General features: G+C 69.4%; 54 protein-coding genes (2 of these 54 cut by a window edge). 26 read left to right on the plus strand and 28 right to left on the minus strand.

Annotation, left to right across the window (positions count from 1 at the left end; genetic code table 11):
* From FFS72_RS08695 to FFS72_RS08730, 8 genes are all read left to right on the plus strand, one after another.
* Positions 1-671: the 3' portion of an inorganic phosphate transporter gene (locus FFS72_RS08695; protein WP_137873567.1), read on the plus strand. It extends 568 nt beyond the left edge of the window; the window shows 671 of its 1239 coding nt (coding positions 569-1239); its start codon lies off the left edge, out of view; its stop codon occupies positions 669-671.
* A gap of 15 nt (positions 672-686) precedes the next feature.
* Complete coding sequence (locus FFS72_RS08700; protein WP_137873568.1) at positions 687-971, plus strand: hypothetical protein; 285 nt, start codon at positions 687-689, stop codon at positions 969-971.
* A 46-nt stretch (positions 972-1017) separates the two neighbouring features.
* Positions 1018-1401, plus strand: coding sequence for a DUF3349 domain-containing protein (locus FFS72_RS08705; protein WP_137873569.1), 384 nt, complete (start codon positions 1018-1020; stop codon positions 1399-1401).
* A gap of 16 nt (positions 1402-1417) precedes the next feature.
* Positions 1418-1747, plus strand: coding sequence for a DUF3349 domain-containing protein (locus FFS72_RS08710; RefSeq protein WP_050065653.1), 330 nt, complete (start codon positions 1418-1420; stop codon positions 1745-1747).
* Positions 1748-1870: 123 nt separating this feature from the next.
* Positions 1871-3286, plus strand: coding sequence for an FAD-dependent oxidoreductase (locus tag FFS72_RS08715; RefSeq protein ID WP_249353199.1), 1416 nt, complete (start codon positions 1871-1873; stop codon positions 3284-3286).
* Positions 3283-4440, plus strand: a complete 1158-nt coding sequence (menE, locus tag FFS72_RS08720) for an o-succinylbenzoate--CoA ligase (protein WP_137873570.1) — start codon at positions 3283-3285, stop codon at positions 4438-4440. The genes FFS72_RS08715 and menE overlap by 4 nt, the downstream gene beginning before the upstream one ends.
* A 73-nt stretch (positions 4441-4513) precedes the next feature.
* A complete protein-coding gene (locus FFS72_RS08725) occupies positions 4514-5494 on the plus strand; it encodes an ATP-binding cassette domain-containing protein (RefSeq protein WP_137873571.1) in 981 nt (326 codons plus the stop codon).
* Positions 5491-6321 carry an ABC transporter permease gene (locus tag FFS72_RS08730; RefSeq protein ID WP_137873572.1) on the plus strand — a complete coding sequence of 277 codons (831 nt, stop codon included), beginning with the start codon at positions 5491-5493 and terminating at the stop codon, positions 6319-6321. The genes FFS72_RS08725 and FFS72_RS08730 overlap by 4 nt, the downstream gene beginning before the upstream one ends.
* A 37-nt stretch (positions 6322-6358) precedes the next feature.
* Here the strand turns inward: FFS72_RS08730 and FFS72_RS08735 are convergent, their stop codons facing one another.
* A complete protein-coding gene (locus tag FFS72_RS08735; protein WP_137873573.1) occupies positions 6359-9637 on the minus strand; it encodes an ATP-binding protein in 3279 nt (1092 codons plus the stop codon).
* Positions 9638-9706: 69 nt separating this feature from the next.
* On the opposite strand from FFS72_RS08735, the gene FFS72_RS08740 reads away from it, so the two are divergent.
* Complete coding sequence (locus FFS72_RS08740) at positions 9707-10576, plus strand: 1,4-dihydroxy-2-naphthoate polyprenyltransferase (protein ID WP_137873574.1); 870 nt, start codon at positions 9707-9709, stop codon at positions 10574-10576.
* A gap of 254 nt (positions 10577-10830) precedes the next feature.
* On the opposite strand, the gene FFS72_RS08745 is transcribed toward FFS72_RS08740, so the two are convergent.
* Entirely contained in the window at positions 10831-11208 is a 378-nt protein-coding gene (locus FFS72_RS08745; RefSeq protein WP_137873575.1) for a phage holin family protein, read from the minus strand.
* A 35-nt stretch (positions 11209-11243) separates the two neighbouring features.
* On the opposite strand from FFS72_RS08745, the gene FFS72_RS08750 reads away from it, so the two are divergent.
* Positions 11244-11795 carry a GNAT family N-acetyltransferase gene (locus tag FFS72_RS08750; RefSeq protein WP_137873576.1) on the plus strand — a complete coding sequence of 184 codons (552 nt, stop codon included), beginning with the start codon at positions 11244-11246 and terminating at the stop codon, positions 11793-11795.
* On the opposite strand, the gene FFS72_RS08755 is transcribed toward FFS72_RS08750, so the two are convergent.
* Together FFS72_RS08755 and FFS72_RS08760 are read right to left on the minus strand one after the other, a co-directional pair.
* Positions 11762-12337: a Clp protease N-terminal domain-containing protein gene (locus FFS72_RS08755; RefSeq protein ID WP_137873577.1), complete on the minus strand. Its 576-nt coding sequence runs from the start codon at positions 12335-12337 to the stop codon at positions 11762-11764. The genes FFS72_RS08750 and FFS72_RS08755 overlap by 34 nt on opposite strands.
* Positions 12338-12339: 2 nt before the next feature.
* Positions 12340-12558: a hypothetical protein gene (locus FFS72_RS08760; RefSeq protein WP_050065643.1), complete on the minus strand. Its 219-nt coding sequence runs from the start codon at positions 12556-12558 to the stop codon at positions 12340-12342.
* 93 nt (positions 12559-12651) lie between these two features.
* Here FFS72_RS08760 and FFS72_RS08765 point away from each other — a divergent pair, with 93 nt between their 5' ends.
* Positions 12652-12954, plus strand: a complete 303-nt coding sequence (locus FFS72_RS08765; protein WP_137873578.1) for a hypothetical protein — start codon at positions 12652-12654, stop codon at positions 12952-12954.
* Positions 12955-13019: 65 nt separating this feature from the next.
* On the opposite strand, the gene FFS72_RS08770 is transcribed toward FFS72_RS08765, so the two are convergent.
* A complete protein-coding gene (locus FFS72_RS08770; protein WP_137873579.1) occupies positions 13020-13496 on the minus strand; it encodes a DUF8021 domain-containing protein in 477 nt (158 codons plus the stop codon).
* A 183-nt stretch (positions 13497-13679) separates the two neighbouring features.
* Between FFS72_RS08770 and FFS72_RS08775 the strand changes: the two genes are divergently transcribed.
* Positions 13680-14147, plus strand: coding sequence for a cupin domain-containing protein (locus FFS72_RS08775; protein ID WP_249353200.1), 468 nt, complete (start codon positions 13680-13682; stop codon positions 14145-14147).
* 117 nt (positions 14148-14264) lie between these two features.
* Complete coding sequence (locus FFS72_RS08780) at positions 14265-16151, plus strand: ABC transporter ATP-binding protein (RefSeq protein ID WP_137873580.1); 1887 nt, start codon at positions 14265-14267, stop codon at positions 16149-16151.
* Positions 16152-16188: 37 nt separating this feature from the next.
* Here the strand turns inward: FFS72_RS08780 and cds1 are convergent, their stop codons facing one another.
* On the minus strand, positions 16189-17283 hold the full coding sequence (cds1, locus tag FFS72_RS08785) for an L-cysteine desulfhydrase Cds1 (protein WP_050065638.1): 1095 nt from the start codon (positions 17281-17283) through the stop codon (positions 16189-16191).
* Positions 17280-17597 carry a DUF4229 domain-containing protein gene (locus FFS72_RS08790; RefSeq protein ID WP_137873581.1) on the minus strand — a complete coding sequence of 106 codons (318 nt, stop codon included), beginning with the start codon at positions 17595-17597 and terminating at the stop codon, positions 17280-17282. Before FFS72_RS08790 ends, cds1 begins: the two co-directional genes overlap by 4 nt.
* A gap of 163 nt (positions 17598-17760) precedes the next feature.
* On the opposite strand from FFS72_RS08790, the gene FFS72_RS08795 reads away from it, so the two are divergent.
* Positions 17761-17976 (plus strand): BldC family transcriptional regulator, encoded by a 216-nt coding sequence (locus tag FFS72_RS08795; RefSeq protein ID WP_050065636.1) that lies wholly within the window; start codon positions 17761-17763, stop codon positions 17974-17976.
* Positions 17977-17991: 15 nt separating this feature from the next.
* Here FFS72_RS08795 and ligD read toward each other — a convergent pair whose 3' ends face one another.
* A complete protein-coding gene (ligD, locus tag FFS72_RS08800) occupies positions 17992-18957 on the minus strand; it encodes a non-homologous end-joining DNA ligase (protein ID WP_137873582.1) in 966 nt (321 codons plus the stop codon).
* Positions 18958-19099: 142 nt separating this feature from the next.
* On the opposite strand from ligD, the gene FFS72_RS08805 reads away from it, so the two are divergent.
* From FFS72_RS08805 to FFS72_RS08815, 3 genes are all read left to right on the plus strand, one after another.
* Positions 19100-19546, plus strand: a complete 447-nt coding sequence (locus tag FFS72_RS08805) for an OB-fold domain-containing protein (protein WP_137873583.1) — start codon at positions 19100-19102, stop codon at positions 19544-19546.
* Complete coding sequence (locus tag FFS72_RS08810) at positions 19543-20739, plus strand: lipid-transfer protein (protein WP_137873584.1); 1197 nt, start codon at positions 19543-19545, stop codon at positions 20737-20739. Before FFS72_RS08805 ends, FFS72_RS08810 begins: the two co-directional genes overlap by 4 nt.
* A gap of 107 nt (positions 20740-20846) precedes the next feature.
* A complete protein-coding gene (locus FFS72_RS08815; protein ID WP_050065632.1) occupies positions 20847-21047 on the plus strand; it encodes a hypothetical protein in 201 nt (66 codons plus the stop codon).
* Positions 21048-21063: 16 nt separating this feature from the next.
* Here FFS72_RS08815 and FFS72_RS08820 read toward each other — a convergent pair whose 3' ends face one another.
* The 9 genes from FFS72_RS08820 to hppD all read right to left on the minus strand — a co-directional run bounded on the left by FFS72_RS08820 (position 21064) and on the right by hppD (position 30956).
* The gene (locus FFS72_RS08820; protein ID WP_137873585.1) at positions 21064-22710 is read right to left on the minus strand and encodes an NTF2-like N-terminal transpeptidase domain-containing protein; all 1647 of its coding nucleotides are present in this window, start codon (positions 22708-22710) and stop codon (positions 21064-21066) included.
* Between the two features lie 142 nt (positions 22711-22852).
* Positions 22853-23827 carry a c-type cytochrome biogenesis protein CcsB gene (gene ccsB, locus FFS72_RS08825; RefSeq protein ID WP_137873586.1) on the minus strand — a complete coding sequence of 325 codons (975 nt, stop codon included), beginning with the start codon at positions 23825-23827 and terminating at the stop codon, positions 22853-22855.
* A gap of 19 nt (positions 23828-23846) precedes the next feature.
* Positions 23847-25556, minus strand: coding sequence for a cytochrome c biogenesis protein ResB (gene resB, locus FFS72_RS08830; protein WP_137873587.1), 1710 nt, complete (start codon positions 25554-25556; stop codon positions 23847-23849).
* Positions 25556-26368: a cytochrome c biogenesis CcdA family protein gene (locus tag FFS72_RS08835; protein ID WP_137873713.1), complete on the minus strand. Its 813-nt coding sequence runs from the start codon at positions 26366-26368 to the stop codon at positions 25556-25558. The genes resB and FFS72_RS08835 overlap by 1 nt, the downstream gene beginning before the upstream one ends.
* A gap of 5 nt (positions 26369-26373) precedes the next feature.
* Positions 26374-27021 carry a TlpA disulfide reductase family protein gene (locus FFS72_RS08840; protein WP_137873588.1) on the minus strand — a complete coding sequence of 216 codons (648 nt, stop codon included), beginning with the start codon at positions 27019-27021 and terminating at the stop codon, positions 26374-26376.
* Positions 27018-27686 carry a histidine phosphatase family protein gene (locus tag FFS72_RS08845; RefSeq protein ID WP_050065627.1) on the minus strand — a complete coding sequence of 223 codons (669 nt, stop codon included), beginning with the start codon at positions 27684-27686 and terminating at the stop codon, positions 27018-27020. The genes FFS72_RS08840 and FFS72_RS08845 overlap by 4 nt, the downstream gene beginning before the upstream one ends.
* Before the next feature lie 43 nt (positions 27687-27729).
* Positions 27730-29043, minus strand: coding sequence for a glutamate-1-semialdehyde 2,1-aminomutase (hemL, locus tag FFS72_RS08850; protein ID WP_137873589.1), 1314 nt, complete (start codon positions 29041-29043; stop codon positions 27730-27732).
* Between the two features lie 161 nt (positions 29044-29204).
* A complete protein-coding gene (locus tag FFS72_RS08855) occupies positions 29205-29579 on the minus strand; it encodes a hypothetical protein (protein WP_137873590.1) in 375 nt (124 codons plus the stop codon).
* A gap of 174 nt (positions 29580-29753) precedes the next feature.
* Positions 29754-30956, minus strand: a complete 1203-nt coding sequence (gene hppD, locus FFS72_RS08860) for a 4-hydroxyphenylpyruvate dioxygenase (protein ID WP_137873591.1) — start codon at positions 30954-30956, stop codon at positions 29754-29756.
* A 119-nt stretch (positions 30957-31075) separates the two neighbouring features.
* Between hppD and FFS72_RS08865 the strand changes: the two genes are divergently transcribed.
* Entirely contained in the window at positions 31076-31552 is a 477-nt protein-coding gene (locus tag FFS72_RS08865) for an Lrp/AsnC family transcriptional regulator (protein WP_137873592.1), read from the plus strand.
* 2 nt (positions 31553-31554) lie between these two features.
* Here FFS72_RS08865 and FFS72_RS08870 read toward each other — a convergent pair whose 3' ends face one another.
* Entirely contained in the window at positions 31555-31890 is a 336-nt protein-coding gene (locus FFS72_RS08870) for a thioredoxin family protein (protein WP_137873593.1), read from the minus strand.
* A gap of 31 nt (positions 31891-31921) precedes the next feature.
* Positions 31922-32344, minus strand: a complete 423-nt coding sequence (locus tag FFS72_RS08875) for a winged helix-turn-helix transcriptional regulator (RefSeq protein WP_171018603.1) — start codon at positions 32342-32344, stop codon at positions 31922-31924.
* A 231-nt stretch (positions 32345-32575) separates the two neighbouring features.
* Here FFS72_RS08875 and FFS72_RS08880 point away from each other — a divergent pair, with 231 nt between their 5' ends.
* A complete protein-coding gene (locus FFS72_RS08880) occupies positions 32576-36784 on the plus strand; it encodes a bifunctional nitrate reductase/sulfite reductase flavoprotein subunit alpha (protein ID WP_249353201.1) in 4209 nt (1402 codons plus the stop codon).
* 70 nt (positions 36785-36854) lie between these two features.
* On the opposite strand, the gene modA is transcribed toward FFS72_RS08880, so the two are convergent.
* Positions 36855-37658: a molybdate ABC transporter substrate-binding protein gene (gene modA, locus FFS72_RS08885; protein ID WP_137873596.1), complete on the minus strand. Its 804-nt coding sequence runs from the start codon at positions 37656-37658 to the stop codon at positions 36855-36857.
* Between the two features lie 334 nt (positions 37659-37992).
* Between modA and FFS72_RS08890 the strand changes: the two genes are divergently transcribed.
* From FFS72_RS08890 to FFS72_RS08900, 3 genes are read left to right on the plus strand one after another with little or no spacing between them, the layout of a single operon-like run.
* Positions 37993-38397, plus strand: a complete 405-nt coding sequence (locus FFS72_RS08890) for a TOBE domain-containing protein (protein ID WP_137873597.1) — start codon at positions 37993-37995, stop codon at positions 38395-38397.
* 28 nt (positions 38398-38425) lie between these two features.
* Entirely contained in the window at positions 38426-39238 is an 813-nt protein-coding gene (locus tag FFS72_RS08895) for an ABC transporter permease (RefSeq protein ID WP_502704091.1), read from the plus strand.
* A 22-nt stretch (positions 39239-39260) separates the two neighbouring features.
* Positions 39261-40355, plus strand: coding sequence for a sulfate/molybdate ABC transporter ATP-binding protein (locus tag FFS72_RS08900; RefSeq protein ID WP_137873598.1), 1095 nt, complete (start codon positions 39261-39263; stop codon positions 40353-40355).
* A 183-nt stretch (positions 40356-40538) separates the two neighbouring features.
* On the opposite strand, the gene FFS72_RS08910 is transcribed toward FFS72_RS08900, so the two are convergent.
* Entirely contained in the window at positions 40539-41501 is a 963-nt protein-coding gene (locus tag FFS72_RS08910; protein WP_137873599.1) for an NAD-dependent epimerase/dehydratase family protein, read from the minus strand.
* Between the two features lie 83 nt (positions 41502-41584).
* Here FFS72_RS08910 and FFS72_RS08915 point away from each other — a divergent pair, with 83 nt between their 5' ends.
* On the plus strand, positions 41585-42226 hold the full coding sequence (locus tag FFS72_RS08915; RefSeq protein WP_137873600.1) for a ScbR family autoregulator-binding transcription factor: 642 nt from the start codon (positions 41585-41587) through the stop codon (positions 42224-42226).
* Here the strand turns inward: FFS72_RS08915 and FFS72_RS08920 are convergent.
* A complete protein-coding gene (locus FFS72_RS08920) occupies positions 42196-43140 on the minus strand; it encodes a ScbA/BarX family gamma-butyrolactone biosynthesis protein (RefSeq protein WP_137873601.1) in 945 nt (314 codons plus the stop codon). The two genes, FFS72_RS08915 and FFS72_RS08920, sit on opposite strands and share 31 nt — an antisense overlap.
* A gap of 542 nt (positions 43141-43682) precedes the next feature.
* On the opposite strand from FFS72_RS08920, the gene FFS72_RS08925 reads away from it, so the two are divergent.
* Both FFS72_RS08925 and FFS72_RS08930 read left to right on the plus strand, forming a co-directional pair.
* Positions 43683-44198, plus strand: a complete 516-nt coding sequence (locus FFS72_RS08925) for a hypothetical protein (RefSeq protein ID WP_137873602.1) — start codon at positions 43683-43685, stop codon at positions 44196-44198.
* Between the two features lie 695 nt (positions 44199-44893).
* On the plus strand, positions 44894-46813 hold the full coding sequence (locus tag FFS72_RS08930; protein WP_137873603.1) for an acyl-CoA dehydrogenase family protein: 1920 nt from the start codon (positions 44894-44896) through the stop codon (positions 46811-46813).
* Between the two features lie 18 nt (positions 46814-46831).
* Here the strand turns inward: FFS72_RS08930 and FFS72_RS08935 are convergent, their stop codons facing one another.
* The 5 genes from FFS72_RS08935 to FFS72_RS08955 form a co-directional block, all read right to left on the minus strand.
* The gene (locus FFS72_RS08935; RefSeq protein ID WP_502704092.1) at positions 46832-48025 is read right to left on the minus strand and encodes a PQQ-dependent sugar dehydrogenase; all 1194 of its coding nucleotides are present in this window, start codon (positions 48023-48025) and stop codon (positions 46832-46834) included.
* Between the two features lie 12 nt (positions 48026-48037).
* Positions 48038-49537 (minus strand): flavin-containing monooxygenase, encoded by a 1500-nt coding sequence (locus tag FFS72_RS08940; RefSeq protein WP_171018604.1) that lies wholly within the window; start codon positions 49535-49537, stop codon positions 48038-48040.
* Between the two features lie 68 nt (positions 49538-49605).
* Positions 49606-51816 (minus strand): heavy metal translocating P-type ATPase, encoded by a 2211-nt coding sequence (locus FFS72_RS08945; RefSeq protein WP_283235409.1) that lies wholly within the window; start codon positions 51814-51816, stop codon positions 49606-49608.
* Positions 51813-52016: a heavy-metal-associated domain-containing protein gene (locus FFS72_RS08950; protein ID WP_137873605.1), complete on the minus strand. Its 204-nt coding sequence runs from the start codon at positions 52014-52016 to the stop codon at positions 51813-51815. Before FFS72_RS08950 ends, FFS72_RS08945 begins: the two co-directional genes overlap by 4 nt.
* A 25-nt stretch (positions 52017-52041) precedes the next feature.
* Positions 52042-52323 (minus strand): metal-sensitive transcriptional regulator, encoded by a 282-nt coding sequence (locus tag FFS72_RS08955; protein WP_050065857.1) that lies wholly within the window; start codon positions 52321-52323, stop codon positions 52042-52044.
* Between the two features lie 166 nt (positions 52324-52489).
* Between FFS72_RS08955 and FFS72_RS08960 the strand changes: the two genes are divergently transcribed.
* On the plus strand, positions 52490-55675 hold the full coding sequence (locus tag FFS72_RS08960; protein ID WP_137873606.1) for an NAD-glutamate dehydrogenase domain-containing protein: 3186 nt from the start codon (positions 52490-52492) through the stop codon (positions 55673-55675).
* On the opposite strand, the gene FFS72_RS08965 is transcribed toward FFS72_RS08960, so the two are convergent.
* A protein-coding gene (locus FFS72_RS08965; protein WP_137873607.1) for a PucR family transcriptional regulator crosses the window boundary here: on the minus strand, positions 55656-56868 show its 3' portion. 314 nt of this gene lie beyond the right edge of the window; the window shows 1213 of its 1527 coding nt (coding positions 315-1527); its start codon lies beyond the right edge, outside the window — the gene reads right to left on this strand; its stop codon occupies positions 55656-55658. The genes FFS72_RS08960 and FFS72_RS08965 overlap by 20 nt on opposite strands.

Genomic DNA, 56868 nt, shown 5'->3' on the forward strand with positions numbered 1-56868 from the left:
TCGCGCACGGCACCAACGACGCCCAGAAGACGATGGGCGTGATCTTCCTGGCCCTGGTCGCCCATGGCACCATCACCGAGAACACACCGATGCCGTTCTGGGTCAAGCTCAGCTGCGCACTCGCGATCGCGCTCGGCACGTACCTCGGAGGCTGGCGAGTCATCCGCACCCTCGGCAAGGGCCTCGTCGAGATCGCCGCACCGCAGGGCATGGCCGCCGAAGCGTCGTCGGCCGCGATCATCCTCACCTCCAGCCACCTGGGTCTGCCGCTGTCGACCACCCACGTCGCGACCGGCTCGATCATGGGCACCGGAATCGGACGCAGCGGCGCCGAGGTGCGCTGGGGTGTCGCGGGCCGAATGGGTGTGGCGTGGCTCATCACCCTGCCGTCCGCCGCGATCGCCGGAGCGCTCTGCTGGGGCATCGCGAGCCTGATCGGCGGCCTGGCAGGCGTGCTCGTGGTCTTCGCGATCCTGCTCGCGCTGTCCGCCCTGATGTACCTGCGCTCGCGCCGTCAGCCGGTCGACCACAGCAACGTCAACGCCGACTGGGACGGCCGACTCGAACCCGCGGGCGACGCCACCTACGCCGAGCTCGCCGCCCTCGACGCGGAACTCGTCGACGAGATCCCCTCCCCGCCCGCGCCCCGACCCGACAACGTGTCGGCCTGACCGAGGGGAAGATTCATGGACCTGTTGACGAAGATTGCCGAATCGCTCTGGCAGGTCATTCTCGTCGGCCTGCTGCTCGGTGCCGGACTGCCCGCCCTGTTCGCCTTCGGGCTTCGCCTGCTCGGATCCGGCACCACCGCGACCGTTGACGCGTCGGGCACGCAGGTCCGCACACGACATCCGCTCGCCACCATCGGCGCGGGCGTGTGCTTCGCGATCATCGTGATCGCGATCGTCACCGGAATCCTGTTCATCATGGCGGACTTCCTCGACCACACGTTCGGCATCCAGCTGTTCTGACGGCGATGGCGGTGCTGCGAGACCAGGCCCCGAGAGGCAATCATCTGTGACCACTGACAAACCGTCGTTCCCCGTGTCGGTCCTGACGTGGCTGCGCGCCGGCTATCCGGAGGGCATCCCGCCGAAGGATCGCATCCCGCTCGTCGCCCTGCTGCACCGGCAGCTGACCAGTGAGCAGATCAAGGACGCGGCCGTTGCCCTTGCGGAAGCGGCGGGACGGCTACAGCATCCGACCATCACGCGCGACGAGATCACCGACCTGATCGAGGAGGTCACCCACACCGAACCGTCGGCCGAGGACATCGCGCGGGTCGCGTCCGTCCTCGCCGCCGCAGGGTGGCCCCTCGCGGGCATCGACCGCGACGAGCTGTACACAGAGACCAACCCGAACGAGACCGACCCGGACACCGACACCACCGACGAATTCTGACGAGAGGGGGTACCCCGTGAGCCTCGCACCGTTTCTCACGTCGATACTCGGCTGGCTGCGCGCCGGGTACCCGAACGGTGTTCCCGAGCAGGACTACGTTCCGCTGATCGCGCTCCTGCGACGCAGGCTGTCCGACGACGAGGTCCTGGCGGTCACCGGTGAGCTGGTGAACCAGCCTCCGTCGACGATCGACCGCATCGACATCGGTGTCCTCATCACCAAGGTGACCGACGAGATGCCGCTCGAATCCGACATCGCACGGGTACGCGCGCACCTCGCTGCGGGCGGCTGGCCGCTGGCCGACGCGTCCGACTGGGCTCACGAGGACCCGACCGACACGCCCTGATCGCGCGCGACCGGTACCCGCGTTCCTCCGTGTCCGGGCGCCGAAGTCGAGTGGTCGCCTACTCGTGCCGGGCGGGCAGCGGAGACGAACACTGGCGGTATCCGCAAGTGTGAGGAGTCCGTGATGGCCATCGTTGGAGAGCATGCCGTCGTGATCGGGGCAGGCATCGGAGGGTTGCTGGCGGCGCGAGTGCTCGGCGAGCATTTCACCCGGGTGACGGTTCTCGAACGCGACACCCTTCCCGCCGATCCGGTTGCACGCAAATGTGTTCCACAGGGCAGGCACGCCCACGCGCTGCTCGCGCGCGGTGCTGCGGCGTTCGACCGCCTGTTCCCCGGATTCACGGAACAGCTGATCGAGCGGGGCGCACCGACCGGTGACGTGGGCACCGGCGCCCGATGGATGCTCGGCGGTCACCGATTCGCGCCCTGTGCCACCGGGATCCGGGCCATCGGGGCGAGCAGGCCACTGATCGAGTGGCAGTTGAGGGAGCGGGTGCGGGCACTACCGAACGTGGTGATCGCCGAACACCGCACCGCCATCGGCTTCACCGGAGACCGAGGCCGCGTCACCGGCGTCATCACTCGCTACGCGGGCAGCGACCTGGGCGAGATGGTCGACGCCGACCTGGTCGTCGACGCGTCCGGGCGTAGTTCGCAGACGCAACCGTGGCTCGAGGAGTTCGGCGGCGCGCGGCCGCTGGAGGAGCGCATGACGATCCGTCTCGCCTATGCCACCCGGCACTTCCGCCGGGAACCGGCCGACGACGGACGGACCGCGCTTGTCGTCGGCGCGACGCAGGAGCTGCCCCGCGGCGGTCTGGTCCTCGCTCAGGAGGGCGACGCGTGGGTCGTCACGCTGGCCGGATACGGCCGGGACGAGCCTCCGATCGAGCCGGACGGGTTCGCGGCCTTCGCCGCGACGTTGCCCGACCCGGAGTTCGGGCGGTTCGTCGCCGACACGGAACCGCTGGACGAACCGACGCGCTACCGCATCCCCACAACCATCCGGCGGCACTACCATCGGGTCGCGCTGCCTGCGGGATACCTGCCGTTCGGCGACGCCATCTGCTGTTTCAACCCCATTTACGGGCAGGGCATGTCGGTCGCCGCTACCGAAGCACTCGCGTTGCTCGGCTGCCTGAGCGCCGGGACCGCCGATCTCGCACCCCGCTTCCTGCACGACATCCGATCCACCGTCGCCAACGCCTGGAGCGCAGCCGCGGACTCCGACCTCCGGATGCCGTGCGTCGAGGGCACTCGCAGTCCTCGCACCCGTCTGGTCAACGCGTACACGGCCCGGGTGTACCGCGCCGCGAGTGCCGATCCGGTGGTGGCGACGCGGTTCCTGCGGGTCTCCAACCTCGTCGACCCCCCGACCGCCCTGCTGCGACCCTCGACGGTGTGCCGGGTGATCCGCGGAAACCGTCGCCGTACAGCAGTTCCCGACTCCAGGTGGCTCACGACCACGCGGTCCGGTGACGAGGCCCGGGTCGTGCATGTTCGGCCGTCCGCCACCTCTGGCAGCATGGGTGGGTGAGTTCCGTCCTGCAGGCCCTGCCCGTCCCGACCGGTGAGGCCGCCGCGGCGATCCTCCCGTCCCTCGAGCGAATGCTCGCGGGAACCGGTCCGGCACTGCTGCCCGTCCCGGCAGGTGACGCCCGGGAGACCGCCCGCCTCGCCGACGCCCTGCGCCCCGGCGAACCGATCGACGACGGCGTGGCACTGGTGGTCGCGACGTCCGGTACGACCGGCGTTCCGAAGGGCGCACAGTTGTCGGCGTCCGCGCTGCGCGCCAGCGGCACCGCCACCCACGACCGGCTCGGTGGTCCGGGATCGTGGCTGCTGACCCTCCCCGCGCACCACATCGCGGGCATGCAGGTCCTGCTCCGGGCCGTCCTCGCAGGCACCGACCCGGTGGTCGTGGACGTCTCGGCCGGATTCGACCCGACGGCACTGCCCGACGCGATCGCGCGGATGTCCGGTCCGCGCCGGTACACGTCGCTGGTCCCGACACAGCTCGTGAAGGTCCTGCACGATCCGGGTGCCACGGCCGCACTCGCCGAACTGGACGCCGTCCTCCTGGGCGGTGCCGCCACCCCCGCTCCGCTTCTCGCCCGGGCCCGCGCGGCCGGGATCGCCGTCGTCCGGACCTACGGGATGAGCGAAACGTGTGGCGGCTGCGTGTACGACGGGATTCCGCTGGACGGGGTACGACTGCTGATCGGCGACGACTCGAGGGTCCTGCTCGGCGGTCCGACACTCGCGTCGGGGTACCGCGGCCTGCCCGAGCACCCGGCATTCGCCGAGCCCGGCTGGTTCCGCACCGACGACGCCGGTGTCGTCGAGGACGGGGTGCTGCGCATCCTCGGTCGACTCGACGAGGCCATCTCCACCGGCGGACTCACCGTCGTCCCGCAGGTCGTCGAGGCTGCGCTCGTGACGCATCCCGACGTTGCGGAGGTCGCGGTGTTCGCGGTACCCGATACCCGGTTGGGGCAGCGAGTGACGGCCGCGATCGTCCCGGTTGCAGGTCAGACGCCCACACTGGACGCGCTGCGCGAGCACGTGGCACGGACCCTCGATCCGACCGCGGCACCCCGCGAACTGCACCTGCTCGATGCACTGCCCGTGCGCGGTCCGGGGAAGGTCGACCGCCGCGCGCTCACCGCGCTGTTCTCGTCGGAGCCCTGACGCAAGGCGCGTGCAAGGCCGCTGCAAGCGGACGGGGTGACGGTGGTGTCCACACAGATCGAAAGGACACCGCATGAACTTCTCGACTTCGCCCGCGATCGAGGCGGAGGGGCTCGTCAAGCGTTTCGGTGAGTTCACCGCGGTGGACGGCGTCAGCCTCACCGTCCCCACCGGCTCCGTCTACGGCGTGCTCGGGCCCAACGGCGCGGGCAAGACCACCACGATTCGTATGCTCGCGACATTGCTCCGACCCGACGCCGGCCACGCCCGCATCTTCGGGCACGACGTCGTGGCCGAGCCGACTGCCGTCCGCTCGCTCGTCGGTGTCACCGGTCAGTACGCGTCCGTGGACGAGGACCTCACGGCCACCGAGAACCTGATGATCTTCTCGCGCCTGCTCGGGCTCGGTCGCGCCGACGCCAAGCGCAAGACCACCGACCTTCTCGAGGAGTTCGCGCTGACCGAAGCGGCGAACCGGCCACTGAAGAACTTCTCCGGCGGCATGCGACGGCGCCTCGACCTCGCGGCCAGCCTCATCTCCCATCCACCGCTGCTGTTCCTCGACGAACCGACCACCGGTCTCGACCCCCGCACCCGCGCGCAGATGTGGGACACCATCCGCCGGCTCGTGTCCGAGGGGTCGACCGTGCTCCTGACCACGCAGTACCTCGACGAAGCCGACCAGCTCGCCGACCGGATCGCGGTGATCGACCGCGGACGCGTCATCGCCGACGGCACTGCCGACGAACTGAAGGCATCCGTGGGGACGTCGTCGCTGCAACTGACGCTGGCGGACCGAGCGGACGTGGACGCCACCCGCGTGCTGCTGTCCGAGGCGCTCCGCGTCGAGGTGGTCGTCAGCCCGGAGGCCGCGCGGCTCACCGCGCCGCTCACCGACACCTCCATCACGCCCGAACTGCTGATCCGGTTGCGCGACAACGGCATCACCGTCGACGAGATCACGGTCAGCAAACCCAGCCTCGACGAGGTCTTCCTCACCATCACCGGCCACGGCGCCGATGACACCACCGACGCAGAAGGGAGCGCGGCATGACCACCGCAGTCGCCACTCCGCCCCGCACACCCACTCACACCGCGGCACCCGCCGCCCGCACCGTCGGCTTCGCCGACACCGTCCGGCAGTCCCTCACGATGGCCTATCGCGGCCTGGTGAAGGTCAAGCACAATCCCGAGCAGCTGTTCGATGTCGTGATCCAGCCGGTGATCTTCACCATCATGTTCACCTACATCTTCGGTGGCGCGATCTCCGGTGACGTGGCCTCGTACCTGCCGATCATCATCCCCGGCATCCTCGTGCAGACGGTGATCACCGCGTCCATCGTGACCGGCACCCAGCTGCGCGAGGACATGGACAAGGGGGTGTTCGACAGATTCAAATCCCTTCCCATCGCACGCATCTCACCGCTCGCGGGGGCGCTCCTCGCGGACATGGCACGGTACGCGATCGCCACCACGATCACCTTCGTCACAGGATTCGCGATGGGCTTCCGCCCCGGCGGCGGCATCCTCGGTGTCCTCGGTGCCGGTGTGCTGGTGATGGTGTGCGCGTTCGCGATCAGCTGGATCTTCGCCCTGATGGGTGTGGTGATGCGCAAGGCGTCGACCGTGCAGGGCGTGTCGATGCTCGTGCTGTTCCCCCTGACGTTCATGTCGAACGCGTTCGTGCCCGCCGACACCATGCCGGGGTGGATGCAGGCCTTCGTGAACGTCAACCCCGTCTCGCATCTGGTGACCGCGGTCCGTGAGCTCGTCAACGACGGCCACGTCGGCATGCCGGTGGTCTGGTCGCTGGTCGGCGCCGCGGTGGTGATGGCCGTCTTCGCTCCGATCGCGGTCCGCGCCTACATGCGAAAGGCCTAGTCCGCGTGCGTGAGTGTGGTGGTCGGAGCCACCACACTCACGCGTGGGCGCGAAGCGCATCCAGGATGAGGTGCCGGGCCCGGCTGCGCGACAGACCCGCCACGTCCGCCAGCGCCTCGTCGACCCGCGCGACCCCGAGGACGGACCGCGCCAGATCCAGGTGCCGAGCCAGCTGCATCGACGGGAAATCCTGCCTGGCAGCCGATCTCGTCGCCAGAGCGAGCAGTCGCAGTCCGCTCACGGGGTCGCCTGTCGCAATGCGGAAACTTCCCATCGCGCAGGCGACCGCACCCGTCTGGGGCAGGTCCCCGTGCCCGCCCGGACCGAGCTGATCGACCATTCGAGCGGTGAACCCGTCCACGACGTCGGCCAGGTCCGCGGCATGGCCCGCGAGGGCGTGCGCGTCGACGGCCGCGGCGACCAGCATCAGCCCGAACGGGTCGGGATTGTCGCTGCCGACCAGACCGAGCGCCGTCCGGTAGCCACGGAGCCCGGCGTCGACGTCGCCGGACGCCAATTCCATCTCGGCGCGGCTCACCGCGATCGCCGCTGCTCCCTGGGAGCGGTCGCCCAGCGCCGAACCGTCCGAGGTGGCGGCGAGCGGTCCGGCGAGCTCCAGTTCGCGACCGGCCTCCTCGACCCGGCCGAGCCCCAGCAGGGCTGACGCGATGTAGCCGTGCAGGGCGGCGGACTCGTCGTACGCGTGCAGATCCCGCGTCAGCTCGGCGCTCTCCCGGTAGTAGCGGACCGCGTCCTCGTATCGCGCCGACTGCGCGGCGAGGCTGCCGAGATGCTGGGACGCCATCGCCACCGTCCACGCCTCCCCCGCGTCGCGGGCCAGTGCGAGGACGGCCTCCCCGTCGGCTGCGGAGCCGCGCAGGTCGCCGCCGTTCTCCCGCAGGTTCGCGCGCACCATCAGTGCGACTTCGCGTGCTGCGCGGTCGGGGTGCCGTACCGCGGCCACCAGCACGCGAGCGCCGCGGCGCCCCGCCGCCGAGGACACCAGCAGCGCAGCGCTGGTCGCGACCGCCGGATCGAGGTCTGTTCTGTCACACGCAATCGCTCGCAGCCTGACCCGAGCCCGCGCCAGTGGCCGGCTGACGCCGGTGAATGCCAGGATCCCTGCGACCAGTAGGTGACTCAGCGCGAGAAGGTTGCCGGGAACCTCACGCCACTCGTCCCCGGCCGGGTCGACGTCGAGGATCCGAGGCGCCCACGCGAGCACCTCGGAATGCGTACCGCGCAGTACCCACAGTGCCCCGAGGACCGGAAACACCGTCATCGCCGTCCGGTCGCGGCCGAGCGCCAGCGCCTGCCGCAGCACCGCGAGCAGATTGTCGTGTTCCGCATCGACATCGTGGGAGACGGCGGCCTGGTCGCCGTCGAGAAACCTGCGGGACGCGGTGCGACAGAATCCCTCTGCCCAGTCGAAGGTTCGTCGGTCGACTTCCGAGGCCTCGTCGACGCCGGCCAATGCCAGCTGTTCCTCGCCGTATTCGCGGACGGTTTCGAGCATCAGGTACCGCAGGCCCGTCTGGTCCTCGACGACGGTGAGCATCGACTGACCGATCAGCCCCTCGATCGCGGCGGCAGCGTCGTCGACATCGCCCCACTGCGCGACCGCCACCGCGGCGCCCAGGGTGAACCCGGCAGGGAACCTGCACAGCCGACGCAGCGCCGCCCGCTGGCCGTCCTCGAGAAGGTCCCAGCTCCAGTCGATCACGGCATGCAGGGTGCGGTGCCGCTGCGGCGAGGTCCGATCCCCCGAGCGCAGCAACGCGAACCGGTCGGCGAGCCGTTCGTTGATGTCCTCGACCGTCATCGTCCGCACCCGGGCGGCGGCCAGTTCGATCGCCAGCGGCAGCCCGTCGAGGGTGCGACACAGTCGCGCCACCACGGCCGGGTCCAACCGCACCGACGGACGCACCGCCTGGGCGCGGACCCGGAACAACTCCGTTGCCGGTGAACCACTTTCGTCGATCCGCAACGGCGGCAGCGGGTACACCGCCTCGGCGGTGATCGCCATCGGCGCACGACTGGTGGCGAGCACCGTCAGCCCGTCGCTCGCCGCAACAAGATCGGCGACGACCTCCGCGACGTCGTCGATCAGGTGCTCGCAGTTGTCGAGGATCAGCAGCGAAGGCCGCCCCGACAGCGCCTCCCGTAACCGGTCGCGGGCGTCGTGGATCCGAGCCCGCGTCAGGGCGGTTCCGGGCGCGAGCTCCACCTCGCCCACGCCGAGCGTGGCGCTGATGGCCGCGATGATGTCGGCACCGCTGCGCAGCGACGCCAACTCCACGAGTGCGACGGGAGCGCGGCGCGCGGCGCGCAATCCCAGCTCGTGCGCGATCCGGGTCTTGCCGGTTCCGCCCGGCCCGAGAATCGTCACGACCCGGGCAGCCGCGAGAAGATCCTCGATCTCGACGATGGCATCGTCGCGGCCCAACAGCGCGTTGGGCGCCGCGCGCAAGCCGATCGACGTGGAATCCTGCCTCGCCACAACGGGGTTCCGTTCCTCGAGCGCCGGACGGGCGGCGACGGGAGCCGTCCCGGTGAGCACCGCCGCGTTCAACTCGACCAGCCGCGGCGACGGGTCGGTGCCGAGCCGCTCCGCCAGCCGTGCACGCAGTCCCGCGTACACCTCCAGCGCCTCGTTGCCGAGCCCGAGGCCGTGCAGCACCAGCATCAACTGCCCGTGCGCCTGCTCGTCCAGCGGAGCCCGATCCGTTGCGGAACGTGCCAACGGCAACGCGTCCCGCAGCGCACCCGCCGACACCAGCGCAGTCAGCTCGACGAGGTCCAGTGCGTTCGCCCGCGCGGCGGCGTCGTCGGCGAGTTCGCGCGCCAGGTCCCCGGACGGCAGGTCCGCACCCGGCTCCCCCCGCCACAGCGCCTTCGCCTGTCGCACGGCATCGACGGCACCGCCGTGGTCGCCGTCCGCATTCCGCTGCTGCGCCTGCTGCTCGAGTACCCGAGCCAACGTCAGGTCGACCTGGGTCCGCGACAGGTCGAGTCGATAGCCGGCGGGCCCACTCTCGAGCGCCCCGTCGGGCAGCGCCGCACGCAGGCGGGAGATCTGGGTGTGCAGCGCGTTCGCCGGTGACCGCGGCGGGGCTTCGCCCCAGACGTCCTCGATCAGCGAAGCCGCGCTGCGCACCCGGCCGGGGGTGCGGGCGAGCGCGACGAGCAGGCTGCGGGCCCTCGGCCCCGCGACGGGAACCAGTTCGCCATCGCGGCGCGTCGACACCACGCCCAGCAGTGCCACCTCGACACAGGTGGACGCAGCCACGGCGAGGTCGTTCGTATCGGGGTGCACCGCCGCCAATGCTAGCCACCCGCGCGGGTCCCCGGCCCTGTGGTGAAGCCGGTGGGGAAGGATCGGGGTATGGCTTCAGTTTCCGAGTGGATCGAAGGCGCCCGCCCGCGCACCCTCCCGAACGCGATCGCCCCCGTACTCGCGGGCACCGGCGCCGCCGCGGCACTGGACGGCGCGGTGTGGTGGAAGGCGCTGCTGGCGATGGTGGTGTCGATGGCGTTGATCGTCGGGGTGAACTACGCCAACGACTACTCCGACGGCATCCGCGGAACCGACGACGAGCGCGTCGGCCCCGTCCGGCTCGTGGGCGCCAAGCTCGCCTCCCCGTCCGCCGTCAAGCGAGCTGCCTTCATGTGCTTCGGGATCGCCGCGGTCGCCGGTGTCGCGTTGGCGCTGACGTCGGCGTGGTGGCTGATCGTGGTCGGCGCCGTCTGCATCGTCGGCGCCTGGTACTACACCGGAGGCACGAACCCCTACGGCTACAGCGGCTTCGGCGAGATCGCGGTCTTCGTGTTCTTCGGTCTCGTCGCCGTCCTCGGCACCCAGTACGTGCAGGCCGAACGCGTCGACTGGGTCGGACTGGTCGCCGCGGTCGCGGTCGGGTCGATGTCGTCGGCGGTCCTGGTCGCGAACAACCTGCGCGACATCCCCACCGACACCGAGTCGGGCAAGCGGACCCTCGCCGTACTGCTCGGCGACGCCCGCACCCGCGTCCTGCACCTCGCGCTGATGACCGTGCCGTTCGTCGCGACGCTGGTACTCGTGGTGCGCACGCCGTGGGCGCTGCTCGGATTGCTGGCGGTGCCTCTCGCCGTCAAGGCGAACGCACCGATCCGCTCCGGCGCACAGGGCATGGCACTCATCCCCGCGCTCGCCGGCACCGGCGCCACGATGCTGGTGTGGGGCGCCGCCACCGGCCTCGCGCTCGGGATCGGCTGAACCCCAGCCGCGGGAGTCGGCGGGCGGGTTCACGTCGACGGACGCCGTGAACCCGCGGCCCTCACTTCATCGGCATCATGTGCATGGGCGGACTGACACCCATGGACTGAAGCCACATCATCAACTGGTGGCACATCATCATCAGCTGCTCGTTCACGACGGCTCACCTCCTCCCCGGCGACGACACGTCGACCGCGCAGGTCCGACACCTCTCAGCATTGCACTCGGTGCGGGCCGCGACCAGGGCCGATGGTTCAGCGCTTCGCGCTCGGGAAGACCGCGGTGAGCACGATGTTGACCAGCGAGATGATGAGAGCGCCCCAGACCGCGGTCCAGAAGCCGTCGACCGAGATGCCGAGGCCGGTCGACTCGGTGATCCACGCCGTCAGCAGCAGCATCAGCGCATTGATCACCAGCGTGAACAGCCCGAGAGTGAGGATCAGCAGCGGCAACGACAGCAACTGCACGATCGGCTTGACGAAAGCGTTCACAACGGTGAACACCAGCGCGATGAAGAGGATGACGACAACGGGGTTGACGTTGTCCTTCGTCGCGATGTCGATACCGTTGACCCACTCCGAGGCCAGCCAGATCGCGATCGCGTTGATCACCAGACGCAACAGGAAGCTCATGCGCCCATGCTGACACACACGATGGACAGGGAGCCATGATCAGAACCGCGACCATCGCCGACCTCACCCTGCTACCCGCGATCGAGGTGGCCGCAGGTGAACCGTTCCGCGCGATCGGCATGGCCGCGGTCGCCGACGACGCCCCACCCACGGTCGCCGAGCTGGAGCCCGCCCTGCGCGACGGCCGACTCTGGGTGGCCACCGCGTCCGATGACGAGATCGGCGACACCACGGTCGGTTACGTGATCTCCGACGTGGTCGACGGGTGTGCGCACGTCGAGCAGGTGTCGGTGGATCCGCGCTGGGCCGGTCGTCGGCTCGGTTCCGAACTGATCGACGAGGTCGGACGGTGGGGCGTCCGCAGTGGCCTGCGGTGGCTGACCCTGACGACGTTCGCGGACGTCCCGTGGAACGGCCCCTACTACCGTCGGTTGGGATTCGAGCCGATCCCCGACGCCGAGCTCGGGCAGCAACTGCGGGCGGTCCGGGCCCGCGAGGCCGCGCACGGTCTCGACGCCTGGCCCCGGATCGCCATGCGACGCGCCCTCGACCGTCAGGCCACGCGGTCCAGGACCGCGACGACCTGACGCCGCAACTCGTCGGCGTCGACGTGGGGGGTGATCACGGCGAGCGCCGCGGGATCGGCGCCGCGCAGCAGTCCCAGCACCACGTGTTCGGCGCCGATCGTGGAGTCCTTGCGGGCCAACGCTTCCCGCAATGCGAGTTCGAGCGCTTTCTTCGCCTGCGGGGTGAAGGGGACGTGCCCGGTCCGGCGTGCGAACCACCCCTTCCGATCGCCGGACTCCGCGTCGGCGGCGAGCGCGTCTGCCCCGAAGCTCGCCTCCAGGCTGTCGCGGACGGCGTCGAGGTCGATGCCGATGGACCGCAGCGCGGCGGCATCGGCCTCACCCAGTGGTCGTTCCGCGGTGCCGCGGGCGAGATCGGCGCGCACCTGGTCCGGCGTCAGGCCGATCCCGGCGAAGACCTCACCGAGCGGCGACTCCGATTCCACGACAACGACTCCGAGCAGCAGATGCTCGGAGCCGATCCGTGACGCGGACAGTTCCCTCGCCTCGACCTGAGCCGCAACGACCGCAGAGCGCGCCTGCGCACTGAAACGTTCGAACATGGTCACTTCCGTCCTCGTCGATTGTGCTTCTGATGTACGGCCTGCCTGCTGACCTCGAGTGCGTCGGCGATCGCCTGCCAGGACCAGCCCTGGTCGCGGGCGCTCTGCACCTGCAGCGCCTCGAGCCGTTCCAGCAAGCGTCGGAGGGCAAGCACCGCACGCAGGCCTACCTGGGGATCAGGACTGCCCGCGGCTGCCGCGAGATTCGTTGCCTCGGTCATACATGTCAATCTAGGTTGACGACCCCGGCATGTCAACAAAAGTTGACGCGCTACCGTGGAGTGAGTCAACCGAACCGAGCAGGAGAATCAGAAATGGCACTGCCCAAGACCGCCGTATCGGCCCTCGCCGCAGCCGGACTCGTCGGCGGATACGCCGTCGCACGACAGACCGGTAACCGCCCCCTCGGAGGAGCGGTCCTCGCCGCGGTCGGCACGGTGTGCGCGACGAACTGGGCTCGGACATCGGGGCCCGCCCGCACCGCGGCGCTCGTCGGCACCTACGTCGGCGCGTTCGGGGGCTCGCACCCACTGGCGAAGAAGATCGGCGCGTGGCCGTCCGTTGGCGTCGTCGCCGCGGGCACGGCCCTCGCATCCCAGGTGATCAGCAAGGGCTGACGACGCGAGCGGCGCCGCCACCGGAGTCGGTGTGCGGCGCCGCAGGCGTCAGAGCGGGAGGGACGTCAGACGCCGAACTTCGGGGTGATGTGCGCGACGATCGTCCGGATCGATCCGTCCGTGATCTCGAACGTCTCCGCGATCTCGACGGTCATCAGCTTCGCGCCCGCGAAACCGGCGTCGAGGAGGAAACGCGCGGACACCACGCCGTTCCCCTCCGACAGTTCGAGGTCCCGGATGCCCTGGATGACGCGGTACTGCGGACCGTGGTCGAGGTCCCAGCGCAGCTGCGCACCGTTGAACCCGGTCTTGAGGCCGGCCTCGACGCGGGTCGCGTCCGGCGCGAAGGGCACGGCGGACGCGTCGTGCGTGACCAGGGCATCGATGTAGGAACGGGCGATCGCCTCCAGTTCCGAGTCGACGCGCGTCGGGTCGGCCGACACCGCCGGGGTGGCCGAGGCGGGTCCCGCGGTGAGGACGAATGCCGCGGCAGCGGCGGTCACCGCGAGAGCGGACATGGCGAAGGTACGACGAATGCGCATGGGCTCAGACCCTAGCGAGAACCTGTTCCAGATGGGGACCCCTCACCGCAAATTCCCCTCGACCCGGGACCGGGTGCGGGACGATGGGTGCGGAGAAGAGCGTTCCGAGGCGCCGCCCCACCGCGAGCGCGCCCCGAGGGAACTGACACCGCCGAACCGACGAACCGACGAACGGACACGGCCATGCGCACCTCGACACCCCGTCTCACCACAGCCGGAGCCCTCGCCGTCGCCGCGACGATCGGTTTCACCGCACCCGCAGCCGCGACGCCACCGCAGGGCGTCACCGCGGAGACACTCGCCGAACTCGAACTCGCACCCTCGCTGATCCCGCCGCCACCGGCGGGCCATCCCCCGGTCCCGGACGAGGTCGAGGGCACACTGCGGCGCATCGAGATCGCGCCGGGCGGGAGCACCGGCTGGCACCACCACAACGGACATGTGCAGGGTCTCGTCGTAGCGGGAACGCTCTCCCGGGTACTCGCCGACTGTTCGCGGGTCGACTCCCCCGCCGGGTCGTGGGTCACGGAGGAGCCCGGCGGCGACCACGTCGGGCTCAACCTGGGCACGACCCCCCTCGTCATGCTCGTCACGTACGTCCTCCCCGACGACGAGCCCTTCGCCGAGGACGCGCCCGCCCGCTGCCCCTGAGCTTCGGGACTGTTCATCGCTCCGTTTCGGGATTGTCGGACGCAGTCCGTACGTTGCACACGGAAGTACACGTAGGTGACGAGCGGAGTCGGTCATGAGCACGAGCGGGGCGCGACCATGAGTATGGAATCGGTCGCCTGGAATTCCATGTACCGCATGATGAACGCCCAGAACGACCGCAGGCCGTTCTCGATGGCGACGGTGCGGCGCATCCTGACGTTCGCGAGGCCGCACCGGCGGGCGATCACACTGTTCCTGGTCGTCAGCGTCGCCAGCGCGGCACTGGCGGTCGCGACTCCGGTGCTGGCGGGACGGGTGGTCGACGCGATCGTTTCCGGTACCGACGCGTCGGTGGTCGTGTGGCTGGCGGTGGCGATCGCCGTGATCGCCGTCGTGGAAGCGGCGCTCGGCCTGTACAACCGGTACCTGTCGTCGAACATCGGTGAGGGCCTGATCCTCGACCTGCGCACGACGGTCTTCGACCACGTGCAGAAGATGCCTATCGCGTTCTTCACCCGCACCCGCACAGGTGCCCTCGTGAGCAGGCTCAACAACGATGTCATCGGCGCGCAGCGCGCCTTCAGCGACACCCTGTCCGGGGTCGTCGCGAACCTCGTGACGTTGGTGTTGACGCTGATCGTGATGCTCGGGATCTCGTGGCAGATCACGGTCCTGTCGCTGCTGTTGCTACCGGTGTTCGTCCTGCCTGCCCGCCGGATCGGCGCGAAGATGGCCGTCCTGCAGCGGGAGGCGGCCGATCACAACGCGACGATGAGCACGCAGATGACCGAACGGTTCTCCGCGCCCGGCGCCACCCTGGTCAAGCTGTTCGGCCGGCCGCGCGAGGAGTCCGCGGAGTTCGAGGTCCGCGCGCACCGCGTCCGCGACATCGGTGTCCGCACCGCGATGACGCAGTCCGCGTTCGTCACCTCGCTGACGCTGGTGTCCGCGCTGGCGTTGGCGCTGGTGTACGGCCTCGGCGGCTGGTACGCGCTGAACGGCAGGCTCGAGCCGGGGTCCGTGGTGGCACTGGCACTGCTGCTGACGCGTCTGTACGCGCCGCTGACCGCACTCGCGTCGGCCCGCGTCGAGGTGATGAGCGCGCTGGTCAGCTTCGAGCGGGTCTTCGAGGTCCTCGACCTGCGCCCGCTGATCGTCGAACCCACCGATCCGACGCCGCTGCCGGACGGGCCGCTGTCCGTCGAGTTCGACCATGTGCGTTTCGCGTATCCGGCTGCGAGCCAGGTGTCGCTGGCGTCACTCGAAGAGGTCGCCACCCTCGACAATCGCGGCGGCGTCGAGGTGCTGCACGACGTCTCGTTCCGCGCCGAACCGGGCCAGATGATCGCACTGGTCGGGTCGTCCGGGGCCGGCAAGTCGACGATCGCGCAGCTGCTGCCGCGGCTCTACGACACCGACAGCGGAGCGGTCCGGTTCGGCGGTGTCGACGTTCGCGACCTGTCCGCGGATTCGATCCGGGCGGCTGTCGGGATGGTCACCCAGGACGGCCACCTGTTCCACGAGTCGATCCGGGCGAACCTGCTGCTGGCGGGGCCGTCGGCGACAGAGGCGGAACTGTGGGAGGTGCTCGGCCGGGCGCGGCTCGACGAGCTGATCCGGTCACTACCCGACGGACTGGACACCGTGGTCGGTGAACGCGGGTACCGCCTGTCCGGCGGGGAACGTCAGCGGCTGACCATCGCCCGGTTGCTGCTCGCACACCCCCGGGTGGTGATCCTGGACGAGGCCACGGCCCACCTGGATTCGACGTCGGAGGCGGCGGTGCAGGAGGCCCTCGGTGAGGCTCTCGCGGGCCGGACGTCGGTGGTGATCGCGCACCGCCTGTCGACCATTCGCGCCGCCGACCAGATCCTGGTCGTCGAGGGTGGTCGCGTCGTCGAACGGGGCACGCACACCGAACTCCTCGCCACGGGCGGCCGGTACGGGGAGCTCTACCGCACCCAGTTCGCCGACACCGACGAGCACGCTGTCGTCACACCGTGACCCGGGTGCTGCAGCGCCTTTGCCGTGACGGATCGAGTCAGCCGGCGGTCCAGCGACCCGTCGCGGCGAAGGTGTTCAGGACGTCGGTCGGCCCGGTGAGGTCGAACCCCTGGTCCCGCACCCAGTCGTCGTCGAAGTACGTGTCGGCGTAGCGTTCGCCGCCGTCGCAGATCAGCGTCACCACGCAACCACTGCGCCCGCTCGCGATCATGTCGGCGAGCAGTGCGAACGCACCCCACAGGTTCGTGCCGGTGGAGCCGCCGACGCGACGCCCGATCACGGTGCTCGCGTGGCGGGCGGCGGCGATGGACGCGGCATCCGGGACGGTGGTCATGCGATCGACGACCTGGCCGACGAACGACGGCTCGACGCGAGGCCGGCCGATGCCCTCGATCCGGGACGGCATGCCGGTCTCGTAGTCGCTCGAGCCGGTCTCGTAGCCGCCGATGAACGCCGAGTTCTCGGGGTCGACGACGAGGAGTCGGGTGGCGTGGCGCCGGTATCGGATGTAGCGGCCGATGGTGGCGCTCGTGCCGCCGGTGCCCGCACCGACGACGACCCAGTCGGGTACGGGGTGCTGCTCGAGTCGCATCTGATGGAAGATGCTCTCCGCGATGTTGTTGTTGCCGCGCCAGTCCGTCGCGCGTTCCGCGTGCGTGAACTGGTCCATGTAGTGCCCGCCGACCTCGTCGGCGAGCCGCTGCGCCTCGCTGTAGATCTCGGAGGGCCGGTCGACGAGGTGACAGCGTCCGCCCTGCGCTTCGATGAGCGCGATCTTCGCGGGACTGGTCTTGCGGGGCACCACGGCGACGAAGTCGAGGCCGAGCAGTTTCGCGAAGTACGCCTCGCTGACGGCGGTCGATCCCGACGACGCCTCGATCACCGTGGTGTTCTCGGTGATCCAGCCGTTGCAGATCGAGTACAGGAACAGCGACCGTGCGAGCCGGTGCTTGAGGCTGCCGGTGACGTGCGTCGACTCGTCCTTGAGGTAGAGCGCGACGTTCCACTCGGGTGGCAGCGGGTACCTCAGCAGGTGGGTGTCGGCACTGCGCTGGGTGTCCGCGTCGATCAGCCGGACCGCGGTGTCCACCCAGTCACGCGGCCCACTGCGATCGACGACGGACGGGGTCACCGGTCGCCGCGCAGCTTCGAGCGGAGTTCGTCGCGGTCCTGTCGGCGCTGGGCGTCGACGGCGGAGATCTGCTCGTTCACCTGTGTGCGCAGCTTCTTGAACAGCACCAGTGACAGCGGCATCGCGATGATGACCGCGAAGATCGCCGCGACGAGGAGCGGGATCTGGGCACCCACGAGACTGCTGACGCCGAGGATGATCGCGGCGATGACGACGACCAGGGCGAGCCGGGCGAGGGTGTAGAGCGCGAGGTTGCGTGCGAGTTTGTTCTTGGGACTGGACGGGGTGGAGCCGGGGGTGGGTGTATCAATCACCCTCCCAGGTTACCGACCTCGACGCCGGCACCGCAGACTGCCGGACTTGACCGATTTGCGAATTACCTCCCCTTTACCGAACTTAGACAGTTCGAGTACCCGGGGGTCCGAGTGCCACCATGTGCAGCACTGTCGTCCGACCTGCTACCCAAGGAGGGTTTCGATGAGCGTTCCCGCGTTCCACGCCACCCAGGAATCACTTCTGACCCCTGGTCAGGTGGCTGCCCTGTTCCACGTCGACCCCAAGACGGTCACGCGCTGGGCGCACGCCGGACGTCTCGGCTCCCTCCGCACCCCCGGTGGCCATCGCCGCTTCCGCGAGTCCGAGGTCATGGCACTGCTGCAGTCGCTCACCACCGAGGCCACTGTCGTCCACTAGGCGGAGCCGACGGTCCTAGTCGGGCTCCGGTGGCGTCTCGGCGCCGTCCCGCTCGTCCCGGTCGGCCCACTCGAGCAGGGTCGCGATGTCGTACACCGCATCGTCGATGCCCGCATGCAGGTCGCCGAGCCGCGCGAACCGGTCGGGCATCGTCGCGAGCGTGAAGTCCGCCGGGACGGCGTCGTTCACCTCGTCCCAGCGCAGGGGCGCGGACACCCGCCCGTCGGGGACGCCCCGCACCGAGTAGGCCGCAGCCATTGTGTGGTCCCGGGCGTTCTGGTTGTAGTCCACGAACAGCGCCGCCGGATCCCGATCCTTGCGCCACCACGTGGTGGTGGCGTCGCCGGGTGCGCGGCGCTCGACTTCCCGCGCGAACGCCAGTGCCGCACGCCGAACGTCGGTGAACCCGTGGTCCGGCGCGATTCGCACGTAGACGTGGAGTCCGTGGCCCCCCGACGTCTTCGGCCAGCCGACGGCGCCGAGTTCGCCCAGCACCTCCCGCACCACGCCCGCGACCCGCAGCACCCGTTCCCACGTGCAGTCGGGCATGGGATCGAGGTCGATGCGCCACTCGTCGGGCTTCTCGACGTCCGCGCGCCTGCTGTTCCACGGGTGGAACTCGACGGTCGACATCTGCACCGCCCAGATGACGTCGGCGAGTTCGGTGACGCACAGTTCGTCGGCGTCGCGGTTGTAACGCGGGAAGTGGACGCGGACCGTGTGCAGCCAGTCCGGCGCCCCGCGCGGCACCCTCTTCTGGTGCACCTTGCCGCCGTCCAGCCCGTCGGGGAATCGGTGCAGCATGCACGGCCGCTCCCGGAGCGCGCGGACGATGCCGTCGCCGACGGCGAGGTAGTACCGGGCGAGGTCGAGTTTGGTTGTCCCGCTCGCCGGGAAGTAGACGCGGTCGGGGTGGGAGATGCGCACCGACCGGTCGCCGACCTCGATCGAGGTGGCGTCACGCGAGCCGGCGGCGGCCATGCCGCTCAACCTATACCGGGATCTCGCCTCTCGCTGGCCGGGAACTCTCCCTCGCCGCGGACCGAATTCGTGTAATACTGCAACACGTTCTACCCGTTCGTGTCGTGATCCGAGCGGGTTGCCCCAGCAGATGAGGACGTTGATGAGCGACGCGACCCCCGCCGTCGAGGGCTGGTTCACCACCGGCCCGGAGCCGGCCCTGATCGGAAGTTCGTGCCGGTCCTGCGGCACGATCTCCTTCCCCCGGGAAACCACTTTCTGCAAAAACCCGGCGTGCGCGGGCGAGGAGTTCGACGACGTCGAACTGTCCCGCCGCGGCACCGTCTGGTCGTACACCGACGCGCAGTACAAGCCGCCGGCCCCGTACATCCCGACCACCGACCCGTATGTGCCGTTCGCGCTCGCCGCGGTCGAGCTCGCGGAGGGCCTCGTCGTCCTCGGCCAGGTCGCCGACGGCTTCGGCGTCGCGGACCTGAAGGTGGGCAACGAGGTGGAGCTGGTCGTCGAGACGCTCTACACCGACGAGACCGGTGATCGCACGATCTGGCGCTGGAAGCCGGTCACCGCACAGAACGGGGCACAGGCATGAGCAGCAACCACGATGTGGCGATCCTCGGCGTCGGCATGCACGCCTGGGGCAAGTGGGGTCAGCCGTTCGTCAGGTACGGCGTCGCCGCGGCCCGCGCCGCCCTCGCCGACTCCGGCGTCGACTGGCAGGACGTCGACTACATCGTCGGCGGCGAGACCGTCCGCAACGGCTACGGCGGATACGTCGCAGGTGCGACGTTCGCCCAGGCACTCGGCTGGAACGGCGCCCGCGTCGCCACCTCGTACGCCGCCTGCGCGACCGGCGCACAGGCCCTCGACACCGCCCGCGCCCGCATCCTGGCCGGCCTGTCCGACGTCGCGCTCGTCGTCGGCGCGGACACCACACCGAAGGGCTTCCTGGCCCCGAACGCGGGTGAGCGCTGGGACGATCCGGACTGGCTGCGCTTCCGCCTGATGGGCATGACCAACCCCGGCTACTTCGCGCTCAACGCGCGCCGCCGCATCGACCTGTACGGAGCCACCGTCGAGGACTTCGCCGCGGTCAAGGTCAAGAACGCCAAGCACGGCCTGAACAACCCGTACGCGCGGTACCGCAAGGAGGTCGCGGCCGCGGACGTGCTGGCGTCCCCGATGGTCGCGGACCCGCTGCACCTGCTCGACATCTGCGCCACGTCCGACGGTGGCGCCGCGATCGTGCTGACCTCGATGGAGTACGCCCGCAAGAAGGGCATCGTCGATCCGGTGAAGATCAAGGCGATCTCGACTGTCACGCCGACGTTCCCGCAGACGATCATGGACATGCCGAACTTCTCGACCGAGTCGGCATCGGCCGTGCCTGCGCCCGAGCGCACGTTCAAGGAGTCCATCGGGTACGCCGCCTACGAGGAGGCGGGCATCTCCCCCGAGGACGTGGACGTGGCCGAGGTGTACGACCTCGCGACCTCCGTCGAACTGGACTGGATGGAGGATCTCGCGCTGTGCAAGCGCGGCGAGGCCGAACACCTGCTCCGCGCAGGCGACACCACGATCGGTGGTCGGATCCCGGTCAACCCGTCCGGTGGTCTGGCGTGCTTCGGTGAGGCCGTCCCGGCCCAGGCGCTCGCGCAGGTCTGCGAGCTGACCTGGCAGCTGCGTGGGCAGGCCGAGGGCCGTCAGGTCGACGGCGCCCGCGTCGGCATCACCGCCAACCAGGGCCTGTTCGGCCACGGCTCGTCGGTGATCGTCTCCGTCTGACAATTCCATGGTGAAGGGCACCTTCGACCGGTCCGGCCGGCCGAAGGTGCCCTTCGCCCTGTGACGGGCCTGTCCGTGCGACTAGCCTGGGATGAAGGAGGTGCGTCGTGATCTACCTGTTGGCGCTCATCGGACTGGTGACGCTTGCCGTGCTGCTGTGGAAGGGATTCGGGCCCGACACAAGGACCCCCGCTAGAGGAGTGGTCGGGCCGGACGACGACCCAGAATTCCTGTGGCAGGTCGACCGGCAGAATCACCGCAAGTCCGGCGAGACACCGGACGGGAACGCGAGCGACCCCAAGGAGTGACCCGTCGCCCGACCGGTCACTCCGACGGCTTGGCCAGTGCCTTGAACAGCCGGTCCGTCACCTTGACCGCGAGGTCGCTGCCGTCGGCGTCCTCGACGTAGACGGCGAACGCGAGGTCGCCCTTCGAGCCGTAGAACCACTGGTCGTCGCCGTGGTTACCGGTCGCGCCGATCAGGTCACCCCAGCCCGCGAGCAATGAGGCCGGACCGCCGTGGACGGTCGCGCGCATGATCCCCCGCAACTGGTCGGTGACCGGTGCGGGCAACTGCGCCAGCTCCTCGTCGGTGGTCGCGGGCTGCCCGGCCGCGATGATCGGGACCGTCGGGGCGCCGCGCGCGATGGACGCCGCGACCAGTGCCATCCCGAACGGGCTGACCTCGGCGTCGTCGTCACGGTCGGAGGTTCCCCGCATCAGGTTGGGGCCGTCACCCGCGAAGGACACCGTCTCCTGTTCGAGGTTGGGAATCTTGTACTGCAGACCGATCCCGAGCTGCTTCGCGGCCTGCTCGACGTCGACGCCCTGCGCCTGCGCGGCGGTGCGCACCAGGTCGAGGGTCGATCCCGCCGGATAGGTGCCGGTGAAGGCGATCGGCCCGACCTCGCTGGCCTGATTGTTCTGCGCGGCTGCGAGGATCGCGCCCGTCGACGGCTGCATCACGACGATCGCGGACGGGGTTCCGACGCTGACCGCCGCGTCGGCTGCGGCCATCTGCATGCGCGGCTCGATCGTGGACCGGATGTCGGGTCCGGGCGGTCCCTGGTGGCCGGTGAGCCGGGTGACCTGTCCGTTCGGGTCGACCGAGTTGATCGCCCAGCCCTGCGTCTCGTCGCGGTTGGCCTGCCACACGCTGCGCATCGCGTCGACGACCGGTCCGTACACCCGGCGGTCGATGGTGATCAGGCGCGGGTTGCTCTCGACCACGACGCCCGGAACCCTGCGCAGGTCGTCCTCGAGAACGGCGTAGTCGCCGTCGCGCAGGTTGACGGCCGTGATGCGCTCACCGTTCGACGCCGCGAGTTCCTGCTGCAGTTCCTCCGCGGTGATCAGCGGCGCGACCGGCTCGATCGCCTTCGCGAGCGCGATCGAGCTGGCGATCGGATCCCGGGTCAGGGTGGGGTCGAGGCGAACCGCGTTGATGGTCTGCTCGGTCATCATGGGCTTGCCCGCGATGTCGAACACCGTGGGCGGGGCGGCGTCGGTCCGGTCCAGCCGGACGGTCCGTCCGTTGCCGATTCCCGGCATGAAGGTGCCGGGGTTCCACGACACTCGCCACCCGACGGAGAGATGGCGGACCCAGCCGTCCACGTTGTAGGTCCAGGACCTGTCCTTGCCGAGATTCCAGGTGGCGACGCCGTTGAACATTCCGGAATCCACGTCGAGGTTGATGATCTGGTTGACCTCGAACTCCACCGACTCCGGCGACAACGCGTCGAACGCCTGCGCCATCGCGTCCCTGGCGGCGTTCGGATAGGACGTCAGCTCGGCGGCCTCGTCGATGTCACCGTCGTTGAGGGCGTCCATGTAGCTCGCGAGCACGGTCGGGGCGTCGTCCTTCGGCTTCGAGAAGACCCCTGAAACGACACCGACCACCAGGAGCAGCGCGGCACACAGGGCGACCACGCCCAGTATCCGCAGTCGGCGCCCACGCCCCCTTGTCCGCATGCCTCGATCATCCGTTACCAAGTGTGTCCAGTACATGCACCCACCTGAGATAAGCGGTAACAAGTCCGCCACGGTTCCGCGCACGTAGCGTTATCCACTCCGTGCGGTGACGTGAACCGAACGTCCGCCATCCGACGAAAGGTCAGTTCAGACCGGCATAGGAGTGCAACCCGGACACCACCATGTTGATGATGAAGAGGTTGAACAGCATCGCGACGAAGCCGGCGACATTGATCCACGCGGCGCGCGTGTCGCGCCAGCCCGCGGTCGCACGTGCGTGGAGGTACGCGGCGTAGATGACCCAGGTGATGAAGGAGACGGTCTCCTTCGGGTCCCAGCCCCAGAATCGACCCCACGCGGCTTCCGCCCAGATCGCCCCGAGTACGACGCCCGCACCGAAGATCGGGAACGCGACGATCGTCGTCTTGTAGGCGAGCCGGTCGAGGGTCTGCGCGTCGGGCAGCCGGGCCGCGAGCCGGCCGAGGAGACCGGTCGACTCCTCCCCCTTGGGCTGCCGGATGCGCAACAGGAACAGAATGCTGGCGACGCCGGAGACGAGGAAGATGCCACTGCCGACGCTGATGATGGTCACGTGGATGGGCAGCCAGTAGGACCGCAACGCGGGGACGACGGGTGCCGCGTCCGCGTAGAGCACCGTGCCCGCGAGGAACATCAGGATCAGCACCGGGATCAACAGGAACGCCCACAGCGACCGGTACTGCTGCTTGCGGAGCGTCGCGACGCCGACTGCAGTCGCCACGGCGACTGCCATGCTCACGAACTCGTACATGTTGCCCAGCGGGAAGCGCTCGGTGGCGAAGCCGCGCAGGACGATGGCCGCCCACTGCAGGACGACACCGACGACGAGCACGGACATCGCCATGTTGCCGAGCCGCTCGGACATCGGCTTGCCCTGCGGCTCGCTCACCCTGCCGGGGACCTGCGCGGACGACGCGGCGGGCACCCCGCCTGCGGCGACCAGCTCGCGCTCCTGAACGGCACGGGCCCTGGTCGTCGCGTACTGCGCAATGAGCAGTACGAACGCCAGAACGAAGATCGCGAACGCGGATTCGAACGCCAGGTCGCTGTAGTGCGACAAGGTCTCGTTGATCGGCATGCTTTGTCTCTCCTGCGCGTCAGTCGCGGCTGTGCGGTGTGTCGGTCGGTCGCCCGAGGTCTTCGAGCAGCCGCTCTGCGAGCCGGTCGAACTCGTCGCCCCAGCCGGCTTGATCCGTGCGGGCGAGCCCGCCCAGCTCTACTACGGTACGTCGTGGTTCCTCGACCAATGTATCCGACACCGTGTCGGCATCCTGTCCGGCCGGCGCCGGGTACACACGCACCCAGACGCGACGCCGCTTGACCAGCAACGACACCAGCAGCCCACCCAGCATCGTCACCGCGAACACCAGCACCCATGTCTGCGCCGGATCGTGCGACACCTGCAGGTTGACGAAGTCCGTCGCGCCGTCGAACCGGACCACGGTGCCGTCGGACAGGGTCGTGGACTCGCCCGGGTACAGATTCACCCGGGCCTCCTTCACCATCCGGCCCTGATTCACCAGTTCCTTGCTCAGCGAGAAGATCGACTGCGGGTTACCGGTGTCGAGTCCGGTGTCGCCCTTGTAGACGTCGATGGCCACCGCGGGATCACTGAGGGCCGGGAAGCTCGACGTCAGCAACTCGCCGTGGAACAGCGCCGTCGGAGCGAACAAGCCCTCGATACCGATCTGGTTCTTCCGGCGTTCCGTCTCGTCCGGATACATGCCGCCCGGCGGATCGAACCGCATCGCACCGCTCGACAGGAACGTCGTCGCGTCGTCCGGGCGCCACTGCAGCGTCTCCGTGCGGGTCTCCCCGTTCGGGAACGTGACCGTGAAGGTCGGCGCGTAACCGTGGCCCTGCAGGTAGACGCGGTCGCCCGCGACCCGAAGCGGATGGTTGACGCGCAGCTGGGTCTCGCGCCACGTGTCGGTCGCGAGGTCGTCGCCCGCCTGGTACTCGACGTTCGAGGTGAACATCTCGGCCTGACCGTTCTCGAGGTAGTCGGCGGTGAAGTCCTTGACCTTCACGCACAGCGGCGTCATGCCGGTGCCGTCCTCGACGTTGCCCGCGCGGAACGAGTCGAACGCGGCGGGCGAGGTCGTGCAGATTCCGGGGCCGCCGTCGGCGATGACGATGACCTGACCTTCGTAGCCGAACAGCTTGCCGACGGCGATCGCGGCGAGAAGTCCGACGAGCGACAGGTGGAACACGAGGTTCCCCGCCTCGCGCAGGTAGCCCTTCTCCGCGGACACGGTGATCTCTCCGGGGCGGCCCCCGCGCAGGTCGTCGCCCGAGCGGGTGACGGTCTTCCAGCCGCGCAGCCGGCTCAGCGCACCCGTGACGACCTCGTCCGGGGTGGCGGCGACGACGGTCTCCGAGTGGTGCGGCAGGCGCGACAGCCTGCGCGGCGCCGCGACCGGTTTGGTGCGCAATGCCTGGAAGTGCTCCCAGCACCGCGGGGTGATGCAGCCGATCAGCGAGACGAACAGCAGCACGTAGATGGCGGTGAACCAGAAGCTGCCGAACACGTCGAACAGTTCGAGGCGGTCCATCCAGGGACCCAGCGTCGGGCGGTTGGCGATGTACTCGTCGACCTTGCCCGCGTTGAGACTGCGCTGCGGCAGCAGCGCCCCGGGGATCGCCGCGATGGCGAGCAGGAACAGCAGGACCAGCGCGGTCCGCATCGATGTCAGTCCGCGCCAGGTGTTGCGCACGAGGGCAACCAGGCGTCCCGCGGCGGACTGCCGTGGAACCGCGGTCCGGCTCTCGTCCGTCACTGCGTCCTCCTTCTCGTCTGCCGTCATCAGATCGGCAGCGTCACATCCGAGACGAATGCATCCCGCACCCATCCCACGAACACGTCCCAGGCACCGGTCACCAGCGCAACACCGACCGCCACGAGCATCACGCCACCGAAGACCTGGATGACGCGGGCATTGCGGCGAAGCCAGCCGACTCCGCGCAGCGCGCCGGCCGACCCGAACGCGAGGATCACGAACGGCAGACCGAGCCCGAGGCAGTAGGCGATCATCAGGACCAGTCCGCGGGCGGCTGTGGCCCCTTCGGTGCCTGCGGCGACGGTGAGCACACCGGTCAGCGTCGGGCCGAGGCACGGCGTCCAGCCGAGTGCGAACACGCCGCCGAGCAGCGGCGCCCCGACCAGTCCGGAGATCCGGCGCGGCTCGAACCGCACGTCGCGTTGCAGCGCGGGCACGAGTCCGATGAACACCAGGCCCATCGCGATCGTGACGACGCCGCCGATCCGCTGGAACATCTCGCGGTTCACCGACAGCGCCGACATCGTCCCGAACACCGTCATCGTGGCCAGCACGAACACGACCGTGAAGCCGGCGACGAACAGCCCCGCCGCGCCTGCGACCCGCAGTCGTGCGGTCCGCGTCTCGGTGCGCACGACGGCCTGCTCGGCGGTCACCGGCGGCGCCTCCGCTCCGACGACGCCGGCCAGGTACGACAGGTAGCCGGGGACGAGCGGCACGACGCACGGCGACGCGAACGAGACGAGCCCGGCGAGGATGCAGACGAGGAACGCGAGCAGGAGCGGCCCGGACGCCGCGGTGGACTGGAAGGTCTCGCCGACGCCCTGCGCGAGAATCATGCTGTTCACTGCTCCGCCGCGATCCTCTCCACCACGGGCTGCAGGTCGTCAGCGAGCAGCGCCGTCAGGTACACGGCCGCGACGCGGTGTTGGCGGTCGAGGATGAGCGTGGACGGGATGACGCTCGTCGGGTAGCTGCCGCCGAGAGCACCGAGGCTGCGCATCGACGGATCCCAGATCGACGGGAAGGTCACGCCGTAGTTGGTGACGAAGTCCTGCGGCTTGTCGCGCTGTGGGTCCTTGACGTTGATGCCGAGGAACGCGACGCCCTGGTCCTTGGTGGCCTCGTAGACCTTCTCGAGGTCGTCGGCCTCGCCGCGGCACGGTCCGCACCACTGGCCCCACAGGTTGACGACGACGACCTGGCCCTCGAAGTCGGACAGGGACAGGGTCTGCCCCTCGTCCATGAGGTTCTCGCCGGTGAGGTTGCCGATGGTTCCGCGGTCGGCGGGCGGGTCGTAGAGGATCTCCGTCTGGCCGCCGGGCGAGACGAAGTCGAAGGTGCCGCCGGTCGCGACGGCGTCGTCGCCGGTGGCGCAGGCGGTGGCCACGGTCCCCAGGACCAGGCACGACAGCAGGGCGGCGAGCGCTCGTGCGCGTTTCGGTGGTCCAGAGACCCCGGAACCGCGGACGAGCGCGAAGCACCTGGTCATGCCCCGGTCACCGTCGGATCCGACGCTCCTGCCGGCTCGGAGTAGACGATGTCGACGAGGGTGTCGCCCTCGTAGACGAGGGAGGTCAACGACGCCAGCGCGCACTGCCGGTTCCGCGGGTCGTGCCAGAGCCGCTCACCCTCCAGGAACCGGCGAAGCGTCCACACCGGCAGCTGGTGGCTGACGCAGACGGCCTCGTGCCCGACGGCCGCGACGCGGGCGGCGTTGACGGCGGCCAGCATCCGGTGCGCGATCTGCAGGTACGGCTCACCCCACGACGGCGTGAACGGGTCACGCAGCTTGAGCCAGTGCCGCGGGCGACGCAGCGCACCGTCCCCGACCGACACCTTCAGGCCTTCGAAGTCGTTGGCCGCCTCGATGAGGTTGTCGTCGGTGGCGAGCGTCAGCCCGTGCGCGCTGGCGATCGGGGTGGCCGTCTCCTGGGCGCGCTGCAGCGGCGACGCCACGACATGGGTGATGTCGTGGCCCGACAGCACCGACGCGACCGTGCGGGCCTGCGCCTGCCCCGTGACGGAGAGCCGGTAGCCGGGGAGTCGCCCGTAGAGGATGCCCTTCGGGTTGTGGACCTCGCCGTGGCGCAGGACATGGACGATCGTGCGGGATGCGGCGGGCTCTGCGGACGGCGTCTGCTGGGGGCTTGTCACGTGGTCTGCTCCGGGTGCGTGGGCGTGGTCTGTCAGGTTCGGGTCAGCTGCTCGGCGTCGCCGCTGCTGCGGCCGCTGCCGCGGCGGGGACGGCCTCGGCGATGCGGTCGAATGCGGCGTCGTCGAGCGCGGACGAGACGAACCATGCCTCGAACGCGCTGGGCGGTGCGTACACGCCGCGGGAGAGCAGCGCGTGGAAGAAGGCGGGGTACCGCCAGGTGTCGCTGGCCTTCGCCTCCGCGTAGTTGGTGACGGGTCGGTCGGCGAAGAACACGCTCACCATGGTGCCTGCAAATTGCACCTGGTGCCGCACACCTGCCTCGTGGAGTGCGTCACCGAGCAGGCGGCCGAGCGTCGCGGCGTTCCGCTCGAGGGCGTCGTAGACGTCCTGATCTGCGGCTTTGAGGCTGGCAAGGCCGGCGGCGACGGCGACCGGATTACCCGACAGGGTGCCCGCCTGGTACACGGGACCGGCAGGCGCGAGGTGGTTCATGACGTCGGCACGGCCACCGAACGCCGCGGCGGGCAGGCCGCCGCTCATCACCTTGCCGAAGGTGGTGAGGTCGCCCGCGACCCCGTCGATGCCGTACCAACCGGAGCGGCTGACGCGGAAGCCGGTCATGACCTCGTCCATGATCAGCAGAGCACCGTGCTCGGTGCACAGTCGGCGCAGGCCCAGGTTGAATCCGGGCTGCGGCGCGACCGCGCCCATGTTGCCCGCGGCGGCCTCCGTGATGACGCAGGCGATCTCGCCGGGATGGGCGGCGAACACCTCTTCGACCGCGGCGAGGTCGTTGTAGGGCAGGACGATCGTGTCGGACGACTGGGCGCCGGTGACACCGGGCGAGGTGGGCAGCGCGAACGTCGCGAGCCCGGAGCCGGCCTCGGCGAGCAGAGCGTCGACGTGACCGTGGTAGCAGCCGGCGAACTTGACGATCTTGGTGCGGCCGGTGAAGCCGCGGGCCAGGCGGACGGCACTCATCGTCGCCTCGGTGCCCGAGTTGACCAGGCGAACCTGCTCGACGGACGTGCGGTTCACGATCAGTTCGGCGAGTTCGATCTCGCCCTCGGTCGGGGCACCGAAGGACAGTCCGCCGACGGCGGCCTCGCGCACGGCCTCGACGACAGCGGGGTGCGCGTGTCCCAGGATCATCGGTCCCCACGAGCAGACGAGGTCGACGTAGTCGTTGCCGTCGACGTCGGTGAGGGTGCTGCCCTTCGCCGAGGCGATGAACCGCGGCGTGCCACCGACCGACCCGAACGCGCGGACCGGGGAGTTCACGCCACCCGGGATGACCGCGGAGGCCCGTTCGAAGAGTTGTGCGGACCGGGACGCATCAGGCGGGGTGACAGTCACGACCCCCAGTGTCCCAGTTCCCGATATCTGGACAACGACAGGGTGTCGTTGATGCGTGGTCGACGGGCCGGTCACGAACGGGTCGAGGCCCGGGACGCAGGGTCCCGGGCCTCGACCGGAGCGTTGGTCGGTCGGTGTCGATCAGACGGCGGGGCCGGCGATCAGAAGACGGGGCTGGGCGCGTCCACGATGAGTCCGTGGCAGACGCCGGTGGGCAGGCACACCTCGTTGATGCGTGCCATCGAGATGCGGACACCGTCGACGACCCGATAGAACGAGAAGTTGCGGCCGTCGATGCTGTGGGCCAGCACGCCGGGGATCGTCGTGACGTCCTTGTTCGTGTAGAGCAGGTCGTCCTGGGTGACGACGGGGTTGACGACGAATTCGGTGTGCGACCCGCCGGCCAGTGGTGTGAACCGCTCGGCCACCGACGCGGCGGTCGGGGCCGCCGTTGCGACGGCGGCGGTGGAGGCAAGCACGGCGACGGCTCCGGCCGCGACCGTGCCGATTCGTGCGATGCGAGTGACTGCGCTCATAGTCCCCCGATGAAACACGATGCGGGCTCCGTTCGCCACCGCAACGAGACCGAACGACGACCTCCACCGGCGAACGCGGGTACCCGCGACTCCCCTCGGCCCGGGCGAGAACCGACGCGGCGGCCCGGCGCACCGGGGTCCGACGGCCGCCACCGTCGTCCCGGGGCGAGCAGGTCAGAGGTTCCCGCGCGCCGCCTGTTCCCGCTCGATCGACTCGAAGAGCGCCTTGAAGTTTCCCTTGCCGAAGCCGAGCGAGCCGTGCCGCTCGATCAGTTCGAAGAACATCGTCGGCCGGTCGCCCAACGGTGTCGTGAAGATCTGCAGGAGGTAGCCGTCCTCGTCGCGGTCGACGAGGATGCCCCGCTCCTTGAGCTCGTCGACGGGCACGCGGACCCGGCCGATCCGGGCCCGGAGCTGCGGGTCGTCGTAGTACGAGTCGGGTGTCGCGAGGAACTCGACGCCCTCGGCTCGGAGTGCGTCGACGCTGGCGAGGATGTCGTCGGTGGCCAGTGCGAGGTGCTGGCAGCCGGGTTCGCCGTAGAAGTCGAGGTACTCGTCGATCTGCGACCGTTTGCGCCCGACGGCGGGCTCGTTGAGCGGGAACTTGACGCGATGGTTGCCGTTCGCGACGACCTTGCTCATGAGCGCCGAATACTCGGTGGCGATGTCGTCACCGACGAACTCGGCCATGTTCGTGAAGCCCATGACCTCGTTGTAGAACCGCACCCAGTGGTCCATCCGCCCCATCTCGACGTTGCCGACGGCGTGGTCGAGTGCCACGAACACCCGCTCGGGCGATCCGGATCGGCGCGTGAATCCCGAAGTACGGGAATCGAATCCGGGTAGGTACACCCCGCGGTACCCGGACCGGTCGACGAGCGTGTGCCGGGTGCTGCCGTAGGTGGCGAGCGCTGCGAGGCGGACGACGCCGTCACGGTCGCTGACGTCGTGCGGTTCGTCGAGGACGACGGCTCCGTGACGACGTGCGTGCTCGACGCAGCGGTCGACGTCGAGAACCTCGAGGGCGAGGTCGACGACGCCGTCGCCGTGCCTGCGGTGATGGTCGGCGAGCGGACTGGACGGGTCGACTGCGCCGCTGAGCACGAACCGAGCCGACCCCGATTCGAGGACGTACGACTTGTGGTCGCGTCGACCGGTTTCGGGCCCGGCGTAGGCGACGAGGGTCATCCCCCATGCCGACGTGAAGTAGTGCGCGGCCTGGGTCGCGTTGCCGCACACGAACTCCACCGCGTCCATCCCCACGACGGGGAACGGGTCCGCGGCGTCGTCGTGGTCGACGAGTCCGACGAGTCGCCGCAACTGTGCGGAACGCAGGTGCGCGGCACGTTCGTGTGAGGTCAACCTGGCGGCGGTCATACAGCTCACTGTCGGACGCGCAGGCCGGCTGTGCAATCACGAGCGTTGACGCTGGTCATTGTGTACAGAATGCTGGGCACTACGCCCTCGAGTCTGGACAAAGTGATCAGGAGATCGCCATGACACCGGATCGCCTCGACGCCATGCTGCTGGAACTCCTGCACGACGAACCGAGAATCGGGGTGCTCGAGGCGTCACGGCGCCTCGGGGTCGCGCGAGGAACGGTGCAGTCGCGGCTCGACCGGCTCGAACGGTCCGGCGTGATCGCCGACCGCTCCCCCACCCTGGGCGCCGCGGCGCTGGGATTCCCGGTGACGGCCTTCGCGACCTTGGAGATCGCGCAGGGGCAGGGGCACAGCGCGGTCATCGAGCACCTGTCCGCGATCCCCGAGGTGCTCGAGGCCCACACGACCACCGGCGCAGGCGATCTGCTGATCCGCGTCGTGGCTCGCACGCACGCGGACCTGCAGCGGGTGATCAACGAGATCGTCGACGGCAGGCACGTGTTGCGCTCGTCGACGGCGATAGCGCTGGAGACCCCGATCCTGCCGCGGAGCGTGCAGCTGGTGTGGGCCGCCGTGCCCGAGCCGCGGTGACGTCAGCCGTTCTCGCCCGGCAGGTGCGGTTCGATCTCGCGCAGGATCGCGACCCTCGACTTCGCGCCGACGAGCCGGACGACCCGTTCCCCGCCGACGAACAGCGCCAGGGTCGGCGTGCCCATCACCTGGTACTCGCCGGTCGCGACGGGGTTCGCGGCAACGTCGAGCGACACGATCCGCATTCGGCCCTGGTGCTCGGCCGCGATCTGTTCGAGTACCGGGGCGATCATCCGGCAGGGCCCGCACCGCTCGGCGGTGAAGTCGACGAGGACCGGTAGGTCGGAGCCGAGGACGTCGGCGGCGAACCGGGAATCGGAGGTGGTGGCGATCGTCACGAGCGGGCCTTCTTCCTGTCGGATGGAGTGATCATCGGTTGACCTGGGCGAGAAGCCGTTGTCCCGGAACGACTTCCGTTCCGCAGTCGCACACGAGGCGAATGCCGACGTGACCGCCGCAGCCGCCGTGCCGGTAGGCCACGTCGGGCACCGCGCCCGATTCGAGGTGCCGCTCCCCCCATTCCGTGAGTGCAGCGAGAACCGGAAGCAGCTCCAGGCCCGCGTCGGTGAGGGTGTACTCGAGCCGCGCCCGGCTGCCGGGGACGCAGTACTCGCGGGTGGCCAGCACCCCCGCCGCGACGAGCCGGTGGAGCCGATCCGAGAGCACGGTGCGCGGCGCCCCGGTCGCGTCCCGCAGCTCGTCGAAACGCCGCAGTCCGAGCGACACCTCGCGGACGACGAGCAGCGCCCACCGTTCACCCAGCAGGGACAACGTGTCCGCCAACGTGGTCATGCAGCTGAGTCTACATTCCATACTCAGGAGATGCCGCCCGGAGGAACCCACTGCCCGGCCGATCGGATCCGGGCCTCGGGGCAAACGGAAACAGTGGGTGGGCATCCGTCACACACCCGCAACATCGGAGAACGGACCGCGAAACATCGGTCGTCGACGATCGATCGTGTCGGACCGAAGCCGGCGGGCGACCACAACAACAGTCGGCCAGGAGTCATGGGCGGAGGACGCGTGGGGAAAACCGGGAGCGATGACAGGGTCGAGACACTCTGCGCCTACTGCGGCGTCGGGTGCGGTCTCGTCCTGGACATCACCACGGATCCGGAGACCGGCCGAAGACGAGCGGCGAAAGCGTCGGGACACACGGACCATCCGACGAACTTCGGTCGCCTGTGCACGAAGGGGGCGACGACCGCCGATCTGCTGGCCGCACCCGGCCGCATGGAATCGGCCTACCTGCGACCGCGACGAGGGGCTCCTGCGCAGGCCGCATCGGCGGACACCGCCATCTCCCGAACGGCCGCCCGACTGCGCGCGATCGTCGACGAGCACGGGCCGGACGCGGTCGCCCTCTACGTCTCGGGACAGATGTCGCTGGAAGCCCAGTACCTGTCCAACAAGCTGGCCAAGGGCTTCATCGGCACCAACCAGATCGAATCGAACTCGCGGCTGTGCATGGCGAGCGCGGGCACCGGCTACAAGCAGTCGCTCGGCGCGGACGGCCCACCGGGCTCGTATCAGGACTTCGACCACGCGGACGTCTTCTTCGTGATCGGCGCCAACATGGCCGACTGCCATCCCATCCTCTTCCTGCGGATGATGGACCGGGTCAAGGCGGGCGCGAGACTCATCGTCGTCGACCCCCGGCGGACCGCGACCGCGGAGAAGGCCGACCTGTTCCTGCAGATCGCGCCCGGCACGGACCTCGCCCTCCTCAACGGGCTGCTGCACCTGATCACCGAGAACGGACACACCGACCCCGAGTTCATCGCCGAGTTCACCGAGGGCTGGGACGAGATGCCCGCCTTCCTGTCCGAGTACACCCCTGACCGGGTCAGCGAGGTCACGGGAATTCCCGAGGCCGACATCCGCACCGCGGCGCAGTGGATCGGCGAGGCAGCCAACTGGACCAGTTGCTGGACGATGGGACTCAACCAGAGCACCCACGGCACGTGGAACACCAACGCGATCTGCAACCTGCACCTGGCGACGGGCGCGATCTGCAAGCCCGGCAGCGGTCCGTTCTCGCTCACCGGCCAGCCGAACGCGATGGGCGGTCGCGAGATGGGCTACATGGGCCCGGGTCTGCCCGGCCAGCGTGCGGTGACGTCCGCCGCCGACCGCGACTTCGTCGAGGACCGATGGGGCATCCCGCGGGGGTCGCTGCCCACGGAGGTCGGCAGCGGAACGATCGACATGTTCTCCCGCATGGCCGACGGCGAGATCAAGGCCTGCTGGATCATCTGCACCAATCCCGTTGCGAGCGTGGCCAACCGCAGGACCGTGCTCGCGGGCCTGGAGAAGGCCGACCTGGTGATCGCCCAGGATGCCTACCTCGACACCGAGACCAACGCGTACGCAGACATCCTGTTGCCCGCTGCGCTGTGGACCGAGTCGGACGGGGTGATGATCAACTCCGAACGCAACCTCACGCTCTCGCGGCCGGCCCTCGACCCGGTCGGGCAGTCCGTCCCGGACTGGCAGATCATCGCCCGGATCGCCTGCGAGATGGGCTATGCCGACGCCTTCACGTACGCGTCGGCCGAGGAGGTGTTCGAGGAGATCAGGCAGTTCGCCAATCCGCGAACGGGATACGACCTGCGCGGCGTCACGTACGAGCGGCTGCGGCAGACGCCGATGCAGTGGCCGTGCCCGCCCGACGTCACGACCGACCGCCACCCGATCCGCTACCTCAACGACGGTGTGAGCCAACATCTCCTCGTCCGCGACGACGGCACCACGCCCCGCCTGGCGTTCCCGACCGCGACCGGACGGGCCGCGTTCTTCGCCCGCCCGCACATGCTGCCCGCCGAGATGCCCGACGACGACTTCCCGTTCCTGCTGAACACGGGACGGCTGGCGCACCAGTGGCACACGATGACCAAGACCGGCAAGGTCGCGAAGCTGAACAAGCTGAACCCCGGGCCCTTCGTCGAACTACACCCGGACGACGCCGCACGACTCGGCGTCGTCGACAAGGATCGCGTCGAGGTGGCGTCGCGCCGCGGTCGCGCGGTGCTCCCCGCCGTCGTCACCGATCGGGTGCGGCCGGGGAACTGCTTCGCACCGTTCCACTGGAACGACGTGTTCGGCGAGTACCTGGCAATCAACGCCGTCACCAACGATGCGATCGACCCCGTGTCCCAGCAGCCGGAGTTCAAGGCGTGCGCGGTCACGCTGACGAAGGTCGCTGCCGTCGGCGCGCCGGAGGCACCCGCCGCGGTGGCGCCGGCGCACACGCCGCCCTCGGCGCTCCCACCCGGCCGGACACCGACGGAGGTGCACACCATGTCCCGGATCGACACTCTCGCCGACCTTCTCGGTGTTGCCGCGCAGCCGGCGCCCGCACTCGACGCAACCGGGCGCACCTACCTCGCCGGGCTGATCGCGGGGCTGCGGACCGACGAGGGTCACGGCACTCCCGGCGTGCCTGCGCTTCCCGCCGCCGCCCCGTTCGACGTGGCCACCCGAGCCTGGATCGACGGTGTCCTGGCCGGACTGTTCTCCCGAAGCGCCGTTCCCGGCGCCGCGCCATCCCCGGATTCCACCGGGGGCGAGGAGCCCGAGCGCGCGCCGATCGTCGTCCTGTGGGCATCGCAAACAGGGACCGCCGAAGAGTTCGCCGCCACCTGCATGGCCGCCCTCGCCCAGTCGGGGCTACCCGCCGCACTGCACGACATGGACAGCTTCGCGGCCGCCGATCTCGCGGGGACGCGGGAGTTGCTGGTGATCACCAGCACCTACGGCGACGGCGACGCGCCGGACAACGGGTCCGGTCTGTGGGACGCCCTGTCCGCCGACAGCGCCCCGCGTCTGCCCGACACCCGCTACGCCGTCCTCGCGTTCGGCGACTCCAACTACGACGACTTCTGCGGCCACGGACGCACCCTCGACGCCCGCCTCGCCGAACTCGGCGGCGTCCGCATCCTCGACCGCGTCGATTGCGAACCCGACTTCGAGGACGCCGCGGGCGCGTGGCTCACCGCGGTCACCGATGCACTGCGCACTGCTCCCGCGGCCGTCGGCGCGAGCGCCCCGACGGTGACGTCGCCCGCGACGACGGCCTCCTCCACCGCCGTCGAATCACCCGCCGAAGGGGCGCAGTACAGCAGGAGGAGTCCGCTGGTGACCGCGCTGAGGCGCAACGTCACCCTGTCGATGCCGGGGTCGGCGAAGGACGTGCGGCAGTTCGGTTTCCATCTTCCCGAGGGCACTCTCGAGTACGAGGCCGGTGACGCGCTCGGGGTGTGGCCGCGCAACAGCGTCCCGTTCGTCGAGGAGTGGCTCGCCACAACCGGACTCGACGGCGACGCGACGGTCGACATCGCCGAGCACGGCGCGATGACACTGCGCCGGGCACTCGTCGAGCACCTGGAGATCACCCGCATCACCGGCGACCTGCTCCGTTTCACGCACGAGCGCACCCACGACGCCGAGCTCGCGATGATGATGAAGCCGGAGAACAAGGAACTGCTCGACGACTGGTCATGGGGCAGGCAGTCCCTCGACCTGTTCAGCCGCTCGCCGTTCCGTGCCTCGATCGACGAGTGGCTGTCGGTGCTCAAACCCCTTCAGCCGCGCCTGTACTCGATTTCGTCGAGCCCGAAGGAGAATCCGAACGAGGTGCAGCTGACGGTCTCCGCGGTTCGGTACAACGTCCACGGCGTCCCCCGCCGCGGAGTCTGCTCGACCTATCTGGCCGACCATGCCGCCGACGACGAGATCGGCATCTTCGTGCAGAAGTCGCGGCACTTCCGGCCCCCGGCCGAGCCGGACGCGCCGATGATCATGGTCGGGCCCGGCACCGGCATCGCACCGTTCCGTGCGTTCCTGCACGAACGGCGAGCCCTCGGCCACACGGGACCGAACTGGCTCTTCTTCGGCGAGCAGCACGCCGCCACGGACTTCTACTACCGGGAGGAGATCGAGGAACTCCGCCGGGACGGCCTCCTCACCGAACTCGACCTCGCGTTCTCCCGCGACCAGACCGAGAAGGTCTACGTCCAGGACCGCATGCGCGAACGCGGAGACCAGCTGTGGAGGTGGCTGCAGGACGGTGCCCACTTCTACGTGTGCGGTGACGCGAACCGGATGGCCAAGGACGTCGACCACGCGCTCTGCGGGATCGTCGCGCAACACGGCAAGCTCGCGCCGCGCAGCGCGGAGGCGTACGTGAAGGCACTCGCGGCCGAGAAGCGCTACGTCCGCGACGTCTACTGAGGGACGGACACGCTTCGAGGGGCCCGCGCGATGCGGACCCCTCGGGTCGTGCGGTTCCCCGTCGAGCGGGTCAGGGTGCGGCGAAGCCGGCATCGGCGAGGACCTGCTGCCCGACGGGACCGGTGACCAGTTCGACGAAAGCCTGTGCTGCGGCCGGGTTCTGCGCGCTCTTCAGGGACGCGATCGGGTACGTGTTGACGACCGTGGCCGACTCGGGGAAGTCGACGGTGACCACGGCGTCGCCGGCACCGGCGGCATCGGTCACGTAGACCAGTCCAGCGTCGGCCTGCCCGGTGGTGACCTTGCCCAGAACGTCGGTGACCGACGACTCCTCACTGACCGGCGCGATGTCGACCCCGGTGGCATCCTCGACCTTCTTGGTCGCCGCGCCGCACGGCACCTGCGGTGCACACACGACCACCTGGTTACCGGGAGCCGCGAGATCGGCGAACGAGGCGATGCTCTTCGGGTTCCCGGGCGGCGTCACGATGGCGAGGGTGTTGGTGGCGAAGTTGGTGGGGCTTCCGTCGACGAGGCCGGCGTCGACGGCCTTGGTCATGTTCGCGGCGTCCGCGGAGGCGAAGACGTCGGCGGGTGCGCCCTGCGTCAACTGGGCGACCAGATCCGATGAGCCGGCGAAGTTGAACGCGACATCGGTCCCCGGATGGTCCGCTTCGAACTGCTCGCCCAGTTTCGTGAACGTGGCCTTGAGCGACGCCGCCGCGAACACCGTGAGGTCGCCGGTGATCTGGTCGGAGGACGCCGATCCGGTGGTCGTGGTCGTCGTGTCCGTGTCGGAGTTCGACGAGCATCCGGCCACGAGGACGGTTGTCGCGGCCAGGGCCAGCAGGGTGGTGCCGAAGAGCCTCTTCATCGATGTTCTCCTGAGTTGTCGCGGACGTGTGGGCGGCTGGGCTCCGATGACAGGATCGAGAACCACACCACGTCGAGTTCTGGTCGATTCTCACACGCGGACGAATTGGTTCAATTACTTCGCAGTTGCGTGACAATGAACCGAATCTCTCCGAGTATGCATTCTCGGCGTGCGGTCGCCCGGAGCGGAACGTCGATTCCGGCCATGGTCGGCGCAACCACCCCGATCCACGGAGGTCCCGCTACGCCTGATCCGTGGATGCGGCAGAATCTCCAGAATGCGTCCGCATAACCGGACTCACGGAGATCCGTCGCACCATGTGGAGGAGCACACCATGCCGTCGCTGCGCATCAAGGATGCCGCCGGCCTGCTCGGGGTCAGCGACGACACCGTGCGTCGCTGGATCGACAGCGGAGCGCTGCCCGCCGAGAAGGACGCGGCGGGACGCAAGGTCGTCGACGGGAAGGTGCTCGCGGAGTTCGCCGTCGAGCACGCGACTCCCCCGCCGAATCCCCTCGGCTCCGGCACGTCGGCACGCAACCGGTTCGTCGGTCTGGTCACCAAGGTCACCACCGACACCGTGATGGCCGAGGTGCAGATGCAGTGCGGTCCGTTCACCGTCGTATCCCTGATGAGCAGCGAGTCGGTACGGGAACTCGGACTCGAACCCGGTTCGGTGGCCGTCGCGATGGTGAAGGCCACCACCGTCATCGTCGAGACCCCGGAGGGGACGTCGTGACGACGCCGCGGTCGGGAACCCCGGCGCCGTGATCCGGGCGTCGCGCGATCCGGACGGGCAGGTGCGCGTCGGCCTGCCCGGCTGGACGTACGCGCCCGCCGCGGTCGGTGCCGCCTTCCTTATTCTCCCCTTGGTCGCGGTTCTCCTCGAGATCGACTGGGGCAACTTCATTTCCCTCATCACCTCCGAGTCCGCGCGCACCGCACTGCTGCTCAGCCTGAAGACGGCGACGGCGAGCACCGTCGCGTGCATCCTCCTCGGCATCCCACTGGCGTTGGTGTTGGCGCGCGGACGGTTTCGCGGCCGATCGGCGCTGCGTTCGCTCGTCCTGCTTCCGCTGGTGATGCCTCCCGTCGTGGGCGGCATCGCGCTGCTGTACACGTTCGGACGCAACGGCCTGCTCGGCGAGCCGTTGGAGGCGTTCGGCATTCGGATCGCATTCTCGACCACCGCGGTCGTGCTGGCGCAGACGTTCGTGTCGCTGCCGTTTCTCGTGGTCAGCCTCGAAGGCTCACTCCACGTGGCGGGCCGCCGCTACGAGGAGGTCGCCGCGACGCTCGGCGCCCGTCCGACGACGGTGCTGCGCCGCGTGACGCTGCCCCTGGTCCTGCCGGGCCTGGCATCGGGTGCCGTCCTCGCGTTCGCCCGCGCTCTCGGCGAGTTCGGCGCGACCATCACCTTCGCCGGATCGTTGCAGGGTGTCACCCGCACCCTGCCCCTGGAGATCTACCTGCAGCGCGAAACCGATCCGCACGCCGCAGTGGCCCTGTCCCTGCTGCTGATCGTCGTCGCGGCAGGCATCGTGCTCCTGACCCACCGACGGTCGGCGGCGGTGCTGTGAGCGAGCGAACGTCGGTGATGCTGTGAGCAACCTGCGCGTCCGGGCCCGACTCGCCCACCGCGGCGCCGCATTCGACGTCACGCTCGGTGACGGCGAGGTCCTGGCCGTCCTCGGTCCGAACGGTGCGGGCAAGTCGACGCTGCTCGGTGTGATCGCCGGACTGCTGCGCCCCGACGAGGGGACGGTGACCCTCGGCGAGAGGACGCTCACCGACACCGCGGCGGGGGTGCTCGTGCCGCCCCACGACCGGGGCGTCGCGCTGTTGTCGCAGCAACCGCTCCTGTTCCCGCACATGACCGCCGCCGCGAACGTCGCATTCGCCCCGCGCAGCCGTGGGGTGTCCCGCGCCGCGGCCGCGTCGATCGCCGCGCACTGGCTGGGCGAGGTCGATGCCGCGGACCTCGCGGGCAGGCGCCCGGCGCAGTTGTCCGGCGGCCAGGCCCAGCGGATCGCGATCGCCCGGGCGCTTGCGGCGGAGCCGCGACTGCTGCTGCTCGATGAGCCGATGGCCGCTCTCGACGTCGCGGTCGCGCCCGCATTGCGCAGATTGCTTCGCCGCATTCTGCGGGAGCAGGGACGAACCGCCGTGATCGTCACGCACGACCTGCTCGACGCCCTCGCCCTCGCCGACCGGGTGGCCGTCGTCGAGTCGGGACGCATCGTCGAGTCCGGCACGGTGCGTGACGTCCTCTCGACGCCGCGCAGCGCCTTCGCCGCGCGGATCGCGGGCGTCAACCTTCTCACCGGTACGCAGGTCGGTGCCGACACCATCGAAACGCCTTGGGGCGATATCGTTTCCGGTGTCTCCGGGGCGGACGACGCCGGGTCGGGACCGCAGGCGGTCGCGCTGTTCCGGCCCGCCGCGGTGGCCGTCCACATCGAACCCCCGCACGGCAGTCCACGCAACTGCTTCGCCGTCACCATCGACGAACTCGAGATGCACGGGGGCGCGATACGCGTCCGCGCCGAGGAGAACCCGGACGGCAGCACCGGCCTGGCGGCGGACGTCACACCTGCCTCGGTCGCCGAACTCGACCTGACCCCGGGAAAGCGGGTGTTCTTCGTGGTCAAGGCGCAGGAGGTGTCGTTGCATCCCGCACTGACGACGCGGGTGTGACCAGGCAGATGACACATTCACATCGGCTGCGCGCAACCCACAACCCTAACGACGGCCTACTCGCGGCACTCGACTTGTCGAGCGGCAGAATGTATTACCGCATCCGTCCTCGTAGACGCTCCCGCGAGATCCTCGGCCTGCTCGAGACGCTGCGGGCGCGCTGGCCCGGGGAGAAGCTGAAGATCAGCAGGCTCCGTCGGGACTGTGCCCAGAACTCGCTCGGTACGCCGTCTCCCACGCCGAATTCATTCTGAATCGGTCAGTGAGCCGTGAACGCAGTCGTGTTCCGTCGAGGGTGTGGTTGCGTCCGCAGAGGTCGATTTGTCGTGGCGCCAGACCGCAATGTGGTGCGTGGCGCAACGCGGCGCGATAGGTGAGATTTGTCGGGGGGAGGGGCCGATCTCGATCGGAGGTAGCAGTGGCGATCGTTCGTACCGAGGGTGGGTCTGGTTCGGACGCGTGAAAGAGCATTCCGCGGTCGCCGTCCGTCGAGTTCAGCGCCAGGGCTGCGAGTTGATTGGCGAGGATGCGGACGTCGATGGTGGAGAGCATCGCCGCGCCGTGATCGATCCAACTGCCGAGTTGGTTGACGATGTGCCACAGCCCTGGCACGAACCAGCGGTCACCGGGGCCGTGGACGAATCCTGGTCGAACGACTGTGCCCCCGTGGGCGCGGACGTTGTGGTCTGCTGCGGCTCGGCTGGCGCTGACTGCAGTCACGGGGTTCTCGTCGTAGGTGTCCTCGACCAGGCCGGTGAAGGGGCCGGGACCGTACACACCAATCGTGCTGACCGTGACGACGGACTCGACGCCGGATCTGTCGGCCGCGAGTAGTACGTTTTCGGTTCCCCGCCGGTTGACGGCGTCGCAGAGTCTTGGGTCGGATCCGGTGTAGCTTCCTGCGTGAATGACGACGTCGATGTTCTCGAGTGCGGCCGTGAGGGCATGGACATCGGTGACATCGGCGGAGATCCACGATCCGGCAGGGCGAGGTTGCGGTGCTGGTCGCCGTGCGATCGCGGTGACAGTCGCACCCTGTGTGGTGAGGGCACGTAGGGTGGCGGAGCCGATGAAACCGGTTGCCCCGATTACGGCGATTCGCGGGTGCTGGGCGCCTCCATGTCCCGGTGACCCTGCCGCTGTCACAGGTCCTCCGGTAGGGGAGTGTTCTGCGGGGGTTGAGGCCGTGGGAGAAGTCGGTTGGAGCAGAGGGAGAGGAGATTGTGCGCGTGGCCAGGCAGGAACGAGCGGTCGTGACCCGTCAGCAGATTGTTCGGGCGGCGGCGGAGTGCTTCGACGTCACCGGGTATGAGCGTACGACGTTGTCCGACATCGTCGACGGCTCCGGCGTGACGAAGGGGGCGTTGTACTTTCATTTCAAGTCGAAGGACGACCTGGGAACAGTGGTCATCGACGAGCAGCATGCGATCTCGATGGCGACCGTGTCCCGGATCCGCGCGACCGGCACTCCTGCGCTCGAGCAGCTGGTCATGCTGACGCACGAGATGGGCCGGCAGATCGTCGAGGATCCGGTTGTGCGGGCCGGTATCCGGCTGACCCTGGAACTCAGCGCGGCGGAGGGGCCGGCGACGCCCTACGTCGACTGGATCGCCGGACTCGACCGACTCTTCCACGACGCAGCGGATGAGGGCGATCTTTCCGACACCGTGGATGCAGCGCATCTGGCGCGGTACTTCGTGTCGGCGTTCACCGGCGTGCAGCTGGTGTCGAACGTCCTCACCCAGCGCCGGGACTTGGACGTCAGGATCGACCAGATGCTCGACATCTTCGTCCCCTCGATCATGGCGCCGCGCCGACGCCGCAGGTTCGACGCCTATCGTCATGCCCGCTGGACCTCCACCTCGATCTGATCCGCCGCCTCTCGTGGCGGGGCGAGCCTGATCGTGCCGGACGACTTCTCGATTCCCCATTGATCGAAGGTGACGGTGACGCCCCCGATCTCACAGTCGAGGGCAGCAGTCACCGTGGTGGGTTCGTCCAGTTCGAGGAAACGGCGGAACCGTATCGAGATGGACTCGACATCGCCGCAGGGCCATCCCAGCCGCAGCCGGGCCACCTGACGGGCGGCTTCGAGTACAAACGCACCGGGTACGTGGTCACAGGGGTGGTCGAACAGCACGGGGTGGCTGGTGTCCACTCGCAGTTGCCATCGACCAGCACCTTGTCCGCCGGGATGTCGGCCGAGGGTGACCGAACTGTCGTCCGGGGCGCCGACCGCGGGTGTGGGTACCGGTTCCGGGCGTGGAATGCCCCCTACGGATTTCGCTCGGTCACCGGGCCATCGCGCGGTTTCGTACTCGCCGCTGGTGAGGACGTTCGCGGTTGCGCGTGCGGTACCCACCGGGGCTGCGCCGAGGAGGAATTCGATGTCCACCGTGAAGGCGGTCAGGCGTCCGTTCCGCCGGTGATGTTCGGTCACGTGTGCACGCAGGACAACCTCGGCTGCGGCCGGTCCGATTGTCAGCGACGCGAGGTCCGCGTTCACCGTCATGGACTGCATCGTGAACTTCCGATCCAGCGGCACCCTGTAGTAGCGGTGGGCGAGGTAAATGGCGCACTGCCTGGCAGTTTCAGCGAGGATCATGGTGTCGTACCGCTGGGTCCCGGTGCGGTAGAACGCGTGCAGGCGCGGCCACTGAGCACCGAGCAGAAACCGGCCCGACCCCGAAGTCGGAACACTGTCGGTGAGGAACACCTCCGATACCGACTGCCGGTGGACGAACTGCCGGGGCACCGTCGCTTGGTAGCTCAACGCCTGCAACATCTCAGGGAGGCTAGTGCTCAAACATCCCAACCGTCCGGCTTTTGTGATGACAAATCGGACATCCTTCCCTGTCGGTGCGGGGTGCCCTAGGCCGGGGAACGGCTGTTCCAAGGATCGTCGAAGTGGAATCGGCCCACCGGTCGCTGACAGAGACCATCGCCACCTGAGGGCTTCCTACGTCGTTGAGGCCTGAACACCCCGGGGTATCTAAAAATACCGGAGAACCGGTTATTTTCTTCAAAATGCCGCCGTCGATTGACCGTCCGGGTTAGCGTCCACCTCGGAGACCGAGACCGCACCAACAGTCACGTTTGCTTGAGGCTCAACGGACTTGGTTGCACCCCCTCGATCTCCGGGCGCCCGGCAGCTCGCAGATCCACGACCGGAAGCGGGACGACGTAGCACCAGGGGATCGTCCCTGGGTTGAAGAAGGGGGCGCGACGGCATTCATCGCTGTCGCGAACTGGGCGTGCAACCGCAGTCGACAGACCGCGGGCCGCACATCGGATCGAACCTCATATTCGCCTCACGAAAGGCAAACCATGGGCATCTCGAAGACCATCACCGGACTCACCGCCTCCGTCGGCGCTCTCGCGCTGATGGGAGCAGGCATCGCCAACGCAGTCATCCCCGACCCGGACCCGAGCAGCTCCCCCAGCTACACGATGTGCGGCACCGTGTACGCCCAGGCAGGCGCGACCACCGTCGCCGACAACCACCCCGCACCCAACTCCGGGATCCCCGACACCGCCACGGTGGTGTCCGGAGCCACCGTCGGCGGAACACTGAAGAACTCATCCGGCGGCACGGTCGCCACCTACACCCCGATCGCAACCAACAGCGCCGGGCAGTTCTGCTTCACCGGTTCGTTCAGCATGGTTTCGACCATTACCGGGGGCGGTCGAGTGGAGCTCAACGTCGGTTCACTCCCCTCGCCCTACACGACTGTTGTTCACATCACCCACAACAACGTCATCGACGGCACCGCGTTCAACAACCATCGCGTCGGCGGCGCCCTCGGGACACGGGCCACCGGCCTCAACATCCTCGTCTCCTGACCAAGAAAGGAGGAAACCTTGTCTGTCGAATTCCTCGACGCGTTCTCGGTCTACTACAAGTTGATGGCCGGTATCGCCACCGGCTCAGCGGCCGGTTCCACCTTCCCCACCGAATGAGCAGCCCGAAAATCTAGAAAGGACAATCCCATTGGGATCACTCGCTGACGCCGTTCCGCTGGCGTTCGACATGGTGTACCTCGTCGCCGTTCAAATCCCGGCGAAGCTCTTCATCGGCATCGACGTCTGACGGAAAGGGGAAGACCACATGGACATCGAGTTCCTCAAAGCATTCCTGGTCCAGTTCGTCGGTGGCTCCGTCGCGCCGACGGTCGGCGCGACGGGCAGCTTCCTACAAGCACTCTCCTGAAAGGAGGCAGACACGATGCTCGGAAACTTCATGGACGGGTCCGTCGACTGGGCGGTGAACATCGCCATGATCCCGATCATGGCGACCCTCATGGTCGGCATGAGCTGACATGACCCAGCCGGGCCCGGTACTGTCCTCGCACTACCGGGCCCGGCTCCTCCGGTTGCGGAGTGGAAGGCACCCGACCGAAACTACAGGCGCCGTCTGCGCTACATCGGCCGATCATGGCTCCGGGAAGCGCGCCCACTAACCCGCGCGACCAATCAGGATCCGGCGCAGGGTCTCACGGCTGATCGCCGGCACCACCCTTCCGGGCTAGGTTGGGGGCATGGCTACCACGGCAGACCATCTCCGGACCACACTCGACGGACGCTGGAACGACGTGCGTGAGAAGGTGCGCAGCGACCTCTCCCGGCCGGAGTTCACGCCCCATTTCACCCCCGATCTCGCCGAGGCCCGCGCGAAGACCCTGAGCCAGATGCACCTCCTCGCCGAGTCGGGTTACGCAGCGGACGGTTTCGCATCCGACCACGGCGGAACCGGGAACGTGGGCGCCGCCGTGACCGCCATCGAGATGGTCGCGATGTCGGACCTGTCGTTGATGGTCAAGTCGGGCGTGCAGTGGGGTCTCTTCGGCGGCGCGATCGAAAATCTCGGAACCGCAACCCATCACGAACGGTATGTCCGTCCGACCATCGACCTCGACCTCCTCGGGTGTTTCGCGATGACGGAGACCGGTCACGGCAGCGATGTCCAGTCCCTCGAGACCACCGCCACCTACGACGCGTACGCCGGCGAATTCGTGGTCCACTCACCGACGCCGTCGGCACGCAAGGACTACATCGGCGGCGCCGCGCAGCACGCCCGCATGGCAGCGGTGTTCGCGCAGCTGATCACCGCGGGCCCCGGCGAGGATCCGGAGTCGAAGGGAGTGCACTGCTTCCTCGTTCCGATCCGCGACGACGACGGCGCCGACCTGCCCGGCGTCGTCACCTCCGACTGCGGATTCAAGGGTGGGCTGCCCGGCGTCGACAACGGCCGGATCGTCTTCGACCACGTGCGAATTCCCCGCGAGAACCTGCTCAACCGCTACGCGGACGTCGCGGCCGACGGCACCTACTCGTCCCCGATCGACAGCCCCACCCGCCGGTTCTTCACGATGGTCGGCACCCTCGTCCGCGGCCGGGTCACGGTCGGGGGCGCGGCAGGCGCGGGCGCCCGGCTGGCGTTGGACATCGCGACCCGATATGCCCTGCAGCGGCGGCAGTTCGACCGTCCCGAATCCGAGGACGAAGTGCTGATCCTGGACTATCTCGTGCATCAACGTCGACTGCTGCCGCTGATCGCCCGGTCCTACGCACTGCACTTCGCACAGAACGAGCTCGTCACCCGGCTGCACGAGATCCAGACGGCGGAGGAGGTCGATCCGCAGGAGCAGCGGGAACTGGAAGCGCGGGCAGCCGGACTGAAGGCCGCGAACACCTGGCACGCGACACGCGCCATCCAGGAGTGCCGCGAGGCCTGCGGCGGCGCGGGCTATCTGACGGAGAACCGTCTCGTCGCCCTCAAGGCCGACACCGACGTGTTCACCACGTTCGAGGGCGACAACCACGTCCTCACGCAGCTCGTCGCGAAGGAGCTGCTCACCTCGTACGCCGAGGAGGTGCGCGGGATGAGCCCCGTCGAGTGGATGCGGTTCGCCGCCACGACTGTCTCCGACGTGGTCAAGAAGCGCACCGCCGCGCAGCAGATCATCCAGACCATCCTCGACACCCGGCAGGACAACGAGGAGGACGGCAGCCTGTTCAACCGCGGCACCCAGCTGACGATGTTCTCCGACCGCGAGGAGTACCTGCTGTCGACGGCGGCGCGGAGACTGCAGGGTGCGAGCAAGCGAGAGGACGACCCGTTCGACGCGTTCAACTTCGTGCAGGATCACGTGCTGCGCGCGGCGCAGGCTCACATCGACCGGGTGGTGCTGGAGGCGTTCGTCGCCGGTATCGACTCGTGCGTCGACGAGGCCGCCGCCGAACTGCTCGGCGACCTGTGCGACCTGTACGCGCTGTCGGTGATCGAGGACGACAAGGCGTGGTTCATCGAGCACCGGCACCTGTCGGTGGAACGGGCGAAGGCCGTCACCCGCGGCGTCAACGAACGCTGTCGGTCACTGCGTCCGCACGCGCTCACCCTCGTCGAAGGATTCGGGATCCCCGCAGCGGTGCGCGGCGCCGCGATGCTCCGACCGTAGTCGGAGCATCGCGGGGCGTCAGGACGTGGGCATGACGCGGAGAACCTTGTCGGCCGCACCGTTGTCGGTGGTGACGAGAAGCGCACCGTCCGATGCGAGCGTCACCGATCGCAACCGCCCGAACTGCCCTTCCAGTGCGACGGCCTGCTCGGTGACGGACAGTCCGTCGTCGGCGAGCCGCAGCAGGACCAGCTTCCGCTCCTGCTGGCTGGTGACGACGAGGGTTCCGGCCCACGGCCCCCAGATCGCACCGTCGAGGAACGTGCCGCCCGGCGTCGCGATGGTCGGCGCACCCGAACTCCACACCGCGGCAACGGCTCCCGGCACCCGATCCGGGTCGGTCATGGGAACCGATTCGTCGTAGGCGGCGGGCCTGCGGTCCGGACGGTAGCCGTAGTTGGATCCGGCGCTCAGCAGGTTCACCTCGTCGTCGGCCCTGGTGCCCTGTTCGATTCCGTAGAGGCGGCCGGTGCCGGGCTGCAGCGCCAGTCCCTGGACGTTGCGGTGTCCGAGGGTGAACACCGGGCGGGCGGGATCGGGGTTTCCCGCGGCGGGGGTCCCGTCCACGTTGACGTGCAACACCTTTCCCCCGAGCGATGCCGGGTCCTGCGGGGCGGTCGGAGACGTCGAGTCGCCGGTACCGATGTACAGGGTGCCGTCGGGGTGCGCGAACACACGGCAGCCGCCGTGCCTGCCGGTCGAGGTGACGGGGAGGCCGGTGAGGACGTCGGCGCCGCGGGTGAGCCGTGTCCAGCCCTCGTCGACGGTCCAGGACACCACCCGCACGTCTCGTCCCGCACCATCGGCCGAACTCGTGTCGAGCCGCCCGGTGACGGAACCTGCCCCGCCGGGATCCTGGTGCCCCTGGCACGTGAACAGTGTGCGGTTCGACGCGAAGTCGCGGGACAACGCGATTCCCATCAGCCCGGTCTCGCCCGCCGCGAACAGGTCCGCCAGGTCGGCCGCGACCTCCCCCGTCGACCCGTCGGGCCGCAACACCACGAACCGACCCGAACGCTCACCGGTGAGGATCGCCCCGTCCGGCGCCTCCACCACGTCCCACGGCTTCGCCAGCCCGTCGAGGACGGTTGTCACCGACACCTCCGGTCCGGCCACGAGCGGCACGGGCGGTGCGGGCGGCGCGCACGCGACCAGTGTCGAAGCGACCACCACGACCGCGCCCAGGACTGCGCCGGCATCGAAAACCCTCACGATCCAACCCCGTCACCTCTGCGACTGACGAATTCCGTCCAACACTAGGGGACGCTGCGAAGATTGTCCGGATCGAAATGCCCCGGCGCTCGCCCCGATCAGATGATGGTCCCGCAACCGAACCCGACGGGTCCGCAACCGGTACCGCCACGAGAATCCCGGCCACAGAGCGTGATTGCGACCACGGCCGTCGAGGTACCAGCTTCCGCAACCACCGGTGCTCCACACCGCGCGCCGCAGCCGCCGCTGCACCCCGGCGTCCGCCGCCTCCTGCACATCCTCGCGAACGTCGAGCGCCGCGGCTCCGACCCGGTCCAGCGCCCTGATCGCGTCCAGGACGTACCGAATCTGCGACTCGATCATGAACACCACCGAGTTGTGGCCGAGTCCGGTGTTGGGACCGGACAGCAGGAACAGGTTGGGCATGCCCGCGACGGTGATTCCGTGGTGCGTCCGGACACCGCCACTCATCCACCGCTGCTGCAGTGTCGTGCCGCCGCGCCCGGTCAGCGGCAGGGCGGCGAGCGATCCGGCGACCCGGAATCCGGTCGCGTACACCAGGACGTCGGCGGGTCGGGTGACACCGTCTGCCGTGACGATCCCGGTCGGGGTGACGTGACCGACGGCCACCGTCACAACGCGGGTCGACCCCGACGCCAGGGCGGGAAAGTAGTTGTCCGACCGGATGATCCGTTTGCATCCGATGCGGTGGTCCGGGGTCAGGGCGCGCCGCAGCTCGGGGTCGGCCACCTGCGCGTGCAGGTGCCGCACCGCGCGCCTGTGCATCAGTGCGGACGCCACCGTAGACCCGGCGAAGGCGGGGGCCGTCGCCTCCGCGCGCCAGTACCAGCCGATCCGGGCGAGGCGCGGCAGCCGCGGTGGCCGCGTTCCGAGCGGCGGGAGCACCCACGCCGGGGTGCGCTGGTACACGTCCACCGCGCCTGCTCGCTCGACGATCTCGGGGATCAGTTGCGCCGCGGACGCCCCGGTGCCGATGACGGCGACGCGTTTGCCGTCGAGGTCGATGCGCTCGTCCCAGTCTGCCGTGTGGACCACCGGACCGGCGAAGGTGTCGACGCCGGGAATCCGCGGCCGTTTCGGCAGATGCAGGGCGCCGGTCGCGGCGACGAGGAACTGCGCCTCGAACGTTCGGCCGTCGGCGGTGACGACCGTCCAGCGCGCCGCGTCCTCGTCCCACTCTCCGCGAACCACCTCGGCGCCGAACTCGACGCGGTCGGCGAACCCACCGCCGAGGGTGCGCAGGTAGTCGAGGATCTCCGGTTGCCGGGCCCGGGCATCGCTCCACCCGTCGCCGCGCGCGAAGGAGTACGAGTAGAGCACCGACGGAATGTCGCAGGCGCAGCCCGGGTAGGTGTTGTCCCGCCAGGTTCCGCCGAGGTCTCCGGCCTTCTCCAGGACCACGAAGTCATGGATGCCCGCCCGCTGCAGGCGCGCCGCCATGCCGAGTCCGGCGAACCCGGCTCCGATCACCAGCACCCGGGTCGATCTCATCTCGTTGTTCCACGTCACCGCCACACTTGAACAGTGTTCAAGTGTGGCGGTGTGAGCGCAAGTCGCCCCTACCGGGCGAAGCGTCGCAGGCGCAGGCTGTTGCCGACCACGAACACCGACGACGCCGCCATCGCGGCACCCGCGATCATCGGGTTGAGCAGGCCGAACGCCGCCAACGGGATCGCGGCCACGTTGTAGGCGAAGGCCCAGAACAGGTTCGCCCTGATCGTGTTCAGCGTCACCCGCGCCAGCCGGATCGCCTGCGGAACCGACCGCAGATCACCGCGGACGAGGACCAGGTCGCCCGCCTCGATGGCGGCGTCGGTGCCGGTGCCCATCGCGAGCCCGACGTCCGCGGTCGCGAGCGCGGCGGCGTCGTTGACGCCGTCGCCGACCATCGCGACGGCGCGGCCCTCACCCTGCAACCGGCCGACCTCGGCGGCCTTCTCGTCGGGAAGAACCCCGGCGATCACCCGCTCGATCCCCACCTCGTCGGCCACGCGGCGCGCCACGGACTCGGAGTCGCCGGTCAGCAGGACCGGCGTCATCCCGAGCGCCCGGATCTGCGAGATCGCGTCGGCACTGGTGGGTTTCACCGCGTCCGCGACGCCGATCGCACCGCGGACGGCGCCGCCCCACGAGACCGCGACCGTGGTGTCACCGGAGTCGAACGCCCCGGCCAACTCCGCGGGAACGGCGTGCTCGGCCCTGCCGACGGTGACCCGCAGCCCGTCGACGGTGCCGACGACGCCGACACCCGCACGGTTGGCGAAGTCGGCCACGGCGAACGACCCGGTGCCCGCGGCGGCGATCGCCCGCGCCACCGGATGCTCCGACGCCGACTCGACGGCCGCAGCCAACGCGAGCACGCGGTCGCGGTCCTCACCGTCCGCAGCCACGACGGAACGGACGGTCATCGTGCCGGTGGTGACGGTGCCGGTCTTGTCGAGAACGACGGTGTCGATGCGCTTGGTCTGCTCGAGGACCTCGGGTCCACGGATCAGAATGCCGAGCTGCGCGCCGCGTCCGGTGCCCACGAGAAGCGCGGTGGGCGTGGCCAGTCCAAGCGCGCAGGGGCAGGCGACGATGAGGACGGCGACGGCCGCGGTGAATGCCTCGGTCGCAGCGTGACCGGTGAGCAGCCAGCCGCCGAGGGTGAGCGCGGCGAGCACGAGCACGACGGGCACGAACACCGCCGACACCCGGTCGGCGAGCCGTGCGACCTCGGCCTTGCCGTTCTGCGCGTCGGTGACCATCTTGGCGATGTGCGCCAACTGCGTGTCGGCACCGACCTTGTCGGCCCGCACCACCAGGTGTCCGTCGGTGTTCACGGTGCCGCCGACCACGGCGTCGCCCTCGGCGACGTCGACGGGCACCGACTCGCCGGTGATCGTCGACGCGTCGACGGCTGCGCGGCCACGGAGCACGACACCGTCGGTGGCGATCTTCTCTCCGGGCCGGACCGCGAACCGGTCCCCCACCCGCAGGTGCTGCACCGGGATCCGCGTCTCCTCGTCGCCTGCACCGAGAACCGCGACGTCCTTGGCCCCGACTTCGAGCAGGGCCCGAAGCGCGCTTCCCGCACGCCTTTTCGCCTTCGCCTCCGCGTACCGGCCCGCGAGCAGGAACACCGTGACCGCCGCCGCGACCTCGAGGTAGAGCTGACCGGACGGGTCGTGCGCTCCGAGCCCGAAGGAGAACTCGTGCGTCATCCCGATGTGTCCAGCGGTGCCGAACACCAGGGCCCACAGCGACCATCCGTAGGCGGCGAGGGTGCCGACCGAGACGAGGGTGTCCATCGTCGACGCGCCGTGCCGGGCGTTGATCAGGGCCGCGCGGTGGAACGGGTAGCCACCCCAGAACACGATGACGGTGGTGAGCGCGAGACAGATCCACTGCCAGTAGTCGAATTGGAGCGCCGGAATCATCGACAGCGCGACCACAGGCACACCGGCCACCGCGGACACCAGCAGGCGCGGGCCGAGTGAATCGGTGCGCGCCCCGTCGTCTTCGGGTTCCTCGGCGACCTCGGCGGCGGTGTAGCCCGCCGACTCGATCGCCGCGACGAGGTCGTCGACGGACACGCCGTCGGGCCTGCTGACGTGCGCCCGCTCGGTCGCGAAGTTCACCGTCGCGGTGACGCCGTCGAGCTTGCCGAGTTTGCGTTCGATCCGACTCGCACAGGACGCGCAGGTCATGCCGCCGATGTCGAGGTCGACGTCGGATGATCGCGCGCCCGCCCGCTCGGCCTCGCGCGGCGTAGCGGCACCGCCGGTCACGAGGTCAGCTCGTATCCCGCCTCTTCGACGGCCGCGGCGACGGCGGTCCGGTCGAGCGGGGCGTCGCTGGTCACGTCGACGCGGCCGGTTCCGAGGTCGACGACGACCTCGGTGACGCCCGCGATCTCGGTCAACTCCTCGGCGACGGAGGCGACGCAGTGCTGACAGGTCATTCCGGTGACGGTGTAGGTGCTCTGCATGTCTGTGCCTTCCAGCGGGGGTGTGTCAGGACTTGACGAGACGGGCGATGGCGGCGGACGCCTCCTTGACCTTCGCGTCCGCTTCGGGCCCACCCTGGCGTGCCGCTTCGACGACGCAGTGCGAGAGGTGCTCGTCGAGCAGCTTGAGGGAGACCGACTGCAGCGCGCTCGTCACCGCCGACACCTGGGTGAGGATGTCGATGCAGTAGCGGTCGTCGTCGACCATGCGGGAGATGCCCGCGACCTGCCCCTCGATGCGCCGCAGCCGCTTGAGGAGGGCTTCTTTCTCGGCCGAGTATCCGTTCATACCCATATCATACCCCCCGTGGGTATGAATTCCCGGGATGGGTGGGACCGCCGGACATCGACGAAAGGGCGCATCCCCACACGCCTCACACTCCGATGTGGCGGATGTGGCACAGGTCTCCCCCGAACAAGACTGGCGGCAAGCACATTCGCCTCGAGGGAGTCACATGAGTCGCGTCCTGTCGTCGGTTGCCACCGACGGTTCCGTTCCCACCAGCGCCGTCCTCGACGTGCCGACGCTCACGTTCTCGCCGACGGCCGGGAACGCGAACACGCCGGACGGGAACACGCTGCACGCCGAAGTGGTCTGGCCGCAGGGCGGTGCGCCGCTCCTCTCCGATCTGGTGGCGACCTTCGCCCATCTGGACCTGTGCGTGGCCACGCACGATCTGGTGGGTGGCGACCTCGACACGGCGTCGGTCCACCGATTCACGTTCCGGACCGCAGCGCTCGAGTGGGACGCGGCGACGGAGGCCCTCGTGTCCGAGGCCTTCGTGGCCGCGACGACGGGCGCCGTCGAGGTGGACGGCTACCTCCGACTCGTCGCCACCGCGGGCCTGCCGTGGCGCGAGGCCGTCGTGGTGCGCGCGCTCGCCCGATACGCCCGTCAGTGCGGACTCGAACTGTCCAGCACGTCGGTGATCGACCTCCTGGCCGTCCGGCCGGAGTACGTGCGGGCGCTGGTGGCGCTGTTCCGCGCCCGGCTCGATCCCCGACTCGAGGACCGGGATGCGGCCGTGGCCGGTGTCGAGGCCACGCTCACGGCCGCGGTCGCGGCCACCGCGACGCTCGACGAGGACCGGCTGCTGCGCGGACTGTGGTCCGTCGTCTCGGCGACCCTGCGCACCAACTGGTTTCGGGCGCACGTGCAGGACGGCGCGCCGATCGCCCTGAAACTCGACCCGTCCCGGGTGTGCCTGCCCGCCACGGTCGTCCCGCACCGGGAGATCTTCGTCCACTCCGCCGATGTGGAAGGAAGCCATGTCCGCGGCGGGCCGATCTCGCGCGGCGGCCTGCGCTGGTCGGATCGCCGCGACGACTTCCGGACCGAGGTCCTCGGCCTGATGCGCACGCAGGTGGTGAAGAACTCGCTGATCGTGCCCATCGGAGCCAAGGGCGCGTTCGTGGTTCGCGGTACGACCGAACCGGCTGACATCGAGAGGGCCTACTCGTCGTTCGTCGGCGCCCTCCTCGACGTGACCGACAACGTCGTCGACGGGGTCACCGTGCACCCGGCCGAGACGGTCGTCCACGACGGCCCCGACCCCTACCTCGTCGTGGCCGCCGACCGCGGAACCGCGCGCTTCTCGGACCTCGCCAACGGCATCGCCCTCGGGCGCGGCTTCTGGCTCGGGGACGCGTTCGCCTCCGGCGGGGCGACCGGATACGACCACAAGGAGATGGGCATCACCGCCCGCGGCGCCTGGTGCTCGGTGCGCCGCCATCTCGCCGAGGCGGGCACCGACGTCGACACCGACGCGTTCACCGTCGTCGGTGTCGGAGACATGTCGGGCGACGTGTTCGGCAACGGGATGCTGCTGTCGAGGCAGATCCGCCTCGTCGGCGCCTTCGACCACCGCCACGTGTTCCTCGACCCCGATCCGGACCCCGAGCAGTCGTATCGCGAACGCGAACGCCTCGCCTCCCTCGAACGCAGCAGTTGGGACGACTACGACCCTGCTGCCGTCTCGCGCGGCGGCGGAGTCTGGCCGCGGACGGCGAAGTCGATCCCGCTGTCCCCGCAGGCCCGGCGCCGCCTCGGCGTCGACGCCACCGAGCTGGCACCGCACGAGGTGATCCGCGCTCTCCTGCGCGCCCAGGTCGACCTCCTGTGGAACGGCGGTATCGGGACGTACGCGAAGGCGTCGACGGAGTCGCACACCGACGCGGCGGACCCCGCCAACGACGGGGTGCGTGTCGACGCCGACACCCTGCGCTGCCGGGCGATCGGTGAGGGCGGCAACCTCGGCCTGACCCAGCGCGCGCGGGTCGAGTACGCACTCGGCGGAGGACGCGTCAACGCCGACTTCATCGACAACGCCGCGGGCGTCGCGACCTCCGACCGCGAGGTCAACCTGAAGATCGCGCTCGACTCCGCGGTGCACTCGGGCGTCCTCTCCTCGGATGCGCGCGACGCGCTGCTCGCCGACGTGGCCGACGACATCGCACGCTCGGTCCTGGGCGACTGCGACCGGCAGACTCTGGCGATCAGCCTCGCCGAAGCCAACGCCTCGTTCCTGCTCAGCAGGCACGAGCGCCTGATCGAGAACCTCGAGGACGCCACGAGCATCGACCGGGCCGCGGACGTCCTCCCGTCCCGCACCGAACTGGCGGCACGCAGGCGCGCGGGCACGGGTCTGGTCCGTCCCGAGATCGCGGTCCTGCTCGCCCGCTCGAAGAACCTCGTTCGCAGCGAACTCCTGGACTCCGCCGACCTGGACGACCCCGCGTTCGCCGGCCTCCTCGACGAGTACTTCCCGGCTCGGATCCGCACCGTCGCCGGACCGGATCTGCGAGGGCACCGCGTCGCTCGCGAGATCATCGCGGTGGTCGTCGCGAACCAGCTGATCGACCGCGTCGGCCCCGGCTTCATCCATCGCCTCGAGGAGCGCGCCGGTGCGACCACGGCCGAGATCGTCACCGCCTACGCTGTGGTCCGGTCCACGTTCGACGTCGACCGGATCTGGAACGACGTCCTCGCCCTTCCCGACATCGGGCGGCAGACCCGCCTGGACCTGCTGTCCGGAGTCCAGGAACTGATCGAACGCGCGACGTCCTTCCTCCTGCGGGCACGCCGCGGCGGTCACGGTGCCGCCGCGGACGGTTCCCGGCTCGCCGACGCGGTGCGCGAGCTCACCGGCGCCCTTCCCCGGCTGTCCGGGCGGCTCGAATCGGACCTCGCCACGCTGCGCGTGCTGGCGCAGGCGCCCGCACTGGCGAACACGGCGGCACGCACCGGCCATCACGTGACCCGCGCCGCCCAGGCCTACCGCGAACTCGGCTCCGCGCTGGGCCTGGACTGGCTGTGCACCGCGATCGCGGCGGACACCCAGACCGGGTACTGGGACACGATGGCCGCCGACGTGGTCACCGACGACCTCCGGGAACGCTGGCATGCACTCGTCGAGGTGATCCTGTCCGATCTCGGAACAGACGAGCCGATCACCGACGCCGTCGACCGGTGGCGCTCCTCGAACCCGACCGGCGCGGCGCGTCTGAACTCGATGATCGACGAACTCCGTCGTGACGGCCGAGGGGACGCCGCGCGGGGCTGCGTGGTCGGCGCGGAGATCGCCCTTGCCGTACGCACCGCCGTCGCGCCGGGCGGCGTCGTCACCCCTGTCGCGCGATGATCGCCAGCAGGAGCTCCGCCCGCACCCGCGCGACGTCGAGATCACAGCCGAGGAGGTCCTCGATCCGTGTGATGCGGCTGCGGAGCGTGTGCCGGTGGACGCCGATCGTCGCGGCGGCGGATTCCCAGTGTCCGTTCGCCTCGAGATAGGCACGCAACGACGCCTCGAGGTCGGTGCCCTGCTCCCGGTCGTGAGCGACGAGGGGCGCGATCATCGTCTCGGCCAACGCGTCGAGGACGCGGCGGGACTCGGGGAAGGTCAGCAGCGCACTGCCGGTCATGGACTCGAACTCGACCGGCTGTCCGCCGTATGCCGCGGCCGAGGCCGTCAGTGCCGACTGCTGGACCGCGTCGGTCACGTCGTCGACCGGGTGCACGGTGCTCAGTCCGACGCGGATCGACTTCGCCTGCCGCGACCCGAGTTCACGCACCAGCCTGCGGGCGACGTCGGATCCGTCCCGACCGCGAAGCAGCGCCGTCACGCGCATCTCGTCGCGTCGGATGAAGGTCTGGCGGGCATCGGCGGTCATGATCGCGTCGACCACGTCGACGACCCGCTGGACGGCGTCGTCGGAATCGCAGAGCACGGTCATGGCCCGGATCAGCCCGTCACTGTCCGCGGCCTGACGCATCTGTGCGCGCGCCGGAGCGAGGTCGATCTCGGTCGACAGGAGCAGTCCGATCGCCTCGCTGTTGAGCCGGTTCTGTGCGGCCCGCAGCCGATGCGGCTTCTCGAAATCCAAGGCCAGCAACGAGTTCGCGTGACCGAGCAGGATCTGTTCCACGTGGCCGAGCGAGCTGTCGCTGATCGCAGCCAGGTATCCGTGGACGACGTTGCCACCCGTGATGACCTGCACGGCGACCGTCGCGCCGGTACTGCTCCGGGCGACGCTGCTCGCGACCGATCCCGATCCGCTCGCGGCCAGATCCGCGACCTCGGCGACGACGGCGTCGTCGACGCCGTCCGGATACGCCTCGATGACCCGCATGGACGGATCCAGCAGCAGGACGGTCGCAGAGCAGGCCACCGACAGCTCACGAATCGTCGCGTAGATGCCGCCCTGGATCGCGGAGCGAGTCATCCGGGGCTGGGCTCGCGAGGCGCGCAGCATGGACTCGTACCGCAGCTCCGCGAGACGCTCGGTGACCTTCTTCGCCACCGCCACGAACGGCGTCGGCAGCGGCACCTCCAGC

Source organism: Rhodococcus sp. Q, assembly GCF_005503035.1.
Taxonomy (GTDB): domain Bacteria; phylum Actinomycetota; class Actinomycetes; order Mycobacteriales; family Mycobacteriaceae; genus Rhodococcus_G.

Bases quoted from the DNA above. Each gene is read 5' to 3' on its own strand.
- FFS72_RS08700 (WP_137873568.1), top strand. From the start codon at position 687: ATGGACCTGTTGACGAAGATTGCCGAATCGCTCTGGCAGGTCATTCTC.
- FFS72_RS08715 (WP_249353199.1), top strand. From the start codon at position 1,871: ATGGCCATCGTTGGAGAGCATGCCGTCGTGATCGGGGCAGGCATCGGA.
- FFS72_RS08725 (WP_137873571.1), top strand. From the start codon at position 4,514: ATGAACTTCTCGACTTCGCCCGCGATCGAGGCGGAGGGGCTCGTCAAG.
- FFS72_RS08730 (WP_137873572.1), top strand. From the start codon at position 5,491: ATGACCACCGCAGTCGCCACTCCGCCCCGCACACCCACTCACACCGCG.
- FFS72_RS08740 (WP_137873574.1), top strand. From the start codon at position 9,707: ATGGCTTCAGTTTCCGAGTGGATCGAAGGCGCCCGCCCGCGCACCCTC.
- FFS72_RS08745 (WP_137873575.1), bottom strand. From the start codon at position 11,208: ATGAGCTTCCTGTTGCGTCTGGTGATCAACGCGATCGCGATCTGGCTG.
- FFS72_RS08750 (WP_137873576.1), top strand. From the start codon at position 11,244: ATGATCAGAACCGCGACCATCGCCGACCTCACCCTGCTACCCGCGATC.
- FFS72_RS08755 (WP_137873577.1), bottom strand. From the start codon at position 12,337: ATGTTCGAACGTTTCAGTGCGCAGGCGCGCTCTGCGGTCGTTGCGGCT.
- FFS72_RS08760 (WP_050065643.1), bottom strand. From the start codon at position 12,558: ATGACCGAGGCAACGAATCTCGCGGCAGCCGCGGGCAGTCCTGATCCC.
- FFS72_RS08765 (WP_137873578.1), top strand. From the start codon at position 12,652: ATGGCACTGCCCAAGACCGCCGTATCGGCCCTCGCCGCAGCCGGACTC.
- FFS72_RS08770 (WP_137873579.1), bottom strand. From the start codon at position 13,496: ATGCGCATTCGTCGTACCTTCGCCATGTCCGCTCTCGCGGTGACCGCC.
- FFS72_RS08775 (WP_249353200.1), top strand. From the start codon at position 13,680: ATGCGCACCTCGACACCCCGTCTCACCACAGCCGGAGCCCTCGCCGTC.
- FFS72_RS08780 (WP_137873580.1), top strand. From the start codon at position 14,265: ATGAGTATGGAATCGGTCGCCTGGAATTCCATGTACCGCATGATGAAC.
- FFS72_RS08795 (WP_050065636.1), top strand. From the start codon at position 17,761: ATGAGCGTTCCCGCGTTCCACGCCACCCAGGAATCACTTCTGACCCCT.
- ligD (WP_137873582.1), bottom strand. From the start codon at position 18,957: ATGGCCGCCGCCGGCTCGCGTGACGCCACCTCGATCGAGGTCGGCGAC.
- FFS72_RS08805 (WP_137873583.1), top strand. From the start codon at position 19,100: ATGAGCGACGCGACCCCCGCCGTCGAGGGCTGGTTCACCACCGGCCCG.
- FFS72_RS08810 (WP_137873584.1), top strand. From the start codon at position 19,543: ATGAGCAGCAACCACGATGTGGCGATCCTCGGCGTCGGCATGCACGCC.
- FFS72_RS08820 (WP_137873585.1), bottom strand. From the start codon at position 22,710: ATGCGGACAAGGGGGCGTGGGCGCCGACTGCGGATACTGGGCGTGGTC.
- ccsB (WP_137873586.1), bottom strand. From the start codon at position 23,827: ATGCCGATCAACGAGACCTTGTCGCACTACAGCGACCTGGCGTTCGAA.
- resB (WP_137873587.1), bottom strand. From the start codon at position 25,556: ATGACGGCAGACGAGAAGGAGGACGCAGTGACGGACGAGAGCCGGACC.
- FFS72_RS08835 (WP_137873713.1), bottom strand. From the start codon at position 26,368: ATGATTCTCGCGCAGGGCGTCGGCGAGACCTTCCAGTCCACCGCGGCG.
- FFS72_RS08840 (WP_137873588.1), bottom strand. From the start codon at position 27,021: ATGACCAGGTGCTTCGCGCTCGTCCGCGGTTCCGGGGTCTCTGGACCA.
- FFS72_RS08855 (WP_137873590.1), bottom strand. From the start codon at position 29,579: ATGAGCGCAGTCACTCGCATCGCACGAATCGGCACGGTCGCGGCCGGA.
- hppD (WP_137873591.1), bottom strand. From the start codon at position 30,956: ATGACCGCCGCCAGGTTGACCTCACACGAACGTGCCGCGCACCTGCGT.
- FFS72_RS08865 (WP_137873592.1), top strand. From the start codon at position 31,076: ATGACACCGGATCGCCTCGACGCCATGCTGCTGGAACTCCTGCACGAC.
- FFS72_RS08875 (WP_171018603.1), bottom strand. From the start codon at position 32,344: ATGACCACGTTGGCGGACACGTTGTCCCTGCTGGGTGAACGGTGGGCG.
- modA (WP_137873596.1), bottom strand. From the start codon at position 37,658: ATGAAGAGGCTCTTCGGCACCACCCTGCTGGCCCTGGCCGCGACAACC.
- FFS72_RS08890 (WP_137873597.1), top strand. From the start codon at position 37,993: ATGCCGTCGCTGCGCATCAAGGATGCCGCCGGCCTGCTCGGGGTCAGC.
- FFS72_RS08920 (WP_137873601.1), bottom strand. From the start codon at position 43,140: ATGTTGCAGGCGTTGAGCTACCAAGCGACGGTGCCCCGGCAGTTCGTC.
- FFS72_RS08925 (WP_137873602.1), top strand. From the start codon at position 43,683: ATGGGCATCTCGAAGACCATCACCGGACTCACCGCCTCCGTCGGCGCT.
- FFS72_RS08930 (WP_137873603.1), top strand. From the start codon at position 44,894: ATGGCTACCACGGCAGACCATCTCCGGACCACACTCGACGGACGCTGG.
- FFS72_RS08940 (WP_171018604.1), bottom strand. From the start codon at position 49,537: ATGAGATCGACCCGGGTGCTGGTGATCGGAGCCGGGTTCGCCGGACTC.
- FFS72_RS08950 (WP_137873605.1), bottom strand. From the start codon at position 52,016: ATGCAGAGCACCTACACCGTCACCGGAATGACCTGTCAGCACTGCGTC.
- FFS72_RS08955 (WP_050065857.1), bottom strand. From the start codon at position 52,323: ATGAACGGATACTCGGCCGAGAAAGAAGCCCTCCTCAAGCGGCTGCGG.
- FFS72_RS08960 (WP_137873606.1), top strand. From the start codon at position 52,490: ATGAGTCGCGTCCTGTCGTCGGTTGCCACCGACGGTTCCGTTCCCACC.